Origin of the sequence: [Collinsella] massiliensis (assembly GCF_002161605.1) — a bacterium.
Classification (GTDB): domain Bacteria; phylum Actinomycetota; class Coriobacteriia; order Coriobacteriales; family Coriobacteriaceae; genus Enorma.
On sequence record NZ_NFIE01000013.1, the window covers coordinates 1 to 57,671 of the forward strand.

A 57,671-nucleotide genomic window follows, 5' to 3' on the forward strand; every position below is an offset into this window, starting at 1 on the left:
TCTCGTAGCGGACGGGCGTGACCGGTCCCCGGCGCCTGGCCTCCCCGGTCACGCGGTCGACGTCGGCGAGCCTCGGCAGCCCCGAGCGGGCGACGATCCTCGCGCAGGTGCGGGCGGGCACGCCCGTGACGGCGGCGAGGGCGAGCGGGGCCAGGAGCATGGAACGCCTGGCCCCGATGACGCGCGCCTCGGCCTCGGCCGGCGTGGACCTCGGGAGCCTGCGGGGCCTGCTGGTCCTGTCCGACATCGGCTCGCCCCTGCGGGCGCGGGCGAGCCACTTGCTCGCGGTCTGGCGGCTGACGCCCATCTGGCGGGCGGCCTCGGCGACGCCGGCGCCGGCCTCTATGCGGGAGACGAGCGTCTCCCTTCCCCTGGGCGTGAGCCTTGCGTTAGGATGTTGGGACATGGGATGGCCCCCTTCGCTGCAAGCCTGAACAACTCACAGCATGCGGGAGCCATCCCTATTTGTCATCCCCGGGGCGTAAACAACGTCTTGGCACTGAACAGCTAAGCGCGGGTCGCGCACGGTATCGGAGCCGGCACGGCATCCGAAGCCCTTGACGGGGCGATCGGGTGCCGCGCCGGCTTCTTTGCTTCGACCGCTTAGCGCGCCTTGCGCACGGCGGCGAGGTAGAAGCCCTCGAAGCGCTGCGTGGGCGCGACGACGAGGGTGCCCGGGAGGGTCGTGGGAACCGTCGGGATCGTGCCCGCCTCGACAGCGTCCACGACGGCCTGCGCGGTCGGGGGGAGCGGGGCTGCGCCGTCGTCCTCGTCCGCGGCAGTGCGGTCGGTGAGGGGGATGAGCGTGCAATCGCGATGCCGTTTGAGCGCGGCGCGCACCTGCTCCTCGTTTTCCTGCTGCAGGATCGAGCAGGTCGAGTAGACGAGGGTGCCGCCGGGTTTCAGCACGGTGAGGGCGCGGTCAAGGAGGGCGCGCTGCGAGCGCGTCACCTTCGCGAGGAACGCGGGCGTCATGCGCTTCGCTGCCCGCTCGTCGCCGGCGCGGAGGGTTCCCGTGCCCGTGCAGGGCGCGTCGAGCAGGATCTGGTCGAACGAGAAGAACTCGTCGAGCCGGCGCGCGTCCACGCGCATGATGTTCACGTTGCGGGCGCCGAGCTTCTCGAGGTTGTAGGCGAGTTTCTCGGCGCGCGGCGCATGGAGCTCGCAGGCGGTGAGATGCGCCCTGCCGCCGGCGAGGGCGGCCATCTGAGACGTCTTCCCGCCGGGGGCCGCGCACATGTCGAGCACGTCGGCGCCCGGGCGCGGGGCGAGCACGAGCGGCGGCAGCATCGAGGAGAGGCTTTGCAGGTAGACGCCGCCCGTCTGGTAGATGGGAAGCTCCCAGACCGCGCGCTCGCGCACGCCGTCTCCGAGCACGAAGGCGTCCTCGTACCAGGGGGCGCGCTCGAAGGGGATGCCGGCGCGGGCGAGCGCGTCGGCGACCTCGGCCGCCGTCGCGACGAGGGTGTTCGCGCGGAGCGTCACCGGGCGCGCGGCAGCCTCCGCGTAGCCCGCCCGGATGGCCTCGGCGCCCGCGGCATCGCCGGATGCGCCGCGCGCGGCGAGCGCGTCCTCGATGAGGGAGGGAAGCGATGCGGTCTCGGCCATGCGGCAGCCTTTCTCCAAAGGGACGTTAGAACACCACGCCGAGCACCACGAGCGCGACGCAGATGACGAGGGCGGCGAAATCGATGCCGCGCAGCGGGTAGCGCTTGAAGGCGGAGGCACGCGTGCGCAGGTAGAAGCCGCGCTCCTCGGCGGCGAGCGCCGTCGCGTCGGTCTTGCCCACGCTCGAGATGAGCAGCGGCACGCAGAGCGGCAGCATGAGGCGGATCTTCTTCAGGGGGTTCGGCGTGTCGTACTCCACGCCGCGCGCCGTCTGCGCCTCCATGATGGCGTTCATCTCCTGGCTGAACACCGGCACGAAGCGCAGGGCGGTCGTGAACGTGAACGCGTACTTGTAGGGCACGTGGAGCACCTCGACGCAGGCGTTGGCGAGGTCGGTGAGCTGGGTGGTCACGAGCGCCGGGATGAGCGGCAGCGCCAGGCACAGCAGGCGCAGGCAGACCATGCCGCCCAGCTCGATGCCGCGATCGGTCATGAAGAGGAACACGGTGCGCCCCTCGCGCATGAGGATGGTCTGCATGAGGAACATGATGACCGCGAGCGGGATGAGCAGCTTGAGGAACGACCCCACCTGCCGCATGACGTGCACGGCGGCGCTCACGGCCAGGGTGAGCGCGAGCAGGGCGATGAGAAGGATGGGCGAATCGGCGAGCAGCGAGGCCGCGATCACGCCTGCGGCGAGCGCGATCTTGGTCACGGGGTTCAGCCGGTGCAGAATCGTGTCGCCCGGCACGTAATCGATGATGCTAACCACGGTTGACCAGCTCCTTCACGCACGCAACCACTTCCGAGACCTCATGCAGCCCGGCAAAGGCGGGCGAGACCGTCCGCTCGAGCGCGTGCGCGAGCTCGATGACCTGCGGCGGCTCAATGCGCGCCGCGCGCATGAGCGCCTCGTCGGCGAACAGCGCGCTCGCCGGCCCGACGGACAGGATCTCGCCGTCCGCCATGACCGCGATGCGCTCCGCGAAATCCGAGACGACCTCCATGTCATGGCAGACCATGAGGACGGCGCTCCCCGCGCGCGCCATGTCGCGCACCGTTTCCATCACCGTCATGCACTCGCGGTAATCGAGGCCGCTCGTAGGCTCATCGAGGATGATGAGCTCGGGCTCGAGCACCACGACCGAGGCGAGGGCGACCATCTGGCGCTGCCCGCGCGAGAGCGAGAACGGCGCCTCGTCGGCGGGCAGCCCGAACCGCTCGATAACGGGGAGGGCGCGCCGGCGCGCCTCGGCGGCCTCGACGCCCGCGAGCTCCAGGCCGAAGGCGACCTCGTCGAGGACGGTGTCGCGGCAGATCTGGTGGTCGGGGTTCTGGAAGAGGGTGGCGGCATGGCGTGCGATCTGGCTCACGCGCACGGTGCGCGTATCGAGGCCGGCAACCGTGACGCTGCCGGATGCGGGCTTGAGGAGGCCGTTGACGAGCTTGGTGAGCGTCGTCTTGCCGGCGCCGTTCTGCCCCACGATCCCGACGAGCTCGCCGGGATACACGGTGAGCGAGAGGTTCCGCACCGAGCCGCCTCCGCCCGGATAGGCGAAGGAGACGTCGCGCAGCGCCAGGATGGGCTCGCCAGCGGGCCGCTCGGCCGCGCCGTCATTCGCGGGCGCGTGTCGCACCGGGGGCTCCGCGGGGGCGGGGAGGGTGACCCCGTGCCGCGCGCAGATGCGCTCGATGAGCGCGACGGCCTCGTCGACGCGCAGGCAGGGCTCGGCCGCGTCGGTGAGGCCAGCTGCGGCCAGGCTGTTCGACACGCGGGCGACGCGCGGGCTGTCCACGCCGATCGCGCGCAGCTCAGAGGCGTGCGCGAACACCTCGCGCGGACTCCCGTCGAGGACGATGCGGCCCGCGTCCATCACGGCGATGCGCCCGCAGTAGCGCGAGAGCAGGGCGACTTTCTGCTCGATGACCACGATGGTGATGCCGAGCTCCCGGTTGATGGCGCGGAGCGTGTCGTAGACCACGAGCGAGCTCGCGGGGTCGAGGGCGGCGGTGGGCTCGTCGAGCACGAGCACGCGGGGTTGCAGGGCGAGGATGGCGGCGATGGCCACCTTCTGCTTCTGCCCGCCCGAGAGCGTGGCGAGCTCGCGATGGCGCAGGTCCGCGATGCCCACCGTCTCGAGGATGGAGCTCACGCGCTCCTCGATCTGGTCGTGCGGCACGCCGAAGTTCTCGAGGCCGAAGAGCACCTCGTCCTCGACCACGGAGGCGACCATCTGCGCGTCGATGTCCTGGAGCACGCTGCCCACCACGCGGGAGATGTCGGTGAGCGTCGCCTCGCAGGTGTCGCGCCCGTCGACGCGCACCGCGCCGTAGAACGCCCCGCCGAAGTGGTGGGGGATGGCGCCGGACATGGCGGCAGCGAGGGTCGACTTGCCGGCGCCCGAGGGGCCGATGATGCCGAGCATGTCGCCCGGGTGGACGGTGAGGGTGATGTCGTCGAGCGCGCGCGTGTCCTCGCCTGCATACGAGAACGACACGTGGTCTATATCGATGATCGTTTCCATTGCGCGAATCGTGCCTTTTCCTAACGGGGCGGTTGCCGGGCGATGTGCGTGCATCCTTGTTCAGGATTATCACAGAAAACGGGGCCGCGTGCGCAGCCCCGTCGGCGAGGGTTAAGCTAGTCGGCGATCTTGAGCGCCTTCTTGATGGGCAGGTAGAGCGCCGCGACGATGATGGCGTTCGCCACGCCCGTGCCCGCCACCACGGGGAGCATCACGACGAGCGTCGCGTCCATGGTGCGCAGCGCGTAGATGACGATGACCGCGTAGATGAGGCCGGAGAGGTAGGTGGTCACGAAGGTGCCGAGCGCGGGCACGATGGCCTTGGCCTTGGTACGCATGAGGCCGTTCACGATGAGCGCCATCACGAGCGCGGCGATGGGCTCGGCCACGAGGTCGGGCCCCTTGACCGAGGCGGAGATCTGGATCACGGCACCGGCGATGAGGCCGATGACGATGGCCTGGGGCGCCTTGGGCCGCACGACGAGGATCTCGAGGCAGAAGGCGGCGATGATGAATTCGGGGCTCAGGGTGCCCATGGTGAGGCTCGAGAGCGCCTTACCCACGGTCATGTTGAGGATGAAGCCGGCGGCGAGCAGGATGGCGAGCAGGACGAGGTTGCGGATGTCGAGGGTGCCGCGATCGACGGTGGCGACGGTGCGGGGCTGGGAGGTGGTGCTCTGGCTCATGGTGATCAACCTTTCATATCGTGCGCCGGGTACGTTTCCGGCGGGTGCGTGCGGCGTGCGGACGGGGGCGCGTGATGCGTGCCGGTCGAAGATGGTGAGCCAGGGGTTCGCACAGAAAAAGGCCCCCGGTCTCCCGGAGGCCTTTTGCTGGTACCTGGATGCAGGCGCAAGGGCTACCGTCGACCGACCGTATTCGCATCACGCCACCACCAGTTGTTGAGAGCGTTCGTGCGGTTCAACATGGCGGGGCTCCTTTCAGTCGGTCGGGCGGGCTCGTGCGCTCGCGTTGGGGGCACTATACCACAGTCGGGGCGCGCATGTTGCGCGCACGGCGAAGATTGCCGGCATGTTTCTGCGCCCCGCCCCTGGGGTCGCGGCGGGCGAGCCGCGGCTTAGCTCGCGATCTCGCCCAGGAAGGCGCGGGTGCGCTCGCTGCGCGGGTGCTCGAAGATCTCTTCGGGCGCGCCCTGCTCCTCGATCACGCCGCCGTCCATGAACACCACGCGGTCGGCGACGTCGCGCGCGAAGCTCATCTCGTGCGTCACGACGATCATCGTCATGCCGCCCTGCGCGAGCTCACGCATGACGTCGAGGACGCCGCGGACGAGCTCGGGGTCGAGCGCACTCGTGGCCTCGTCGAAGAGCATGACGTGCGGGTCCATGGCGAGCGCCCGCGCGATGGCCACGCGCTGCTGCTGGCCGCCCGAGAGCTCGTCGGGGTAGTGGTCCTCGCGCTCGGCGAGCCCCACGCGCTCCAGCTCGGCGTGCGCGATGCGCTCCGCCTCCGCGCGGTCGCGCTTCAAGACCTTCATCTGCGCGATCATGACGTTGTGCAGGGCGTCGAGGTGCGGGAAGAGGTTGAATTGCTGGAACACCATGCCCATGCGCTTGCGCACGTCGTTGACGTCGACGCCCTTCTGGCAGATGTCGTCCCCCTCGAAGATGATCTCGCCGCTCGTGGGCTCCTCCAGGCGGTTCAGGCACCGGAGCATCGTCGACTTGCCCGAGCCGGACGGCCCGAGCACCACGACGACCTCGCCCTTGCGGACGTCGAACGAGATGTCCTTGAGCACCTCGAGCGAGCCGAAGCGCTTGCTCAGGTGCCGGATGGAGAGGATGGGCTCCTCGCCCGCGGCGCTCCCCGCGCCCGCCGCTGCCTGCTTGCGCTGCTCTGTCTCTGCCATGGCTAACCCTCCTTAACGGCGGCCTTGCGGGCACGCGCGCGCTTGCGTCCGCTGTGGGTGCGCATCCGCTCTTCCAGATGACGCGTGACCTTCGAAAGCGGCAGGGTGATGATGAGGTAGAAGAACGCGGCCACGATATAGGGCGTGATCGAGCCGGTCGAGGCCACGATCGTGCGCGCGTACATCACGAGCTCCATGATACCCACGGCCGCGAGCAGCGACGAATCCTTGTAGAGCGTGATGAACTCGTTGGTGAGGTTGGGGATCACGTTGCGGAACATCTGCGGCAGGACGATGTAGACCATCGTCTGCAGCCGCCCCATGCCGAGGCTGCGCGCCGCCTCCGTCTGCCCCTTGTCGATGGAGAGGATGCCCGCGCGGAAGATCTCGCACATGTAGGCGCCGGAGTTCAGCATGAGCACGATCACGCCGAGCGGGAACTTGGGCAGGCTCAGGCCGGCGAGCGGAAGCCCGAAGAACGCGACGTAGATCTGCAGGAAGAGCGGCGTGCCGCGCATGAAGTTCACGTAGGTGGTGGCGATGCCGCGCCACAGCACGAACTTCGAGAGGCGCATGGTGGCGAGCAGCAGCGCGAGCGGGATGGCGAGCGGGAACGAGATGGCGACGACGGCGATGGAGGTGAAGAAGCCGTTGAGCACCACGGGGAAGCTCGTCACGATGAGCGTCGGGTCGAAGAAGAGGTGGAGGAAGCGGTTGGAATTCCACGCCTCGACCCACGGCTGCTCGTCGAGCCAGTGGGCGATCGACTCAGCAGTTGAGATGCCCTGCACGGAGATGGGTGGGATGTCGTCAAGCTCATGATCGCCGGTCGCGTCCGTGTAGCTCGCGGCGACCTGCATCTCGCCGCCGTTCTGCGGGAAGTACACATCATCGATCATGATGCTGAGGTGTCCTGCCTGCGTGATCGCGGGCGAGAAGTCGAAGACGATGTCCTGCCCGTCGACGCTCATGCGGTACTCGACCTTCGTGCGCGTCAAGAGGTCATCGCCGGTGAGGAGCGTGAGGGAGAGGTCGTCCGTCCCGAACGTCGTGCCCTCGGGCACGGTCAGGACGAGCTGGGAAACGCCCTCACCTTCCTCGATCGCGGTCTCGAAGGTGATGCGCGACTGGGTCGCGCCCATGATGACGGTGGGGTCGTTATCGGAGTTGGGGCGACCTGTGCAGCGCACGGTCTCCATGGCGTCGGCGGGCGCGGCGAGCGCGAGCGCGAGGACGAGCGCCGCCAGGACGGCGGCGATGCGCGTAAGGGCGCGGTCTAGGTGCGCGCTGGGTGTCGGTGTGTACGTTTCCACGGTGCCTTCCTCGATTTCTACCGTCTGCGCCCCCACCGGGCGGGCAGGGGCGCGGACATCGTCGGCATATCGCGTGCGGTCTTGGCTACAAGCACTAGCCCATGTTCTTCTCGATGAGCTCATCGAGCGTGCCATCGTCCTGGAGGGCCTCGATGGCCTCGTTCAGGGCGTCGAGCAGCGGCTCGTTATCCTTGGACACGGCGATGGCGTACTCCTCGCCCGTCGCGGAGGTGAGCACGACGTGCAGGTCGGTATAGGCGCCCGCGAGCATCTGGTTCACCACGGCGGCGTTGCCGCACACGGCGTCCGCCTGGCCCGAGTTCACGGCAGCGAAGGCGTCCGTGAAGTTGGGGAAGGGCAGCTGCTCGGCGTTCGGGTAGTTCTCGGCGGCGAAGTCGGCGCCGGTCGAGCCGCTCTGGACCGCGATGGTCACCGCGGCGTCGTTGAGCGCTTCGGCCGCGTTGTCCTCGGTGATGATCGTGTTGTCGGAGAGCGTGGCGACCGCCTGGTTGTCGACGTAGTACGGCGTGGTGAAGTTGACCTCCTCCTCGCGGTCGGGGGTGATGGAGATGCCGGAGAGGCCCGCATCCGCCTGGCCGCCCGCGACGATGGCGGGGACGATGCCGTCGAAGTCGATGTTGGTGTAGGCGCACTCGAGGCCGAGGTAGTCGGCGATGGCGCGGCCGAGGTCCATGTCGAGGCCGACGTACTCGCCGTCCTCGAGGTTCTCGAACGGCGGGTAATCGGGCGACGTCGCGAACGTGATGGTGCCCGCCTCGAGGAGGCCGAGGTCATCCGAGCCGGTCTCGGCCGAGCCCGAGCCCTCGACGACCGTGGTCTCGTCCGTGTTCCCCGAGCAGCCGGCGAGCCCGGCCATGCCCGCGATGCCTGCGACCGCGGTGGGGATGAATTGCCTGCGCGTGAGTTCCATGATGATGCCCCTTCCGATGACGCCGCCGGGCGTCCTATCCGTTCGGCGGCATGTGGTTCTGATAGAGTATGCAATTCTCTGATGAAATATGCAAGGTTGAATGAAATGTAGCCGTATAGTAACGGATGTGAAACAATAAACTGGATAATTAAGGAGCAATTAAGCATACCGGGGGCGACATGCCGGGCGTGCACCGGCCAAGCGGCAGGTAGCGGCAGGGGCCGGCGCGCGCACCGGTTCGCTGCATGCTCGATGCGGGCGAACCGGCGCCGGGCGGCAGCGCCGATGCGGGGATCTCTGCTTGTGGGGGAGGCGCGCTTGCGCCCGTCAGCCTCGGTGCAGGTTCGAGAACTCGTCGACGATGATATCGAGGCACCGCGGCAGCACGCGCGCGCCGAACACACCGGAGTTGTTCGGGATGACCTCGCCGTCGAACTGCATGCCGAGCGAGGGCTTGCAGGTGATCTTTGCCTGCTTGGCCTGGAACGTCTTGAACTGCGGGCGGCCGAGGCCCTTGCCCACCGGGTCGAGGACGGCGGCGGCCACGGTGGGCAGCAGCCCCACGAGCGTCGTGGGCTTCACCACGGCGATGTCGAGGAGGCCGTCGTCCATGCGGCAGTCGGGGAAGAGGTTGATCTCGTTTTGGATGCAGGCGGTGTTGCCCACCATGCACGAGATGCCATCGATCTCGTCCACCCGGCCGTCGTGCTCGATGGTGAAGTGCGCCACCTGCGGCTCGGGCGTCGAGAGGGCGGAGAGCAGGTAGGCGATCTCGCCGAGGTCGTTCTTCGCGGGCGCCGCCTTCTGCATGATGGTCGCGTCGAAGCCGGAGCCCGCGATGTTGATGAAACCGTGCCGGCGGGTCTCGCCGGTCTCGTCCATCCAGAAGAGCTCGCCCATGTCCACCTTCGCGGTCACGCCGGCACGGCAGGCGTGCGCGAGGGCGGCGGCGTCGGGCGCGTTGCCGATGTTCTGGAAGTAGAGGTTCGCGGTGCCGGAGGGGAAGACGAGGATGGGCACGCCGCAGTCGCGCAGAAGATCGAGGACGTTCGCGACGGTGCCGTCGCCGCCGGAGACCACGATGCGGTCGAAGGAGCGCGCGTCGGCGACGGCGTCCTCGCGCTCGAGCTCGGGGCCTATGAAGCGCAGCACGATCTCATCGCCCGCCGTGGAGAGTGCATGGATGAAGGTGAAGATCTCGTCCGAATGCGGCCCCGACGCAGGGTTATGGATGATGAGACAGCGCATAGCCTAGTTTCCGTTCCAGCCTAAGGCGTGTATAGTTACCATAATGCAATGTCGTTATCCTACCGCGGCGCCTTGCCGCCGGACGCGAGACTGAAGCGAGCATGTATATTTCCACAGACGAAGACCTCCGGTCATTCTGCGACCGCGCCCGCGCGTTCGAGGCGGTCGCGGTCGATACCGAGTTTTTGCGCGAGAAGACCTACCACCCGCGGCTCTGCCTCGTGCAGGTCGCCACGCCCGAGGAGTGCGTCGCGATCGACCCGCTGGCCGTGGGCGACCTCGCGCCGCTCGCGTCGCTTCTGGGCGACCCGGCCGTCACCAAGGTCTTCCACGCCTGCTCGCAGGACATGGAGGTGCTGCTCCAGACGCTCGGCACCCTGCCCGCGCCCATCTTCGACACGCAGGTGGCCGCGGCGTTCCTCGGCGAGCGGCAGCAGATCTCGTACAACGGCCTCGTCCACGCCTTCTGCGGCGTCACCTTGCCCAAGAGCGAGTCGCTCACGGACTGGGCGCGCCGGCCGCTCACGGTCAAGCAGCTCGAGTACGCCCTCGATGACGTGCGCTACCTCATCCAGGCCTACCACCTCATGGTGGGCCGGCTCAACACCGAGGGGCGCCTGGGGTGGGTGCTCGACGAGCTCGCCCCGCTCGCGGCGCGCGAGCACTACGAGGTCGACAAGCGCGAGGTCTACAAGAAGGTGAAGCGCGTGAACTCGTGCACGCGCCGGCAGCTCGGCATCGCCCGCGAGCTCGCCGCCTGGCGCGAGGCGCGCGCGGAGCGGCGGAACATCCCGCGCAAATGGGTCATCTCGGACGAGGTGCTCATCGCCCTCGTGAAGCGCGCGCCCCGCGACGAGGCGGGGTTTCGGAGCATCCGCGGGACCGAGCAGCTCTCCGAGGCGGACGTGACCTCCGCCCTCATGGCCGTCGAGCGCGGCATGACCTGCCCGACGGCCCAGCTGCCGCCCGCCTTCCACACCCGGCCGCGCCCGTCGGGCGACCACGAGAGCGTCGTCGACCTCATGTACGCGCTCGTGCGGGTCGTGGCGGAGCGCTCCGGCGTGGCGGCCGGCATGATCGCCTCCCGCGACGACCTCTCCGACTACGTCGAGCACCCCGAGCGGAGCCCGCTGCGCGAGGGCTGGCGCTTCGAGCTTCTGGGCGCCCGCCTGGACGACCTGCTCTCGGGCAACATGGGGCTCACCGTGAAGGACAAGAAGATCGAGATCCTCTAGGCCGCGCCCGCGCATCTCGCGACCGGCCGCTGTCCGCTGCGCTCTTTTGTCCGCGCCGTTTGCTACACTCGAATCGGCAAGAACACGCGTGAGAGAGATGATCGCATGAATGCTTGGAATCTGACCGGGACGGCGCCGCAGACGCCAGCGAAAGGCGAGGACGCGCTGTCCGTATCGCAGGCGGTGGAGCTCGCAGCGAACGCGCTCGACGCCCTGCCGATGCTCACGGTGATCGGCGAGGTGACGGGCTTCCGCGGTCCCAACGCCCGCAGCGGCCACTGCTACTTCCAGATCAAGGACGACGCCGCGGCCGTCGACTGCATCGTGTGGCGCGGCACCTACGCGAAGCGCTCCTTCGACCTGCGCGACGGCATGGAGGTGCAGTTCACCGGCAGCTTCAACCTCTACAAGCCCACGGGGCGCATGAGCTTCGTCGCGCGCAGCTTCACGCTCGCCGGCGAGGGGCTGCTGCGCCAGCAGGTCGCCGCGCTTGCCGAGAAGCTCCGCCGCGAGGGGCTCATGGACGAGGCGCGCAAGCGCCCCATCCCCGCGTTCTGCACGCGCGTCGCGGTGGTGACCTCGCTTTCCGGAGCGGTCATCGACGATGTGAAGCGCACGCTGCGCCGCCGCAACCCGCTCGTGGAGCTCGTCTGCGTGGGCGCGAAGGTGCAGGGCGAGGGCGCCCCGGCGGAGCTCATCGAGGGGCTCGCCCGCGCCGCCGCGCTCGACCCCGCGCCCGACTGCATCCTGCTCGTCCGCGGCGGCGGGTCGTTCGAGGACCTCATGACCTTCAACGACGAGGCGCTCGCCCGCGCGGTCGCCTCCTGTCCCGTCCCGGTGGTGACGGGCATCGGCCATGAGCCCGACCAGTCGATCTGCGACATGGTGAGCGACCGTCGCTGCTCGACGCCCACGGCGGCTGCCGAGTCGGTCGCGCCCGCCATCGGGGACCTCATCGACCTGCTCCATGCGCGCGAGCGCCGGCTCTGCGCCGCCACCTCGTCGCTCGTGCGCGGCGCCTCGGGCGGGGTGGGGGCGCTCTTGGCGCGATTCGAGGGCGCCATGGGCGCGCGCCTCGCCCAGGAGCGCCGCGTCCTCGACGGCCTGGGGAACCGCGGCTGCCTGCGGAGCCCGGGCTATATCGTGGAGCGCCGCCGCTCCGAGGTCGCCCAGACCGCGGACCGCTTCGAGCGCGCCGTCGACCGCTCCCAGGAGCGCTTCGCGGGCGCGCTCGAGGGCATGCCGCGGCGGTTCCACGCCGCGACGGCGCGGCTCTCGGCGTTCGGGCACGGGCTCGAGCTCGCGGATGCGCGCCTGCGCGCGGCGGGCGAGGGCATCGCCGAGGCGCGCAGGCGCGACCTGGGCGCGCAGGCGGCGAAGCTCGACGCGCTCTCGCCGCTCAAGGTGCTCGCGCGCGGCTACGCCATCGCCTACGGCGATTCGGGCGTCCAGGTGAGCGCGCACGCGTTCGCGCCGGGCGACGCGCTCCGCGTCCGCTTCGCCGACGGCGAGGTTTCCGGCACGGTGGATACGGTATCTGATCGCGGCCTTTCGGCCCGCGGTGACGAAGAGGAAAGGTGAGAGGCATGGCAGAGACGAAACCCATCGAAGAGATGAGCTACAAGGAGGCTTCCCAGGAGCTCGAGCGCATCATCCGCTCGCTCGAGTCGGGGGACCTGGAGCTCGAGGAGTCGCTCGAGGGCTATACCCGCGGCGTCGAGCTGCTCAAGAGCCTGCGCAGCCGGCTCGCGGCGGCCGAGCAGAAGGTGAGCGTCCTCATGAAGGACGTCGACGGCACGGAGACGCTCGTCGCCGCCGCGCCCGCGGACGATTCCGACGCGCTCAGGCTGTAGCGTCCCAGCGCGGCGGCGGGGTCGATCCGCCGCACGCGTTCCCGAAAGCAACCAGGCTGAAAGGAGCCTCCCATGGATGATTGCATCTTCTGCAAGATCGCCGCGCATGAGATCCCCTCGACCGTGGTGTACGAGGACGACCTCGTGATCGCCTTCGACGACCTCGAGCCCCAGGCGCCGGTCCACACGCTCGTGATCCCCAAGGAGCACTACCAGGACATCACGGACGGCGTGCCGGCCGAGACGCTCGCCGCCATGGCCCATGCGGTGGACGAGGTGGCGAAGGCCAAGGGGCTCGGCTCCGGCTTTCGCGTCATCTCGAACAAGGGCGCGGACGCCGGCCAGACGGTCATGCACTTCCATATGCACGTGCTCGGCGGCAAGCCGCTCGGCGAGGGTCTCGTCTAGAATGGTATACCGCCCATCGTGCTGCCTTCTGCCTAGCGACGCCGGCGGCATGCGAGTATCATGAAAGCGTATGTGCAGCACGGCTTCGCGCCGTGACGATCATCGCGGCCAGCGGCCGCCGACCAAGGGGGTTACATGAACGTACTGGTCATCAACGCCGGTAGCTCGAGCCTTAAGTACCAGCTGCTCGACACCAAGACGCGCGAGGTGTTCGCGAAGGGCAACGCCGAGCGCATCGGTATCGAGGGCTCGTTCATCGGGCACGAGGAGTATGGCAAGAAGGACAAGCTCGAGGTCGAGCTGCCCGACCACCGCACCGCCATCAAGCACATCTTCGACATCCTCGCGACGGTCGACGAGAAGCCCGAGGGCATCGGCCACCGCGTCGTCCAGGGCGGCTGGTACTTCCCCGAGTCCGCCGTGGTGACCGACGAGACGCTCGGCTGGGTGCGCGAGGTCGCGCCGCTCGCGCCCCTGCACAACTACGCCGAGGCGGACGTCATCGAGATCTGCCGCGAGATGTTCCCCGAGCTGGGCAACGTTATCGTGCCGGACACGGCGTTCCACTACAACATGCCCGAGCGCGCCTGGCGCTACGCCATCCCGCGCGACGTGGTGGATACCTATCATGTGCGCAAGTACGGCGCCCACGGCACGAGCCACCGCTATATCTGGCGCACCGTTGACGAGTTCATGGGCGGCGCCGCCCACAAGCTCGTGAGCTGCCATCTGGGCTCCGGCGCGTCGCTCTGCGCCATCGAGGACGGCGCGTGCATGGACACGACGATGGGTCTCACCCCGCTCGACGGCCTCATCATGGGCACGCGCTGCGGCACCGTCGACCCCGCGACCGTGTTCTACCTCAACCGCGTCGCCGGCATGAGCATCGACGAGATCGACACCATGATGAACAAGAAGTCCGGCCTGCTCGCCGTCTCGGGCGTGTCGAGCGACTCGCGCGACGTCTGCGCCGGCGCCGCCGAGGGCAACGAGCACTGCGCCATGGCGATCGAGATGTTCTGCTATCGCGTCGGCCAGCTCTTCGCCGAGATGGCGGCCTCTATGGGCGGCGTCGACACCATGGCGTTCACGGCGGGCATCGGCGAGAACTCCGTCGAGCTGCGCCAGGGCGTGGCGGACAAGCTCGCCTGGCTCGGCGTGAAAATCGACCCCGAGCTCAACACCATCCGCTCGGACGATCCGCGCGTCATCTCCACGCCGGATTCCGCCGTCACCGTGCTCGTGGTGCCGACGAACGAGGAGCTCATGATCGCCCTCGACGTCGAGGCGCTGCTGGGGTAAGGCCCGTGTAGCGGCCTGCCCCCAGGTACGCCGCCTGGCCGTCTCGGAGCTTTTGCATGGAGCCCGATTCCGGTTTTCGCCGGGGTCGGGCTCATTGCATGCCGGGCGTCCATAGCGCTCAGAGCTGCTCCCGAACCGACCTCGTGCACATTTTTAGTAGGAGGCGGGTACTTTTTTGTCGTTTCGCGGGGGGGGGGTACCTCTTTGGAGCTATAATCGCCGAAGAAGTGTGCTTTTTGGCTGCTTGCGCGTAACAGCGGCTCCGACCATATCGTCTGTTTGCTTCACGCCCAAGCGGTCGCGAACGTGGTTGATTTGGAGGGCCGAAACGATGATCAAACGCAGCAGAATGTGGGGGAGGGCCCTGTTCGGGCGCGGTATGCTCTTCGCGCTCGCATGCGTCGCCTTCGTCATCGCCGGCACGACGGCTGCGTACGCGGCATCGTATGGAACGTGGGAGGGCGATACCGCGGAGTACACCGTCCCGGGCGTCTCGCCGCGCGGCACCACCATCAACCTGTTCGACTACTGGCTCACGGGCGATTCGACCAAGGATAACCAGAAGTGGACGAGCGATGCGGTCAAGCAGGAGCTCTCCGAAGCCGGTATCAATGCGAGCCATGAGCTCAAGTTCGGCAACCAGATGGGCGGATACGGCGGTGCTTGGAACAAGTGGACGGGCAGCTCGAACCCGAGGAGCGGCCTGGTCGAATCCACCTTGCATGACGGCTATCCGCAGGGAACGGATATCTTGAGCAACCAGTCGCTTGCCTACCTGTTCGATGGCACGGACGATACGAGCGGGACGCCGGGCAAGCGTGTGTATCGCGATGTGAACGACCTGCTCCAGGTCGACGACAACGGCTATTACTACTACAGCTCCAAGAAGAACTTCGCCCAGTACAACGCGGATACGAACGATTTCACCCTGTATAATCGCGCCGGCATCAAGTCCAACGGCGCTTCCGGTGAAAACGGCCAGTTCTTCCCGTTCGATTCGGGCTCGGAGGTGTTCACGGTCAACGGCGCTGCACTCGAGCCGAGCGGCATCGTCTCCACGAGCAACGACCTGAACCACTTCTTCGGCATGTCGATGTCCACGCAGTTCGTGCAGCGCTACGGCGGCCACACCTCCGAGGACGGCGGCACCACGGTCACCTACAACTTCTCGGGCGACGACGACGTGTGGATCTACATCGACGGCGTGCTCGTGGGCGACCTCGGCGGCCTGCACGACGCCGCGTCCATCACGATTGACTTCAGCACGGGCGGCATCGTCATCTATGAGGACAAGGACGGCGACAACGAGTTCAACGACGGTGATCAGAAGCTCAGCAGCACGACGCTTAAAGACTGCTTTAAGAGCGCCGGGGCGAGCACCGACGCCTTCAACGAGGACAATAGCACCTTCAAGGATGACACGTACCACACGCTCGACTTCTTCTACCTTGAGCGCGGCGCCGTCGACTCCAACATGTCGCTCCGCTACAACCTCATGAGCATCCCCGAGTCGGGCATCGTCAAGGTCGACCAGGCGGGCACCGGCATCGAGAACATTGGGTTCACGCTGTACCCGGCGGATGAAAACTACGACTACGACGAGAACACCGCGAACCCCGTTCACGGCACGACGACCAAAGACGGCGAGATGGTCTTCACCTACCAGAACGCCGCCGGCCAGGATGTGCCCATCGCGCTCGAGCAGCTCGGCCTGCGCAGCGCCTACTGGGTGCTCGTCGAGGACAAGGTGCCGAACGGCTACCGGGGCGGCAGCGAGATCCACCTGCGCTTCTCCACCGTGAATGACAACGGCTCGGGCGAGGGCGTGCTGCTCGTGAGCAACCAGTGGGAGACGGGCGCCTACTCGCAGCCCCATGTGACGGCCATCGCCGGTGCGCAGGTGACCGACATGGATAACCAGACGTATGAAGCTGCTGACGGCGTGATGTTCGCCGTGGTCATGCAGAAGGGCGAGAACGACCGGTGGCATCCCGTCACCGGCAACGCCTTCGATGGCTGGAACGTCGCCGCAGGGACCGAAGACGATAAGAACGCCGTGCTCGAGGCGGCGAAGGCGGATGGCTACGTGTTCGCCCTGGGTACCGGCGGCGGCTACGAGGTTACCATCGAGAACCTCCCCGGCGACATCACGACCTATGCCCACATGATCCAGACGCGGGATAACTTGAGCGTCGACGACGCGGAGGCACAGGCCGCGTACACCGTCCGGTACTACTATTGCGCGAACGCCGCGTCGCTTGATGAGATCACAAACGCGAGCAACATCGTTCAGATCAACCCGAACGTGGAGGGCGACGACTTCCAGCGCATTTTCTCGGTCACCCTGAACATCCCCAACATCAAGAACGAGCTCTCGCTCGTGAAGACGGATGCAACGAGCGGGGAGCCCATGCCGGAGGTCGAGTTCAAGCTCTATAAGGATGCCGACAGGGATGGGCAGCTTGATACTGGCCAGGACGCCGTCGTGCACACCATGACGACGGACGAACAAGGCCGCCTGCAGGTGACCACCGACGGCGACATCCTCGCCGACGGCTCCTACGTCCTCGTCGAGACCACGCCCGACGGGTACATCGAGCAGACGCCGTCCATCCGCATCGAGGTGGGCGACGACGGCGTGCACGTGAACGCCGGCACGGCGGATGACAACGTGACGGTGGAGACGGGCATCGGCGAGCTGGTCTACAGCATGAACGGCTTCGCGGCCAACGACCAGGTCGACCCGACCCTGCACGACGTCAAGGCGCAACCGCAGGCGAGGGAGAGCTACCCCGATGACGCCGACTGGAAGGACATCGACGGCGCGGCGGAGCTCCACTACCACTACAACAACACCGGCGACAACAGCCTCGATTACGTGGCGACCGATTCCGCCCACGCCTCGTATACCGCGCAGGCAGGCTGGTCGCGCCTGAACGTCCAGCAATGCCTGAACGACCACGGCGACGGCACCGGTACCAGCAACAGCGACAAGAAGCAGAATCTCGGGGGCCAGAGCCTCAACGCCCTCTTCACCGGCGAGGTCACGATCCATGTGACCAACCAGAAGAAATACGAGGGCGACCTGAGCTACAGCGCCGAGGGCGACCTGACCATCGTCAAGCACATGCGGGGCGCCGACATTAAGGACGGGCAGTTCTCGTTCAAGGTGACGGCCGCGAGCGATGAGGCCGCGGCGCTCATCGGCATCGCGGACGGCCAGCGCTCGGAGGTGGTGTCGCTCAAGGGCGATACCCCGATGGGCGACGACGGCGTGGCCACGGCCGGCATGACCATCTTCAACGACATGGCCTTCTCGAGCGACCATGACGGGAAGACGTTCACCTACACGGTGGAGGAGGTCATCCCCGAGGGTGCGGACGCCCGGAACCGCCTGGACGGCATCGTCTATGACGACACGGTGTACACCGTCGAGGTCGCGGTCGACTACGACGACGCCACGGGCAAGCTGACCGCCACCACGACGGTCGTCGCCGACGGCGACGAGGGCAGCGCCCGCACCTACGTCTACGACAATACGGGCGCTGAGCACGAGGCCGCCGTGCTCGAGTTCGAGAACGCGGTGGAGGAGCAGACGCCGCCCGAGCTTCCGTCCACCGGCGGCGACGGGAACCTGCCGCGCACGGGCGATGACATGCCCGCTGTGGTGGGAGGCATCGCGCTGGCTGCGGCGGCCTGCATCGCCGGCGGCGCGCTGCTCGCGCGGCGCCGTGCGGGCGCACAGCGCTAGCAGCGAGGAGACGCTTGCGTAACGAAGCGGGCGGCATCCTGTGAAAGGGTGCCGCCCGCTTGGCGTTGCGCTGGTTCGCGACGCTTCCCCCGCGTCGCTCGGGTCGCCGTTACTCGGCGGCGAGCTGCGCCTGGACGCAGGTGATGGCCACGACGCCCACGATGTCGTCGGCGGAGCAGCCGCGCGAGAGGTCGTTCACCGGCTTGGCGATGCCCTGCAGGATGGGGCCGTAGGCCTCGGCCTGGCCGAAGCGCTGCACGAGCTTGTAGCCGATGTTGCCGCACTCGAGGTTGGGGAACACGAGCACGTTGGCGTGGCCCGCCACGGCGCTCTCGGGCGCCTTGAGCGCGGCCACCTCGGGCACGATCGCGGCGTCGAGCTGCAGGTCGCCGTCGATGGCGAGCTCGGGCGCCTTCTCCTTGGCGAACGCGGTGGCCTCCTGCACCTTCTTGGCGGTGTCGCCGCCGGCGGAGCCCATCGTGGAGTAGGAGAGCATGGCCACCTTGGGCTCGATGCCGTCCATGAAGGTGCTGAAGGAGTTCGCCGAGGCGATGGCGATCTCGGACAGCTCATCGGAGGTGGGGGCGATGTTGAGGCCGCAGTCGGCGAAGACGAGCGTGCCGTCGGCGCCGAACTCGGGGGTCTTCGTGCACATGACCATGAAGGCGGAGACGAGCTTCGTGCCGGGCGCGGTCTTCAAGATCTGGAGCGCCGGGCGCAGCGTGTTCGCCGTGGAGTGGCAGGCGCCGGAGACGAGGCCGTCCGCGTCGCCCATCTTGACCATCATGGTGCCGTAGTAGGTGGCGTCCATCATCTGGGCGCGCGCCTGCTCGATGGTCACGCCCTTCTTGGCGCGGAGCTCGGCGAACTTCTGCGCGTACGCCTCGTGCTTGGGCGCCGTGGGGCTTGTGGGGTCGATGATGTGCGCGCCGGGCACGTCGATCTGGGCGGGGTCGCCCAGGATGACGACGTTCGCGATGCCCTCGGCGATGATCTTCTTCGCGGCCTCGATGGTGCGCGGGTCCTCGCCCTCGGGCAGGACGATCGTCTTGACGTCCGCCTTCGCGGCAGCCTTCATGCGGTTCAGGAAGTCACTCATGCTTCTCCTCTTGTCGGGGCCCGACACGCGCCGGGATCGCGCGCAGCCGTCATGCGCGCACGAAGTCCGTGGCATGTTGAGCTTTCCTTGTGTGGCATCCCTATTATAGGCTTCGCAGCGCTATAATCGCTTAGATAATTGACACGCATGTGTTCTTCCGTATCAGCAAAATGCCTGCAAGGAGCATGTATGCAGATCACAAGTGGTCTACCCGCATCGTTCAACCCCGAAGAGTACGACATGATCGTCGTCGGAGCGGGCTACGCCGGTTCCGTGTGCGCCCGCCGCGTGGCCGAGGGCACCGGCTTCCGCGTCGCGGTCCTCGAGCGCCGCGACCACATCGCAGGCAACGCGTACGACTACGTGAACGAGGACGGCATCCTCGTCCACAAGTACGGCCCGCATATCTACCACACCTTTAGCGAGCGCGTGAACGAGTTCCTCTCGCGCTTCACGAAGTGGACGGACTACCAGCACAAGGTGCTCGCGAACATCCACGGCACGCTCATGCCGGTGCCCTTCAACCACAAGAGCCTCAAGCTCGCCTTCGGCGAGGAGCGGGGCGAGGAGCTCTACCGCAAGCTTGTCGACACCTTCGGTGCCGACAAGAAGGTGCCCATCATGGAGCTCCGCAAGAAGAACGATCCCGACCTGCAGGAGGTCGCGGACTACGTGTACGAGAACGTGTTCCTGTACTACACCATGAAGCAGTGGGGCCAGACCCCGGACGAGATCGACCCGTCCGTCACCGGCCGCGTGCCCGTGTTCATCGGCGACGACGACCGCTACTTCCCGCAGGCGCCCTACCAGGGCATGCCGGCCGAGGGCTACACCGCGCTCTTCGAGCACATGCTCGACCACGACCTCATCGACGTGTTCGTGAACGTGGACGCGCGCGACATCTTCGATATCGACGAGACGAACGTCTCGGTCTGCGGCAAGGTCTACGGCGGCGAGATCGTCTACACCGGCCCGCTCGACGAGCTGTTCAACCTCGACCTCGGCGCGCTGCCGTACCGCACGCTCGACATGGTCTTCGAGACGCTCGACTGCGACCAGTTCCAGCCCGTGGGCACGGTGAACTACACCACGAGCGAGGACTACACGCGCATCACCGAGTTCAAGAACATGACCGGCCAGGTCGTGCCCGGCAAGACCACCATCATGAAGGAGTACAGCCACGCCTTCGAGCCCGGCAGCGACCAGACGCCGTACTATGCCATCATCGACCCCGAGAACCGCGCCCTGTACGAGCGCTACCTCGAGCGCGTCCAGAACCTCACGAACTTCCATCCCGTGGGGCGCCTTGCGGAGTACCGCTACTACGATATGGACGCCGTGACCGAATCCGCCCTCGATTTGTCTGACGAGATCATTTCCTGCCATGCATAAGATCATCACCTTCGCCATTCCGTGCTATAACTCTGCCGCCGATATGGATCACGGCATCACCTCGATTCTCGAGGGCAGCGATTTTGCCGAGGATGTCGAGATCGTCATCGTGGATGACGGCAGCCAGGACGAGACCGCGGCCAAGGCCGACGAATGGGCTCAGCGCTACCCAAGCATCATCCGAGCCGTGCACCAGGAGAACGGCGGCCATGGCATCGCGGTGCTCACGGGCATCCGCGAGGCGCAGGGCACCTACTACAAGGTGGTCGACTCCGACGACTGGCTCGATGGCTCGGCGCTCGCGACGATGCTCTCCATCCTGCGCGGCTTCGAGGAGCGGGGCATGCAGGTCGACCTGTTCATCTCGAACTACGTGTACGAGAAGGTGTACGAGAACAAGCGCACCACCATCAGCTACCGCGGCGCGCTGCCGCGCAAGAAGGTGTTCACGTGGGATAAGATCGGCTATTTCCGCCCCGATCAGAACCTGCTCATGCACAGCCTCACGTACCGCACCGAGGTCGTGCGCGCGGCGAACCTGCCGCTGCCGGCGCACACGTTCTACGTGGACAACATCTACGCGTACGTGCCGCTGCCGCTGTGCAAGACCATGTACTACGCCGATATCGACCTCTACCGCTACTTCATCGGGCGCGAGGGGCAGAGCGTGAACGAGGCGACCATGATCCGCCGCCTCGACCAGCAGTTCCGCATCACGCGCATCATGATGCACGCCTACCACCTTTACCAGGACGTGCCCGAGAGCCGCCTGGCATCGTACATGATGGGCTACTTCACCATGATGATGGCCGTGTGCTCCGTGTTCTCGAAGCTCTCGGGCGACGAGGCGAACAAGGCGGAGAGCAAGAAGCTGTGGGCGGAGCTCAAGGAGTACGACGAGCGCATGTACCGCCACGCGCGCGGCGGCATCCTCGGCATCGGGACGAACCTGCCCACGAAGGCGGGGGAGAAGACCTCGATTGCCCTCTACCGCGCCGCGAGCAAGATCTTCAAGTTCAACTAGGGCAACGTTGCGTCTCGCTTCCGTACGGGGGCGGGCACTCCATCCCTCGCTTGTCCTCACCGCCCGCGTTTTCCTTACCGGAAAACGCGGGCGGTTGCGGAATCGCTCGGGATCGGAGTGCCCGCCCCCTGCGCGTGGTTCACGTAGGCACGGCTGCTAGATGGTGATGATACCCATCGCCACGAACGCGATGGCGATAAAGCCGAGGCCCACGAGCACGACGGCGAGCGGCTTCTCGAAGCCCTCGAGGATATGGTCGCAGCCCTGCTCGCGGCGGGCAGCCACGTAGCACACGAGCCCGGGGATGTAGGCGATGCAGCACAGCAGCAAGAGGTCGACGCCCGCGAGGAGCACCGCGACCACCAGAAAGACGGTCGCGAAGAGCGAGAGGGCGAGCGCGCTGCCGCGTCCCTCGACCTCGGCCTTGGCGGCGAGCTTCACCATGTAGGCCGAGGCGAGCGACCAGCTAATCACGATCGACGCGGTGCAGAGCGAGTACGCGAACTGGTAGGCCGCCTCGGAGAAGAGCATCACGATGGAGAGCAGCTGGATCATGGTGCCGGTCACCATGAGGCTCAGCGTGGGCGCGCCGTGGCGGTTGAGCTTGGAGAAGCCGCGGGGTAGGAGCTGCATGTCGCCCATGGTGCGCATGGCCTCGGAGGCAAGGATCGTGTAGGAGAGCCAGGCGCCCAGGATGGAGATCACGAGGCCGCCCGCGATGAAGGCGCCGCCCCAGGGCCCCACGGCGTCCTGGAAGATGTAGACCATCGAGGGCGAGCCCACCGAAAGCAGCTCGTCGCGCGTCATGTAGCCGTAGGGGAGGACGGACGCCGCCACGTAGATGAACACGAGCGCGGAGGTGCCGAGGATCGTGGCACGCGAGACGTCGGCCTTGCGGCGCGCGCGGTGCCCGAGCACGCTCGCGCCCTCCATGCCCACGAACACCCACATCATGACCATGAAACAGTTGATGATCTGGTCGCCGACGCTCCCCGGCGCGTCCGGGCCGCCGATGTTGTTCGCGAGCGTGCCCCAGAAATCGGCCGTGAAGACGTTGAAGTTGAACAGGAGCAGCATCGTCGCGATGAACGCGAAGATGGGGATGAGCTTGCAGCACATCACGATGGCGTTCACCACGGACGCCTCCTCGACGCCGCGGTTCACGAGCGCGACGATCGCCCAGTTCATGACCGACATGAAGATGACGGCGGGCACGGTGAGCGAGCCTGCGAACGGCGGATAGAAGTAGCCGATCGCCGTGGTGAGCATCACGCCGAAGGCGACGTTGCCGATCCAGATGGAGAGCCAGTACCCCCAGCTCGAGACGAAGCCCACGAAGGGGCCGAAGCCCTCGTCCGCATAGGCCACGATGCCGTTCAGGTCGGGGCGGGCGAGGGAGAGCCTGCCGAACGTCGTGGCGAGCGCGATGAAGCCCACGCCCGTGAGGAGCCAGGCGATGATCGCGGGGCCCGGCGCCGCCGCGGCGGAGATGTCGGTCGAGAGGGCGAAGACGCCCGAGCCGATGGACGACGAGATGACGAGCGCGATAAGGCCGATGAGCCCGATGCCGCGCTTCGCGGGTGCTCCGTTCGGTGCCTCCGTCGGGGTGGTCGGTTGTGACATGGTCGCTCCAATCTTGCCGGATGGGGCGGCGCCGTGTGCCGGCACCGCCGCCTGAATCCTTACGCTATGCAAGATGGTAGCTTAGTTATGCAAATCCTTGTATGCGGGAGCCCCATGAATTCCGTCGGCGGAGGCACATCCGGCGCAGATGGCCTCCTCGAGCACGCGGGTGGCGGCGACGCCGAGCATGTCGAGCGGGATGTCGCGATCGCCGAGCGCGCCGGAAGCGAGCACGTAGATGGTATCGCCGTCGTTTGTGGTGTGCGTGGGGCGGATGGTATGGGCGTACGCGTCGGCCGCCATCTGCGCGACCTTGGTCGCCTGCGCCTTCGTGAGCCGCGCATTCGTGACGATGCACGAGATGGTGGTGTTCGTGCGGTCGAGCGGCATGGCGAGGTCCTCCGCGGCGGCGAGCATGGCGTCCTCCATGTCCACGATCTCGAGCGAGTCGGCGGCGGCGCGCATGCCGGCGATGGGGGTGCCCGTGACGGGGTCGACGACGTTGCCGCAGGCGTTCACCACCGCGATGGCGCCGATCTTGAGGTCGCCGATGGCGCGCGCCCGCGCGCCCAGGCCGCCCTTCATGAGCATGTCAGCTCCGTTGAGCTTGCCCACCGTCGCGCCCGCGCCCGCGCCGACGGTGCCCTCCGCGAGCGGGGAGGGGTCGGCCTCGAGCGCGGCGCTCGTGGCCTCGACGCCCTCGTTCACACCGGGGCGCACCGAGGCGCTGCCGAACGCGAGGTCGAAGATGCAGCTCGAGCAGACGATCGGCACGCGCGTGGGGCCGACGTCGAGGCCGATGCCGCGGGCTTCGAGCTCGCGCGCGACGCCGGAGGCCGCCTCGAGCCCGAAGGCGGAGCCGCCGGAGAGGCAGACGGCGTGGATGGCCTCGACGGTGTTCTCCGGCCGCAGCAGGTCGGTCTCGCGCGAGGCGGGCGCCCCGCCGCGCACGTCGACGCCGGCGGACGCGCCCGCGGGCGCCACGATAACCGTGCAGCCGGTCGCGGCCTCGAGGTTCGTGCTGTGGCCGAAGCGGAAGCCCTCGATGGTATGGATGGGGATGGATTGCCACTGAGCTCGCTGAGCCATGAGATCCTCCTGCGTGTAGATATGCCGCTCTTTGCCGCCGGTGCGCTAGAGCGCCCTCAAGCGCCGCACGACCTCGGCGATGGGCAGCCCGACGACGTTGTAGAAATCGCCCTCGATGCCGCGGACGAGCATGCGTCCGCCCGCCCCCTGGATGCCGTACGCGCCCGCCTTGTCCATGGGCTCGCCCGACGCCACGTAGGCGTCGATCTCGGCATCTGAGAGCTCGTAGAACGTGACCGCGGTCTTGGCGACGAACGAGATGGGCAGCTCGTCGCTTAGGCGGCGCGGCTCGCGCGCATCTGCCTGCGCGATGCAGACGCCGGTCGCGACCGTGTGCGTGCGGCCGGAGAGGCGGCGGAGCATGGCGCGGGCGTCGTCCGCATCCGCGGGCTTCCCGAGCACGACGCCGTCGATGGTGACGATGGTATCGGCTGCGAGGACGACCTCGGCGGCCTCGGCATGTGCGCGCAAAACGGTCGCCGCCTTGGTGCAGGCGAGCCGTTCGACGAGCGCGAACGGGTCTTCGTGAGGGAGCGGCGCCTCATCGATATCTGCGGGCAGCACGCGGACGTCGAAGCCCGCTTCGCGCATGAGCTCGATGCGGCGCGGCGATTGCGAGGCGAGGATCATAGCTGGATGCCCTCGCGCACCTTCTCGACGGCGCGGGCGCCGGCGATGTCCTTGAGGACGGTGAGCGCGAACGGCAGCGCCTGGCCCATGCCGGAGGCGGTGATGATGTTGCCGTCCACGACGACCTTCTTGCCGCCCGCGTACGTGCCGGCGGGGAAGGTCGACTCGAAGCCGGGGAAGCACGTGGCCTTGCGCCCCACGAGGAGCCCGAGCTCGCCCAAGATGGACGGCGCGGCGCAGATGGCGGCGACGTGCTTGGTGGTGGCGAACTCGCGCACGAGGGCGCACACGCGGTCGTCGTTGCGCAGGTTCGTGGTGCCGGGGAGGCCGCCGGGCAGGACGAGGTAGTCATATTCGTCGAAATCGACCTCGTCGAGCGTGCGGTCGCAGGCGATGCCGATCTGCTGCGAGCTCACGGCGTCGCGCGTCGACATGATGGACACGAGCGTGACGCGCACCCCGCCGCGCCTGAGCACGTCCACCATCGTCAGACATTCAATGGTCTCGAATCCGTCGGCTACGAGCACGGCAACAGCGCTCATGATGCATCCCTTCCCCAGCATGATGAAACGGAACTCACCGTTTCATCTTACCCACGCCGGCGGGCGGCATATCGCGTCAGCGGGACTACAATCCAACATCTTGGGAGAGGGGCCGCTCAGCACCGGGTGAGGTGGACGACCGTCTCGCAGTGGAAGGTCTGGGGGAAGAGGTCGACCGGCGTGATGCTCACCGGCTCGAAGACGCCGGCGCGGCGGAAGCGCTCGAGGTCGCGGGCGAGCGTGGCCGGGTCGCACGACACATAGGCCACGTCGCGCGCGGCGGTGCCGCCGATGAGGTCGATCGCCTCGGCGGCGAGGCCGGCGCGCGGCGGGTCGACGACGAGCACGTCGATGTCGTCCCCGGGGAACTCGCGCACGGCGTCGCCGCCGATGGCCTCGACGTTGTCCAGGCCGGCGCGCTCGATGTTGCGCCTCAGGTCGCGGACGGCGGGGCCGTACGATTCGACGGCCGAGACCCAGGCGCTTCGGCGCGCGAGGGGCAGCGTGAACGTCCCCGCCCCGCAGTAGAGGTCGCAGGCAGCATCGTCCTCGCCCGGGTTGAGCGCCTCCATCACGAGGTCGATAAGAATCTCCGCCGCGGCGGTGTTCACCTGGAAGAACGATGGCGCGGAGACGCGCATGCGCTCATGGCCGATCTGCTCGTCCCAGGAGCCCTGGCCGGCGAGCAGCTCGTTGCGCACCACGCGCCGGGCCGCGCGGTCGCCCTTGGTGAGCACGCGCACCACGCTCGTGGGGTGTACCGCGTCCTCGAGCACGCGCGCCACATGGGCGCGGGGGAAGCCGCCCGTGGGCGTCCAGAGCGCGACCTCGAGGGCACGGGTGCGGCGGCTCGCGCGCACGCCCACGCGCTCGAGCGCGAGGTCGCGGGAGTTCGCCAGGTAGGAGAGGGCGCCGGCAATGCCCTTGAGCGCCTTGGGGAAGGCGCGCTCGAACAAGGGGCAGCGGTCGACCTTGATGATCTGGGAGGGGTCGGTCCCGTGCATGCCGAGCACCATGCGGTTCCCGCGGCGCTCCACGGCGAGCTCGACCTTGTTGCGGTAGCCCCAGGCGTCGCGGGTGGAGCGGATGGGCTGGACGAGGCGCTCGATGTCCTCGGCGGAGAAGTGCCCGATCCGCGCGAGCGACGAGCGCAGGTTCTCCTCCTTGGCGGCGAGCTGCGCCGGGCGGGCGAGCGCGCCCCAGGGGCAGCCGCCGCAGACGCCCGCGTACGGGCACGGCGCGTCGACGCGGTCCGGTGAGGGCTCGAGGAGCCGCTCGGTGCGGGCGCGGGCATACCCCGGGGTCTCGGACTCGATGCGCGCCTCAACGACATCGCCCGCGATCGCCCCGGAGACGAAGACGGTCTTGCCCTCGGGCGTGCGCGCGATGGCATCCGGCCCGTAGGCCATGCGTTCGATGGTGAGCTTCATGGGCGGCCTTTCGTGATTGCGTGTACCGCCCAGTGTAGCGTACTTTTGTCGCGCGGTTTCGCGCCCGGGCGAGGATGCGCGCGGCGGCGGGAACCGCGCCGTCCTACGAGCGCTTGTGCTTCGCGCGCTCCTCCGGGGTGCCCGTGAGGAGCGTCTTGAGCCCCATGCCGATGAGCGCGATCCCGGCGCGCAGGCGACCGGGAGTCCGTTTGGCGAGCGCGTGCTTGGGGGCGTCCGGGCTCGGGGCGGCCGCGGGGGCAGGTTCAGCCTCGGGTTCGATGATCGTCGCGCGCACGGCGGTCGCCGCGGGGGAATCCGGGGCGGCCTCCGCCACGGTGGGTTGGCCCTCCGCCGCCTCGTAGCCGTCGTGCTCCTGCGCCGCCGCGTCCTGGCGCGCCTGCGCGGCCCGCTCCGCCGCGGCCTCCGCCTGCGCGTAGGCGTGCTTCAGCAGGTAGGCCTGCGAGTCGAAGGGCATCTCGTCCGCGCCGCGCTCGACGCGCTGCCAGGTGCCCTCGCTCGAGAGCACGCGCGCCTTCACGTTGTCCGAGAGCTGCGCGCGCATGTACTCTTGCACCATGGAGCGGCAGGTCGCGTCGAGCACGGGGTAGGCGATCTCCACGCGGTGCTCGGTGTTGCGGGTCATCATGTCCGCTGAGGAGAGGTACACGATGTCGGCGTCCACGCCGAACGCGTAGACGCGTGCGTGCTCGAGGAAGCGCCCCACGATGGAGCGGATGTGCACGTTGTCGGTCTTGCCGGGCACCTGCGGCAAGAGGCACGAGATGCCGCGGATGATCATCTCCACGTCCACGCCCGCCTGCGACGCCTCGGCGATCTTGTCGATGACCTCGCGGTCGGTGAGCGAGTTCATCTTGAAGAACACGCGCGCCGGCTCGCCCGCGCGGGCACGGTCGATCTCGCGGTTGAGGCCGTTCATGATGAGCGGCTTGAGCCCCGCGGGCGCCACGCCCAGGAAGCGGTAGTCGCCGGCGAGGTTGCCGAGCGCGAGGTTGCGGAAGAAGGCGTTCGCGTCCTCGCCGATGCCCGGGTGCGCCGTCATGAGCATGAAATCGGAATAGAGCTTCGCCGTCTTCTCGTTGAAGTTGCCGGTGCCGAGCAGCGTGATGCGCGTGAGCGCCATGCCGTCGCGGTAGGTGATCTGGCAGATCTTCGAATGGCACTTGAAGCCCTCGGAGCCGTAGATGACGGTGCAGCCGGCCTCCTCGAGCCGCTCCGCCCACTCGATGTTGTTCTGCTCGTCGAAGCGGGCGCGGAGCTCCATGAGCACCGTGACCTCTTTGCCGTTCTCCGCGGCGTCGATGAGCGACTCGCACAGGCGGCTTTGCTTCGCCACGCGGTAGAGCGTGATCTTCATGGAGATGCACGAATCGTCGAAGGCCGCCTGGTGCATGAGGTCGAGCAGCGGGTTCATGGACTCGTACGGGTAGAACAGGAGCTTGTCGCCCTCGATGACCTGCTCGCGGATGGGGCGGGTCGCGTCGAACATGGGGCTCGCCTGCGGCTTGAACGGCGGGAAGAGGAGCTCGGAGCGGCTGCGCTCGGGCAGGTGCGCCTCGATGCCATGGATGTAGGAGAGGTCGAGCGGCGTGGTGTAGGAGAGCACCGCGTGCGCCGGCAGACCGAGCGCCTTGCGGATGCTCTTGAGCGTGGCGGGCGCGAGCTCGCCCTGCACCTGGAGGGCGACCGGCTGCAGGCGCAGGCGCTTCTTCAGGATCTTCTTCATGTGCTGGCGGTAGTCCTCATCCTCCTCGACGCCCTCGCCGTCGGGGTCGATGTCGGCGTTGCGCGTGACGCGCACCACCGCGCGGTCGAGCGGCGCGTACGAGCCGAAGCAGCTCCCCAGGCAGCTCAGGATGACGTCCTCGAGCAGGATGTAGCGCCAGGTGCCGCCGTCCGCGGGCATCGCGACGATGCGGTTCATGGACTGCGGCACCTCGATGAGGCCGAGCAGGTTGCCCTCGTCGGCGCTCTCGAGCGCGCACACGAGGTAGAGCGCCCCGTTGCGCAGGTTGGGGAAGGGGTGGCGCGGGTCGATCACGAGCGGCGAGATGACGGGCGAGACATAGGACTGGAAGTAGCGCTCCACGAAGGTGCGGTCGTCGCCTGCGAGGTCGGCGGCATCGACGCGCTCCACCCCGGCCTCGGCGAGGCTCGCCTCGATGCGCTCCACGATGTCGTTCTGGCGCCGGATGAGCGGCGGGAGGGTGGAGAAGATGAGCTCGAGCTGCTGGGCGGGGGTGAGGTTGCTCTTGTTGTCCACGGGCTGGCGCTTCAGCGTCGCGAGGTCGGAGAGGCCGCCGACGCGGATCATGAAGAACTCGTCGAGGTTCGACTGGAAGATGGCGGCGAAGTTCAGCCGCTCGAAGAGGGGGACGGACTCCTCGTAGGCCTCGTCGAGCACGCGTGCGTCGAAGCGCAGCCAGCTGAGCTCGCGGTTCTGCGTGTACGAGAAATCGTAGCGCTCGGACTTGTCGATGACCTCAACGGACTTGCGGTGCTTGCGCGCGCCCTTCTCCTTCTTCTCCGCCTTGCTCGCCATGGGTACCCCTTACATGCGCAGGCGCGCGGCTGCGCGCGCCGGAATCGATACGGTATACCTACAGATTATACGTGCGCGGTTTGTGCGGCCGTATCATTTCGAAAGCTTTATCGAGCGCTTACGTTCGGGTGCCGTGGCCGGGCGCGGGCGGCCGGGCGCGGCCGCCGTCCGAGCCGGGTCGAGGGCGCGCGGTGGGCGCGAGGGCGCCGGGATGCGATTCCGTGCATGAATCGGGCATCCTATCCGGTCGCGCATCCGGGCGCGGCGTCCCGTCGTTCGGTCTGATTCGCGGATGAACGGCGCGGTTGTTTCCGTGAACGGTCGCATTATTGGATAAAATATCGCCTAAAGCGCATAAATTGGCGCATGAATAGAACGATATAGAACAACCTCACGTGTTCATATGTTTGGTAACAATATTCAAATTGCCAACGATAATATCCACCGTATTAGGCAGTGCGCCTTGGGGTGTCAATACGTTTTCGCACGTAAATCACTTTATCGCGCGACAGTGCATCCTACGTTTTATTTCAAGATATACCGTTCCCCTCGACTTTTATACCGTTGGCGGAACACGATTGCACAAAAGGGAAAATTGGATATAACTATAGACGTGGCGCAGCCCGCGTCCCCATGCACGTGGTAAGCGGCCGCCCGCCCGCGCGGCGGCCAAGATCGAAGAAAGGTAGGAGGACATGACGAAAGGCTTGCACGTAACGAGCGAGATCGGGCAGCTTAAGAAGGTCTGCCTGCATCGCCCGGGCGATGAGCTCCTCAACCTTCCGCCGGATGAGCTCGAGCGTCTTCTCTTCGACGACGTTCCGTTCCTCCAGGTGGCCCAGGAGGAGCACGATCGCTTCGCCGAGATCCTGCGCGAGCAGGGTGTCGAGGTGCTCTACCTCGAGAAGCTGGTCGCCGAGGCCTTCGACGCGGTGCCCGAGGCCCGTGCCGAGTTCCAGGAGCAGTGGCTCGAGGAGGCCGGCATCAAGGGCAAGATGGCTCCTGCTGCCGTGAAGGAGCTCCTCGACTCCATCACCGACAACCTCGAGTACGTCAAGAAGACCATGGCCGGCATCACCAAGGCCGAGGTCGAGATGCCGCACACGAGCTCGGTGACGCTCGACTCCCTCGTGAACACGGAGTCCGAGTCCGACCTCATCGTCGACCCCATGCCCAACCTCTACTTCACCCGCGACCCGTTCGCGGTGGTGGGCACCGGCGTGAACCTGAACCGCATGTTCTCGGTCACCCGTAACCGCGAGACCCTGTACGGCAAGTACATCTTCAAGTATCACCCGGATTACAAGGACGTGTCGCTGTACTACCGTCGCGACTCCTCCTTCCACACCGAGGGCGGCGACGTGCTCAACATCAACGAGCACACCATCGCCGTGGGCATCTCGCAGCGCACGCAGGCTGCCGCCATCGACGTCATGGCCCAGAACATGTTCTGGAACTCCGATTCCAAGATCGACACCATCCTCGCGTTCGACATCCCCGTGTCCCGTGCCTTCATGCACCTCGACACGGTCTTCACGCAGATCGATGTCGATAAGTTCACGATCCATCCCGCGATCATGGGCACGCTCAAGGTCTACAAGCTCACCCCGGGCAAGAACCCCGGCGAGGTCGAGATCACCGAGACGACCGACACGCTCGAGCACGTGCTCGCTTCCGCGCTCGGCATCGACGCCGTGAAGCTCATCCCCTGCGGTGGCGGCGACCCCATCGCGGCCGCGCGCGAGCAGTGGAACGACGGCTCGAACACCCTCGCCGTCGCCCCGGGCAAGATCTGCGTGTACCAGCGCAACAACGTCACCAACGACGTTCTCTACAAGGAGGGCATGGAGCTGCTCGTCGTGCCTTCGGCCGAGCTCTCCCGTGGCCGTGGCGGCCCGCGCTGCATGAGCATGCCGTTCTGGCGCGAGGATCTCTAATATCTTTTGTGACTTCGGCGGCGCCTCGATCGCGGGGCGCCGCCCTAGGTAGGGCGTCATCGACGCTCAGGGGAACAAAGCGCTCCCCTGAATTGCACGGAATCTAACGAAAGGAACCAAAGATGGGTGTCAACCTCTCCGGCCGCAGCTTCCTGCGCCTCCTCGACTTCTCGACCGAGGAGATCGAGTACATGCTCGCGCTCGCCAAGAACTTCAAGGATCTCAAGCGCACGGGCACCCCGCACCGCTACCTCGAGGGCAAGAACATCGTCCTGCTCTTCCAGAAGACCTCCACGCGCACCCGCTGCGCCTTCGAGGTCGGCGCCATGGACCTAGGCATGGGCGTGACCTACCTCGATCCCGGCAGCTCGCAGATGGGCAAGAAGGAGTCCATCGAGGACACCGCCCGCGTGCTCGGCCGCATGTACGACGGCATCGAGTTCCGCGGCTTCGCCCAGGAGGACGTCGAGGAGCTCGCCGCCAAGTCCGGCGTGCCGGTGTGGAACGGCCTCACCGACCTCTGGCATCCCACCCAGATGCTCGCCGACATCCTGACCGTCCAGGAGAACTTCAACTACGACATCAAGGGCAAGACCCTCGTCTTCATGGGCGATGCCAAGAACAACGTCGCGCGCTCCCTCATGGTCGTGTGCGCCAAGCTCGGCATGAACTTCGTGGCCTGCGGCCCGAAGGAGTGCATGCCTGCGAGCGACGTCATCGACGCCTGCGAGCCCATCGCCAAGGCGAACGGCTGCACCATCACCCTCACCGAGGATCCCAAGGAGGCGTGCACCGGCGCCCACGTCATCTACACCGACGTGTGGGTCTCCATGGGCGAGCCCGATGAGGTCTGGACCGAGCGCATCCAGCAGCTCGAGCCCTACCGCGTCACCCAGGAGCTCATGGACCTCGCCGATCCGTCGGCCATCTTCCTGCACTGCCTGCCCAGCTTCCACGACACCAACACCACCATCGGCGCGGACATCGCCAAGAAGTTCGGCGTCACCGAGATGGAGGTCACTGACGAGGTATTCGAGGGCCCGCAGTCCAAGGTCTTCGACGAGGCCGAGAACCGCATGCACACCATCAAGGCCGTCATGTACGCGACCTTGAAGTAACGCTTGCCTGTTGGGGATCGCCCGGGTGTCTCCTTTCCCCGGGCGGTTCCTGGGGTTTGCTGCGCCCCTGTCGCACGGTCGGTGGCGTGGCTTAGAGCATCCGACCACGTTCCAGAAAGGGGGTAGAAGGTATGGCTGAAGCTGCCAAGAAGAAGCGCGGTATGCTATCTTCCTTCACCATTCTTCTTATCCTGCTTGCTCTCGTTGCGATCATCACCGTCATCGTCGCGGGCTTCGCGCCCGGCGAGGTGACCCCCGCTCGGTTCAGCGACTTCTTCACCGCTCCCGTCAAGGGCTTCGCGGACGCGCTGCCGGTCTGCCTGTTCGTGATGATCCTGGGCGGCTTCTTGGGCATGATGACCAAGACCGGCGCCCTCGATAACGGCATCGCCGTCCTTGTGCAGAAGCTCAAGGGCCGTGAGCTGTGGATCATCCCCGTGCTCATGTTCATCTTCTCGCTCGGTGGCACCACCTACGGCATGTGCGAGGAGACGGTTCCGTTCTACGCGCTGCTCGCTGCCACGATGATGGCCGCCGGCTTCGACGCGCTCACCGGCGCCGCCGTCGTGCTTTTGGGCGCTGGCTGCGGCTGCCTGGGTTCCACGGTGAACCCGTTCGCCGTCGGCGCCGCCGTCGACGCGCTCCGCGGCGTGGGCATCGAGGCCAACCAGACCATCATCATCGGTCTCGGCGCGGTGCTGTGGCTCGCGACCACCGCGGTCGCCATCGTCTTCGTGATGAACTACGCCAAGAAGGTCAAGGCCGATAAGGGCTCCACGTTCATGTCGCTTCAGGAGCAGAAGAACGCCGAGGAGGCGCACGGCGCTGCTGCCGCCGAGGCCTCCAAGAAGGTCACCCTCACCGGCCGCCAGAAGGGCGTGCTCGTGATCTTCGCCTTCACGTTCGTCGTCATGATCGCCGGCTTCATCCCCATCGCCGACCTGAGCCAGAGCGTCGCGGACTTCTTCGACGCCGGCCAGTCCTTCGAGGTCGTCGAGACCCCTGTCACCACCGATGACCTCGTCGGTGCCTACGACGAGCTCAACGGTGCCGTGACCGAGGTCGAGGGCTCCGTCGAGGGCATCGCCGAGACCGAGGTCGAGACCTCGCAGGCTTGGTCCGCCGTCATCACGGGTCTGCCCATCGGCCAGTGGTACTTCGATGAGGCTTCCACCTGGTTCCTCGTCATGGCCATCGTCATCGGCATCGTGGGCGGCCTGTCCGAGAAGGACATCGTGAACACCTTCATCTCCGGCGCCGCGGACATGATGAGCGTCGTGCTCGTCATCGCGCTCTCGCGCGCCATCTCGGTGCTCATGGCTTCCACGGGCCTCGACCAGTACGTGCTCAACGCTGCGGCCACCGCGCTGTCCGGCGTGTCCGGCCTGCTCTTCGCGCCGTTCGCGTGGATCATCTACTTCGGCCTCTCGTTCCTCATCCCCTCGACCTCCGGTATGGCGACGGTCTCCATGCCCATCATGGGGCCGCTTGCCGCCCAGCTCGGCTTCTCGCCTGAGGTCATGGTCATGATCTTCTCGAGCGCCATCGGCGTGGTGAACCTCTTCACCCCGACGTCCGGCGCCATCATGGGCGGCCTCGCCCTCGCTCGCATCGAGTGGACGACGTGGCTCAAGTTCGCGGTCAAGATCGTGGTGGTGCTCTCCATCGTCTCGATCGTCATCGTGACCGCTGCGCTCATGATGTTCTAGCGGGTCTGTTCTCTCCTCTTCCCGCTAGCTGCCGATCCCGCGGGCGGCATATGTCTCCACCGCCCGCGTTGGATCCAATTGACGTCGAGCCGGTGCGCGCCCTGCGCGAGCGACCGGTGAGACCCTACCTTTCTGCCCCCTCCCGCACCGTGCACGGGAGGGGGCGAAGTTTTATGCTCCTGTCGGCCCCGCCCCGAGCCCCGGCGCCGCCCTTGCTTTCTCGCTTGTCCTCGGCGCATAGCGCCTGCGGAATCGCTCGAAAGCAAGGGCGGCGCCGGGGCTCGGGGCGGGGCTGGCGCTACAAACACGCAGCGCAGGAAGAGTCGGGCTTGAAACCCGGTCACCCGTGCACTTCAACTATTAGTTTCCGGTCTCCCTCTCTGATGTCCGACCGATAGGGTAACGGTCGCCCGAGGATGAGGGGGCGGGCTCCATACTTCGAGCGATTCCGCAGGCGCCCGCGCCGAGGACAAGCGAGAAGTGTGGAGCCCGCCCCCTCATCCTCGGGGCTCCTGTATACTTAACGGGTTCGGACATCAGAGAGGAGCCGTCCCATGCGACAGGGGTTTGACAACGAGACGTACATCGAGCTGCAGGCATCGCGCATCAAGGAGCGCATCGAGCAGTTCGGCGGAAAGCTCTACCTGGAGTTCGGCGGCAAGCTCTTCGATGACTACCATGCGAGCCGCGTGCTCCCCGGCTTCGAGCCCTCGGTGAAGTTTCGCATGCTCAAGAGCCTGTCGGAGGACGTCGAGGTGATCATCGCCATCAACGCCAACGACATCGAGAAGAACAAGGCGCGCGGCGACCTCGGCATCACCTATGACGAGGATGTGCTGCGCCTGGCCGACATCTTCAGCAGCAACGGGCTGCCCGTCGCCGCCGTCGTGCTCACGCAGTACGCCGGCCAGCCCGCCGCCGACGTCTTCCGTCGCCGCCTCTCCATGCTCGGCATCACCTGCAAGCTGCATTACCCCATCGAGGGCTATCCGCACGACATCGACCTTATCGTGTCCGAGGAAGGCTACGGCAGAAACGAGTTCGTCGAGACCAAGCGCCCGCTCGTGGTCGTGACGGCGCCCGGCCCCGGTTCGGGCAAGCTTGCCACCTGCCTCTCGCAGGTCTACCACGAGCACCGGCGCGGGGTCGCTGCGGGCTATGCCAAGTTCGAGACGTTCCCCGTGTGGAACCTGCCGCTCAACCATCCCGTGAACATCGCCTACGAGGCGGCCACCGTCGACCTCGACGACTCGAACATCATCGACTCGTTCCACCTCGATGCCTACGGCGAGACCACGGTGAACTACAACCGCGACGTCGAGGCCTTCCCCGTGGTGCGCGCGCTCATGGAGAAGATCCTGGGCGAGAGCCCCTACCAGAGCCCCACGGACATGGGCGTCAACATGGTCGGCTTCGCCATCACCGATGACGAGGCGTGCCGCGATGCGGCGAAGATGGAGATCGTGCGCCGCTACTTCACCGCCGCGGTGCAGGTGAAGCGCACCGGCATGGGGCAGGAGCAGGTCGACAAGCTCAAGCTCATCATGAAGCGTGCGGGCGTGACGAAGGACTTCTCGCCGGCGCGCTCCGCGGCGCTCCTCAAGGAGGAGATGACGGGCGCGCCCGTGGGCGCGATGGTGCTGCCGGACGGTTCCGTGGTGACGGGCAAGACCTCCGAGCGCCTCGGCGCGGCGAGCTCGCTGCTCATGAACGCGCTCAAGAGCGTGACGGGCGTGGACATAGAGCTCGAGGTCATCAGCAACGAGGCCATCGAGCCCATCAGCCGTCTCAAGACCTCGCAGCTCGGGAGCCATAACCCGCGCCTGCATCCGGACGAGACGCTCATCGCGCTCTCGATCACGTCGGCCTCGAGCGAAGTGGCCGCGCGCGTGCTCGAGGGGTTGCCGCTTCTGCGGGGCTGCGATGCGTTCTTCTCGGTGATCATCTCCGCCACGGACGAGGCGCTGCTCAAGCGGCTCGGCATCAACGTGTGCTGCGAGCCCAAGTTCGAGCGTCACACCTTCTACCACCGCTGATGTAAAATTACCCCAGGGGTATTTTTACATTGGTGCGAGGGTGGCTTCACGAGATGGCCACAACTTCGCAGAATCTTGGGTAGGGGCTTGCACGGCGGAGCATGTTCCCGTATTATCAATGTCCGCACGAGGCCGAGCGCCTCGGAACATATGGCCCGTTCGTCTAGCGGTTTAGGACGCCGCCCTCTCAAGGCGGAGATCACCAGTTCGAATCTGGTACGGGCTACCAACAAGACCGCAGGTCAGGGGATGCGTCCTCTGGCCTGTTTTCTTTTGAAGCCTCATCGCTCCTCCTTCGTGGGACACAATCTGGACACAACGGGGACTGGGACACAATCCGGGACGCAATCGCCTTAGACCGCGACCCTGAGAGCTCCTTCCTGCCTTGCCTGCTCGTTCGGCGTTTCGGAGAACAGGCTGCCGATGAGCTGAGCCGCCTGGGCGTCGTTCTCGGGCAGCGCGTGGGCGTAGAGGTTCATCGTCAGGGTTGCCGAGGCGTGGCCGAGCCGGTGCTGGACGGTCTTCATGTCCATGCCGCCGGCGACGAGCTGCGTTGCCTGGGTGTGCCTGAGCTCATGGAACTTCAGGCCCTCGAAACCGTGGGCCTTCGTGAAGGACCGCCACCAGCGCGAGAAGTTCGTCGGGGCGATGAGGCCGCCTTTGTCGTTGCAGCAGACGGGTGTGTCCCTCGTCTGTTCGAGCGACAGAATGGCGAGCTCTTTTCGCTGGAACTGCTTCCACCGCCTCAGGTGCTCGATGGTCTTCTCGTCCACGGCGATGACGCGCTTCCCCGCCTCGGTCTTGGGCTCCTTCACCTCACCGTAGGTCGTGACCGACTGGGTGACGCGGATGGTTCCCCGTGCGAAGCTGATATGGCCCCACGTGAGGCCCAGGACCTCTCCGCGTCGCATACCGGTTGCGAGGCCGATGCGTGCCGCCATGACGTTGCCGATGCTGGACAGGCCTCGCAGGTAGCTCCGCTCCGAGGTGTCGCCGCGCTTCTCCTGCCGTTCCTCGATGGCGTCGCGGGACGCATACGCCTCGTACTCTGCCTCGTCGATGGTCGCGAGCAGCTGACGTGCCTCAGCGGTGGTGAGGGAGCGGCGGTCCGGTGTGTCGCATCGCGGCGCCTTGACCTTCTCGGCGGGGTTGCGCAGGATGAGGTCGTAGTCCACGGCACGCGAGAGGATCTGCTTGAGCAGCTTGTGGATCATGTTCATGGTGGTGCCGCTGCACTTGCCCTTCTCCTCCGTCTTGTCCCAGCGCATCTTCATGTAGAGCCCCTCGATGGTCTGGGCAGTGATGTCGCGAAGCCTGATGGCTCCGATGTAGGAGCACATGTCCTCGATGATGGTGCGCTCCCGGCGCAAGCGCGTCTTGCTGATCTCCGCCGCCGTCTCGCGAGCTTGCTGCCACTGCTCCGCGAACTCGGCGAAGGTCATCTTGTCGGCGTTGGCCGAGAGACCGTTCTCGAGGTCTGCCTTGAGTTGGTCGCGCAGCTTGCAGGCGTCGGACTTGGTTCCCTTGATGTTTCTTGAGACCACGTCGCGCTTGCCGGTGATAGGGTTCGTACCGAGGTCGATGCGGACCTTCCAGTGCTTGGGGGCGTAGCTGGTTCCGTCGGGCTTCTTTACCTCCGTAATGCTTCCGTCTCCTTTTGCCATTACATTCACCTCCTTGGTTGGCGAGCGTCGTGAGCAGGTCTTTTGCTATTCCATCACGCCCCTATGGGGCGGGGTGGGCAATTCTTTGGGCCTCCGCGTACCAGCGCTCGATGGAGGTGCGGTAGTCCTCTCCGATTTGTGCGACTGCGTCTTCGAGAGGGGTGCCGGAGGCGTACAGGATATGTGCGGTCTGACGTCGGCGTTTGCTAGCCGCCGTCTTGTGGGATTCGCAGCAGAACTCAGCGCGGCTCGATGTCGAGCGAGTAATGATTGGAGTGCCGCAAACGGGGCAGAGAGACACTCGGCCATCGTATATGGCGTCCTCGACGGTGTCATAGAGAGCGGTTTGCCAGCGAGTGAAGCCGCCGTCATCTTTAGGACGGAAAAAGCCCTGATTCAGCGAGAATAGGGAGTTGATTTCGAAATCCGGTTCGTCGGTGTAGTAGTGGTAGAAGTCCATCGGGTTTAGATACATCGGCGTGCCCAAATCAACAGTAATTAGCTCTCCGCACAGCAGTCGGATTGCCTCTTCTTTCGAGTACCTCTCTCGTTCATAAACGATGAGGAAGTAGTAGGTGCTATCAAGCGAATCAACCGGATTCTCGGGCCACTCCTCGTATGTTGTGAGCAAATAGCCGTCTTTGTTGATGCCGTCGGGATAGTTGCCAAAATTCTCAAAAATAGTGTCTTCCGCGATGCTGTCAAAATAAGTGCCCGCTATCTTGTGAGTTGACTCATCGTCAAGGGCAACAGCGGCATACTTCGAAACATCGCTGAGAAAGTCTCTGACGTATTCCTGGTCGAGCGCCTCTGTGATCTCGGGGAACTTGAACAATCCGTCAGGAGGCGTAGCTCCTAAAGCGTAAGCAGCGATAGTGAGGTAGCGGACATAGCTGTCGCGAAAAAACAACAGTTCGGGAATCCAAACTTCATGAAGCTCGTCTTTGCTCACCGAAAGCAAGTCCTTCTCGGTTAGCTCGTCGAGATAGTCGATCTCGCTGTCAGAATCAATCCGCGACCTGAGGGAGCCGGACAGGTCGATTTGAAGCTCTTCGGGCTTCCAGAGGCCGTTCTTAAGGGGATCGTCCTCGCGCTTGGCAAAGAGCGAGCAGCACGCCTCGTTCTTCAAGAAGTCGAGCATCGTCTTCCAAGAGTGAACGGTGAGCAGCTTGTTTAGGGCGGCTCGAGGTTCGATCTCACGATCTTCTCCCTCCGGGAGATAGACCGCGCGCTCCTCGTTCAAGGCAACCAATCTCATAGTAACCGTCACTCTCAAAATATCGTAAATCTACCGTAAACCAAAAAGAACAGTAAACTCTTGTGGTTACGATGGTACCAACACCAACAGGGCGCGTCAACGCCAAAGAATGGAGGTACCTCATGGAACTCTCGCGATTCGAAATCACCCAGCGGAGGGAGAGGCTCGGCCTGTCGAAGTCTGCCTTTGGGCGGGAGTCGGGGCTACACGTCTCCACGATCTCGCAGATTGAGAACGGGCATCTCGTTCCGTATCCCGGGCAGGTCAAGAAGATGCTCGCTGCGTTCGAGCGACTCGAGGCGAAGGAGCATCTCCAGAAGGTGGCGTCGTAGCCATGGGGCGTAACCATCCAGTTTGCCAGTCCGGTTCGGATGGAGCGGCTCCAGGGGCATCTGTTGAGATCTTCTCGGCATACCCCGACCTGCTGACACCCGCGCATATTTCGGAACTGACCGGGTTCACGGTTGAGTACGTGCGAAAGCTCTGTCGAGAGCACAAGATTCCCGCCGTGCAGGTGGGTGGCAGGCAGTGGTTCGTGCCGAAGCCGCGATTTGTTGAGTATGTGATGGGCGGTGACGCATGAGTCTCCGGAATAATGCGCCCGCCGTGCTGGTCTTTTGGCGAGGACAGCGCACGGCGGACGCTTGGAGTGCAACCCCTAAGGGGCTGCGGGCACAGCTTACCATTTGCTGCGTCTCCATTGTGAGGGCACGTCACAGGCTCCCGGGCGGCGATGGGGCATGAGCGGACGCGTTGTCTCCAAAGAGCGTGCCGACAGCGCGCTTCTCTCCATGGTGCCACCGCGAGACTACGAGACATGGAAGAACATTGGCATCAGCTATAAGGCGGCTGGCGGGGACGTCGACACCTTTCTTCGATGGTCATCCTCCGACCCAGACAACTACGATGAGGCACAGGCGCGCCGGCTCTTCGAGCATGTGAGCGAGAACGGGCGCATCACCGCGGGGACGCTCTTCTGGCACGCAAAGCGTGCAGGCTGGGTGGAGGATGCCTCCGACAGCTCTGTTATCCAGGCTCCTTCGGCCGCCCAACCCTCCGCCATGGACCTCTCTCCGGTGCAGCAGGCCGTGGCGCAGCTCGTGGCGCTCTTCGAGCCGGGCGAGTACGTGAATCTCTCCGTGCGGGCGAATTGGTCGGAGAAGCGTTGCAAGTGGGAGCCCGCGGATGGCGGCACGTGCTATGAGCGGGACGACCTCATTGCGCGCCTGCAGAGCGAAGGCTTTGGAGGCGTGCTCGACGGATACGAGCCTGAGGCGGGGATATGGGTCTGCCAGAACCCCACCAACGGGGAGGGGCGCGGCAAGGGAAGGACAACGGCGTGGCGACACGCCCTCATAGAGAGCGACGAGATTCCCGTCGACGAGCAGATTCGCATCATGAGCGAGCTCGACCTGCCCATCACGGCGCTGACCAAAAGCGGCGGGAAGTCCGTTCACGCCTTGGTGCGCGTGGAGGCGGACGGGCCCAACCACTATGAGGATCGCGTGCGGCTGCTGCACGAGCTCTGCGACGCCGCTGGGCTCAAGGTTGACGCCGCCAACAAAGACGCGAGCCGCCTCACGAGGCTGGCGGGGGCGAGCCGAGGGACGGAACGACAGTCGCTTCTCGGCACGGACATGGGTGCGCGGGACTTCCACAGCTGGGCGGAGGCGCATCGTCCTCATGCTGGTGACCAGGACGCCGAAGAGTCGAAGGACGTCGCCGCGCGCTTCGAGAACTTGTTTATTCCCATGCCGTCCGAGTTGCAGGAGCTTCCTCCCGTGCTGATCGAGAACACCTTTCGGAAGCAGGGCATCATGCTTGTCGGCGCGGCGCCCAAGGTCGGTAAGACATTCCTTGCCGCGCAAATGGTCGTTGCCTTTGCGACGGGCACGGGTCTTCTCGGGTTCGAGTTCACGCAGTGCGAGAGGATTCTCGTGGTGAACTCTGAGATGAACCAGGCGGAGTATGTGAACCGCATCGTCGAGGCATCTCTCGCCTCTGGGATTGCTGCTGATGTTGCTTCGCATGTGCGAATTGCCCACACGGACGATAGGCCGGAGATGACGGTCAAGGACATCGCTGAGGTAGTCTGCGGAAGCGGTTATCGTCCTGACGTTGTCATCATTGACCCAATCTACCCGTTGTTCGCGGGTGACGAGAACAGCAACGCTGACGCGAGGACAACGCTCGGATACCTCAAGATGATTGCAAGCAAGACCGGCGCGGGCGTCATCTACATGCATCACTTCAGCAAGGGGCCGCAGGACCTCAAGGAGGCTCGCGACCGCGTGAGTGGGGCGGGCACCCTGGGGCGCAACTACAGCGCGATGTGGTCGCTCACCGAGCTCGCCCCGAGCGAGGAGGACGTGGCAGACCTGCCCGATGGCGCCGTTGTGGTGCGTGTGTCGACCGACCTGCGCAGCTTCAAAAAGTCGAAGGCCAATAAGAACCTCGACTTCAACGCTGTGCGCATCGACGGCATGTTCCTTCGGGATGACAACGGCAAGTTCGACAAGGCACCCACGCGCGAGGCCGCTCGGCGCGCCGAGGCGAGCAAGAAGACCGCGCAGAAGGAGAAGCGCAAGGAGAAGGCGCGCAAGAGAATCAAAGATCTTCTCGACAAGAACGGCGGTGAACCCGTGCCCTTCTCGACGGTGCAGAATGTTACGGCGCTCTCACCAAACACCATCAAGGATTACCTCATCGACTTTGATGAGTATCAGCTTGTGAAGATGCAGATGGACGGCAAGGGTCAGAAGCGCAACCACATAGCGTGGACGGCTTGGCAGCCGCCGCTTGGCACCAATTTGCTGGAGTTGGGTGGAGCCGATGAGTGACTCGAAAGCCTGTCAGGGAAAGCTCAGAGATTGTCAAGCTCGTCAATTGACAGGCAGTCGGTGCGGGAAAGCTAGGCAATCAACACCTATAGAAAGGTTGCTTGACAACCTTTTCTATGGCGTTGATTCCTGCGCCTCGCTTTCACAGGTTCTGATGGGCTTTGCGGGGTCGGCCCAATGAGCGCGTGGACGACCGGACAGAACGACGTAATCCGCGAGCTGGGGCACCGGGGCGCCGCTGCTGTGCGCGAGGAGATTCGTAGGCGCTATGGTGTGGAGAGAACCGTTCGAGCGATTGAGATGCAGGCGTCGCGGATTCATGCGAGCTTGAGGGTGCTCTCGGTGTGCCCGCAATGCGGAGCCATCGGCGTACGGCTGAACCGCCAGAGCGGGATGTGCCCGCGCTGCACCGAGGAGGCGCATGTGGCCGAGGAGCGGGCGTTCAACGAGCTTCTACACCGCGAGGCGGAAGGGTGCGAGGAGGGGCCGGAGATTGAGGCTGCGAGGCGCGAGTACGCGCGGCTACGGCAGCAGAACTCACGGCTCATGCGCAAGTACGGGCTCAAGGGCAAGCGCGAGCGGGAGTGAGGCGGTACAATCGCCCGTAAGGCGGGACACGCCCCGACTAAGCCTCGGGAAACGGCCTCGCGACGGGGAGAGGGATTCCTACCGGGGTCTTACGCACCGGTGCCTGGGTCCTCTCCTCTTTTCTTTGTGACACCTCCGGACAATGAGCCTGTACGAATGTGGGCTTGTCACGGAGGGAGGTGCCCGGCATGAGGGCAAAGCTCACCGAGGAACTGATCCAGCAGATGACCTCGCTCAAGGGCGATGGTCTCTCCAATAAGGATATCTGCCGGGCGGTGGGCATTCACGAGGCAACGCTGTACCGCTGGCTCTCCAAGCCGAGCGGGAGGCTGCATCGCGCGTTAGGCGAGTCACTAAAAAAGGCAGAAGCTGACTACAAGCGGACGCTTCTCACCACCATCCGTGAGGCGGCCACCAAGAAGAACGGGCAGTGGACGGCGGCCGCGTGGCTCCTGGAGCGCAAATATCCCGACGAGTACGCACAGGCTACCCGTGACAAGGGCGAGCGCGCCGAGGCGGCTCCGCAGATTGTGCTCGGCGTGGCGGTTGACGCGGTGAAGCCGGGGGCCGATGAGGGTGGTGACGTCGATGGTTAGCGCCGCCGACCTCTGCATCCCGCGCTTCCACGATGTGCTCGGTGACGTCATGGCGCACGGGCATACGCACTACTGGCTGCACGGTGGCCGAGGGAGCACGAAGTCGAGCTTCATCAGCTTGTGCATCGTTCTTCTCGTTGTGGCTTTTCCCTACGCGAACGCGTGCGTGGTGCGGCGCTTCTCCAACACGCTGCGCGACTCGGTGTATCAGCAGGTGCTCTGGGCCGTTGAGGCGCTGAGGCTCTCGGCGTACTTCAAAGCGAAGCTCTCGCCGATGGAGATCGTCTACCTCCCCACGGGGCAGCGCATCGTCTTCCGCGGGGCCGACGACCCGCTCAAGCTCAAGGGCGTGAAGTTCACGCGCGGCTACTGCGCGGTGACGTGGTTCGAGGAGCTCGACCAGTTCGACGGCATCGAGGCGGTTCGCTCCATTCTCAACTCGCTCCGCCGTGGCGGCGAGGACTTCTGGATCTTCTACAGCTACAACCCGCCCAAGACGATGTGGAGCTGGGCGAACGTGGAGTGCATTGAGCGCAGGCGGCGGGCGGACACGCTCGTTAGGCGCTCTTCGTACCTCGACGTGGTGGAGGCGCGGCCGGGGTGGCTCGGCGCGCCCTTCATCGAGGAGGCGGAGTACCTGCGCGAGGAGAACGAGCGCGCGTGGCGCTGGGAATACCTCGGCGAGGTGACCGGGACGGGCGGAGCGGTCTTCGACAACATCGTGGAGGCGAGGCTGACCGACGAGCGTGTACGAGGTTTCGAGCGCATTCGCAACGGCGTGGACTGGGGTTGGTTCCCCGACCCGTGGCGATTCGTGCGCTGCGGCTGGGAGCCGGGCGCGCGCAGACTCACGGTCTTCGAGGAACACTCGGCAAACAAAATGATGCCTGCCGACACGGGGCGCATCGTGGTGGACGCGCTCACCTATGCCGACGAGCCGGGCGCGGAGCCCTACTTCCACGACCAGATGGTGTGGTGCGACAACACTCCCGACTCGAAGGTGCAGATGGCAACCTGGCGGCGCGAGCTCGGCATCCGCGTACACCCTGCGAGGAAGGCGCGGATGCGGAGGCTCTCCTATGACTGGCTTGCTGGTCTGAGGGAGATCGTCATCGACCCCGCGCGTTGCCCGAGGACGTTCGAGGAGTTCACCTGCAAGGAGTTCCTACGCGACCGTGATGGGCGCTGGATCGACGAGATTCCTGACGGTGATGACCACTCCATCGACGCGGTGCGCTACGCGATGATGGATGACGTGCTGAGAGGGTGAGGGACGTGCTTCTCGGCATATTCAGCTGCCAACTGAAAACGCGAGGTAGCGGACGTTCTTCTCGCCAGCTTAAACGTAGGGAGGACGGACGATGCGATGTGCCGTTGATGGGCGGGCGGGATCCTCGGCATCAAAAGCTAAAGCCTGAGGGGCATGAAGGGGCTGTGCGGAAGCGTGTGACGGAAGTAGCACGTTCTTCTCGCCAAGCGAATGAAAAGGAACGAAGGCTGGAGGAGTTGCCAGGGGAGCCGGTTGGGCGTAAGCGATGGAGGGCGATGTAGATGGGGCAGGCGTACGAGGAGGAGTACTGGGTGCCGGAGCACGTGCGGGAGTACCTGCGGGCGCTCGGATTCGCGCTGCCGCTGGAGGCGATGGAGCCGCACATTCGCGCATGGCACGAGTGGATGCAGGCGTGCGGGTCGTTCTACGACTACAAGGACACCGACGGCGTTGGGCGCATGTACGAGGTGCACAGGCGTTCGATTCATCCGGCAATGCGGGTGTGCCGGGAGTGGGGGTCGCTGCTGCTGAACGACAAGACGCAGGTGGTGTGCGGGACGCAGGAGTGCACGGACTGGCTCGAGGGGTTTCTCGCCCAAAGCGGCTTCATGGCGGCGGCACAGGCAACCGTGGTCAAGGCATTTGGCATGGGGACGGGCGCGTGGGCGCTCTGGGTGGACGCGGATGCGGGGAGCGTGCGCATTAGGCACTACGACGCACGCATGGTGATACCGCTCACGTGGGACGAGGAGGGCGTGACGGAGTGCGCGTTCGTCACGCGGGCGTTCTGGCGGGGGCGCGCGGTCGACCAGCTGCAGATGCACCTCAAGGGTGCTGGGGCGGACTTCTCGGCCTCTTTGTCCTTCTCGCCTAATGAGAGCGTGGGGAGGGGCGGTTATCGGATCGTCACGGTGTGCTTTGACGAGCACGGCAACGAGGTCGCGCCTGCGGGCGTGTGCCCCGTGTACGAGACGGGCTCTCCCTATCCCACCTTCGCCATCGTGAAGCCGGCCGTGGACAATACGCGCGTGGACATGAGCCCGTACGGGCAGAGCGTGTTCGCGGACGCGGTGGACGCTATCCAGGCGGTGGACCTCGCCTTCGACGCGATGATCTCGGAGATCGACAACGGCAAGATGCGGGTGTTCCTGAGTGACGTGATGTTCGACCAGGAAACGGACGGCAGGGGGCGCAAGGTCTCGATACCGTTTGGGCGGCAGGACTGCACCGTGTTCCGGAAGGTGATGAGCACGGAGGACACGATTCAGGAGTTTGCGCCGGCGCTGAGGACCGACGCTCAGGTGAGGGCTTTCAGGTGCGCGCTGCAGATGCTCGGCGACCTGACGGGCTTCGGCCTGGGGTACTTCGACTTCGACGGAGCGGGGTACGTGAAGACCGCGACGGAGGTCTCGGCGGACAACTCGGCGCTCATGCGCAACATCCGGCGGCACGAGCATGCGCTCGAGGGCGCGATAGCGGGCATCTGCAGGGCGGTGATGGCGGCGTCGCGCTCGCTCGGGGTCGAGCTCCCGGACGAGGGCGAGGTGCGCGTCACGTTCGACGACAGCATCATCACGGACACGAGCGCCGAGAAGCGCCAGGACATGGCGGAGGTGGCCTCGGGCCTCATGAACGCGTGGGAGTACCGCGCCAAGTGGTACGGGGAGGACGAGCCAACCGCGAGGCGGCTCGCGGTAGACGCTGATGCCGATGGCGCGCGCGGGAACGTCTCCAGCGCGCTCGAAGCGGGCGTTGCCGGTGCCGTTCGGGGAGCATAGGGCTTTCGGACGCGTCGCAAGCCTGGGATGGCGCTGTGCGGGCTCACACGAGGCTGCGTGCGGCTTGGTCGCCGCCTGAGGGCCGGAGTTCGGCTGAGGAGAAACGGGGCCGCTACGGGCCTCCCAGGGACGCTTGCAGGTTGTCGCGAAGCCGATCCGCGCCCCGCGCGGATGACGGGTATGCGGGTAGCTCTCGGCACCGTGGCGCATGCGCACCGGCTGATGCGCGAGCGGGTATGCCGCCCGCCCTGGACGGCTGACCGGTTGCGTGCGGACAGCCCGCTTGCGGCAGCAGCCCGGCCGCCCGTGCGCAGGGTGCGCGCCGCTGGACGGGCGCGACGCGCGGCTGACATGGCGCCAGTTCCCCCTGCATTAGGCCTTGGGCGCATACCGTGCGTGGCTGAACCCGAACATGCGGAGGCAGACCGCGTAGCGGGCTGCCGGAGCCGCGGTGAAGACGCGTGCGGTATGCGCCCAAGGGCGTCCCGGTTGACTTGCATGCGCCATGGCTGGCGCGTGGCGCGAACGGCCCGGTAGCGCACCCGGAGCGCGGGCGGCCGGGCTGCGGGCAATCCTCGTCAACGCAGCGCGCGGCCGGGCAGGCGGCCAGGACTGGCGGCGGGAATATCCAGCGGTAGACATGCGGGGTTGTTGTGATGGCGGCAGTGTGCTGGCTGTGGTCGCATTGTTGTTGGCTGGGCATCCGTTGACGCTTCAAGCGCACGTTCTTCTCGTTCGTCTCGATTGCTTAGTTGATGCTTAATCCATTGTTTGATGGCCCAGGTTGATGCGGGAGATTGCGAGTTGGTGGATTGACGAGCCGCGGACCAGGTGTGGTGCATGGTAAAATCTTCTGCTTGCAAGGAAAGGCGTCATAACGGACGGTGCAACAGCATCGGGAAGAAAGGGCAGGTCAACGCGTTGTCTGCGAATCGGGTACAGAGCAAAAGTATCACTGCTGTGGACCTCTTCTCAGGCTGCGGCGGCATGTCCCTCGGCTTCGAGAACGCTGGGTTCAACGTGTTGGCTGCGTTCGACAACTGGACGCCCGCCGTCGAGGTGTATCGAAAGAACTTCGATCATCCCATCTTTAAGCATGATCTCTCCGATGTTGATGCTTCCGTCCCTCTCGTCCGAGAGTTTGCCCCTACAGTCATTTTCGGCGGGCCGCCTTGTCAGGATTTCTCGACGGCTGGGCATCAGGACGAGAACGGCGGTCGAGCCATTCTCTCGGTTGCTTTCGCGAAGATCGTTTCCCGAGTAAGGCCGCAGTGGTTCGTGATGGAGAATGTCGCGACCATAAGAAACACGCGCTCGTTCAAGCGTGCTTGCGATACCTTTCGAGAGGCGGGGTATGGTCTTACCTGCAAGGTGCTTAATGCCGCATATTGTGGGGTGCCGCAAATCCGTAAGCGCATGTTCGTTATCGGGGGCATCGGTGAAGAGGATAACTTTCTTGATGATGTGCTCGACAAGGGGCTGAGCGAAAAGCCTCTCACGATCAGAGACTATCTCGGCGACTCGCTTGGGATCGATCACTACTTTCGCGTGCCGACGAATTACAGCCGGAGAGGCGTGTTCAGCATCGACGAACCGTCTATGACCATCCGCGCGGTCGACCGTCCTATACCGCCGGGGTATAAGGGCAACCCCAATGACTCCGCTCCCGTGAGCGAGACGCGCATATTGACTCCGAAGGAGCGCAGCTACATTCAGACCTTCCCCGAGGAGTTCGAGTTCTTCGGGAGTAAGTCAGACGTGAACACGATGATTGGCAATGCCGTTCCGGTTAACCTGGCCAATTACGTCGCAAGAGCTCTGATGGGCTACATCTCCAACAAGAATGGTGGTAACGAATGAGAGCCGTCGACATCTTCTCTGGTTGCGGCGGCATGTCTCTTGGTTTCGAGCAGGCTGGATTTAAGGTTGTCGCCGCGTTCGACAACTGGAAGCCTGCAGTGGAGATTTACCGCGCGAACTTCACGCATCCCATCTATGAGAAGGATCTCTGTGACGAGGATTCCGTTGAAACCATCAAGGAACTGAGGCCCGACTTGATCATGGGAGGGCCTCCCTGTCAGGACTACTCGATTGCGGGCAAGCGCACTGAGGGGGCGCGGGCGAACCTTACCATCCGGTTCGCCGAGATTGTCGCGGGCGTATTGCCTGAATGGGTCGTGTTCGAGAACGTCTACAACATCGAGAGGTTCGGCACGCTGCCGCGAATGAAGGCGATGCTCAAGGATGCCGGATATGGATTGAGCTCTCGCGTGCTCGATGCGAGCCGCTGTGGGGTGCCCCAGGCAAGAAAGCGCTTCATTCTGGTCGGCAGGCTCGGCGCCGAGGATGGGTTCTTCGACGAGTCGTTCGTTGAGGGCATGGCGGAAAAGCAGATGACCGTGCGGGATTATCTGGGTGACAAGCTCGGCACGCAGTACTATTACATGCACCCGCGCAGCTACAACCGGCGTGCCGTCTTCTCCGTTGACGAGCCCTCCGCGACGATACGTGGAATTAACAGGCCGATACCGGAGAACTACAAGCGACATCATGCCGATGCAGCGGCAATTGAAGACGGCGTTCGTGCTCTCACGACGAAGGAGCGCAGTTACCTGCAGTCCTTTCCCGAGGAGTTCAAGCTTGAGGGCGCAAAGACGAGCGTCGAGCTTGCCATCGGGAATGCCGTTCCTCCAGCATTGGCGAAATACGTTGCCGAACGTGTCTTAAAATATGAGAACGGCGTTGAGCAGTAAGAGGTGAGTGCCTTGTCGTACTTCAAGCAGACCGAGGATTACCGGACCTATCAGGGCGAGGAGTGCGACTTCCATCTTGACTACAACGCGAACAGCGGCGGAGGCCAGGCATTCCTTGGCGGGGCGTTTGCCGGGAAAGATGGCGGAAGAGCCTCAGCCTCGACGCTCGGTGGCCTGACTGCCACTTTTGCGCTTCGCTTCCATAGGGCTGACGGCAGCGTGTGCAAAGTTGACTTGGGGACGCAGGAGTCGTATCGCTACCCCGTTTCTCCTCGCGGAGCCGGAAGCCAGCAGATGAAGCTAAGTCTTGGGGGGAAGGTCAGACCGAGCCTGCTGTTGCCGGCTGTCATGATGCTTCCCGAGACAACGACCATCAACATGGCGGACTCTCTTGAACTCTCGCCGCTTACGAGGGGAAATTACTGGCTGAGATCTATGTGGCTCGATTGCGAGCTCGAAGATGACGGTTCGGCTTGCTTCATTCCCAAGGACTATGTGTTCAGTGGCGGCCTCTCTAAGCAGGGTAAGTACGCGACGGAAGACGGTAAGCCAACCGGAGAAGCCATGTTCTTCACGCTCGATTTCGAGCGACGGGTGAATGACATCCTCTATGCAGCAGATCACTGCAGCGCTCTTCCGAAGGCTGCGGCCGACGTCCTGCGACACTTTGGCGCTGTCCTTCTCGGCGTCGTACCGTTTGATTGCGAAGATTGCTACAAGAGAACCGCTGAGCTCATGAGCCTGATTGCTCACGAGTGCCCTACGACCTATTCGGGCATCGGCGACCCGCTGCCTGCTGTGATGGATATTGTTGGACGCCCGACTTTTCTCGATCATTCTGTCGTTTCCGCCCCGTCAAGCGTCCCCGAGCCCCGCAACCTCATCTTCTTCGGGGCTCCTGGCACGGGCAAGTCGTACCGGCTCGCACGGCAGGCGGAGAAGTATTTCGACAAGAGGAACGTCAGGCGCGTCACCTTCCACCCCGACTACACCTACGCTCAGTTCGTGGGCTGCTACAAGCCGGTCACGACGATGCGCACGGTGACCGATGAAGATGGAACCGAGAGCACCCAGAGCGAGATCAGCTACGGTTTCGTTCCGGGGCCGTTCCTGGAGACATACATCGCTGCGGTGCAGAACCCCGGCACGAACTACTTGCTTGTCGTTGAGGAGATCAATCGCGCGAACCCGGCGGCCGCGTTCGGTGACGTGTTCCAGCTGCTTGACCGCGACTCCGACGGTCGCAGCGAGTACGAGATTGCTGCGCCGCGCGAGATGCGCGAGTACCTGCGCGTGTTCCTACCGGAGTACGCCACGACTGCGTATATCCAAGACCCGGAGCGGTTACTCTCCGAACAGCTGCGTCTCAGGGACGAGGCGGAGCGGCTGTCGCTGCCGCCCAACATGTTCATCTGGGCAACCATGAACAGCGCGGATCAGGGCGTCTTCCCGATGGACACCGCTTTCAAGCGTCGCTGGGACTTCCGCTACATGGGCATAGACAAGGGCTCGGACAAGATCGCCGGCTACGCCGTGCCGGTCGGGACGCCCGCGCGCATGGTGAGCTGGGACGCTTTGAGGCGTGGCATCAACCAGGTGCTGCTCAATGCGGGCGTGAACGAGGACAAGCTGCTCGGGCCGTTCTTCATCTCGCCCGCGAGGCTCGCTGATCCCGACGGCTTCACTCAGGTTTTCAAGGACAAGGTGCTGCTCTACCTCTTCGAGGATGCCGCCAAAACCAAGGCTTCGAAGGTGTTCTCTCACGAAGGCCGTGCGACGTACTCGGATGTTTGCGAGGACTTCGAGAGTTTTGGAGAGCTTGCGTTCAGGGGTATGCGCGAGTTGCCGTCCTTCTCGCCGGCCAATGTGAGCGATACTGAGTTGCTTGAGTCTGGCGAGGTTGCGGGCGCTGCGGAGGAGCCGGTTGCCGACGGTGCGGAGTAGCGCCATGCGTACGGTCTACATTCGCGAGCGTTCGTTCCACTCGCCAGTGAGTCTCGCGCGGACGCTCGGCATCGGGCTGGATGACGCTGACCGCTACATCGCCCTTCTGTGCGCGCACGGCGTGCTTCGGTTGAGGACGGGTGACGAGCCGAAAGAGTACGATCCGCTTGGAGAGAGCGCGCCGCGCGGGACCTATCAGTTCGTCTACGTGGGCCTTGCCCTAGTGGAGAGCGTCTGCATTGTCGTGTACCCGAAGTATCTGCCCGAGATTGACCCGAAGCGCCCCGATGACGCCACGTGCGCAGCTATGAGTCAGGTGTTCAGGGTGCTTCGCAAGAGCGGTGGAAGCTACGCCAGCATTGCCGCCGCGACTGAGGAGGGCATGGGGGCGAACGACCGCCTGGCGCTCATGCTCTCGCTGCTCGAGATGTATGACGAGTATGGCGTCTACTCTAACTACGTGCGCACCATTGCGGACAACGGGTCGGGCAACATCAGCTGGGAGCGCACCATCGCGGCGAACCTTCCCTTCGTGCGGGATGGGCGTCCCATCTACTTTGACTACAAGACCGTGGAGACTGACGCCGACGCCTCTGACTTCGTAACGCGACTGCACCGCGCGGTGCTTACGGAGTGCTCGCGCTTCATGCAGGAGAGCGGGCTGGCTCAGCTGCTGGCGCTCGACGAGGTGTGGCTGAGCGATTCCTCCGTGGCGGACTTTGGGGACGCCGACTTCGTGGCGTACCGGCTGGAGCGCGAGCGGGCGGTGCAGTTCGTCACGTGGAAGCAGGACGTAATCGACCTCCTCGTGCGCTATGTGCGCGACGAGGGCATGTCTGCGACGTCGGACGCGCCTCTGTGCCTGGGGACGTCAAGCTTCCATCACGTGTGGGAGACGGCGTGCAAGGTCGCGTTCGGTGACGTGCTGGCCGTTCGACTGGGGGAGCTGGGGATTGAGCTGGCTCCGCCGTTCGCGGGGATGGCGGAAAAGCGGCTTATCGATGTCATCCCGAGACCGGAGTGGGCTGCATTAGGCGCCGGCGAGGAGCGGGCGTGCGGCGAGGTTGCGACGCTGATCCCGGACATCGTGACGGTGCGAGGTGCCGGCGGGCGCGCCGCCGCCGGGGGCGGGACGTTCGCCATCCTCGACGCCAAGTACTACACGCCGCTGCTGGGCGAGCGTGTTGGCGGCGTGCCGGGCGTGGAGTCGGTGACCAAGCAGTTCCTGTATCAGGCCGCGTACCGCGACTTTGTGCTCGCGCACGGGTTCTCCAGGGTGGTGAACGCGTTTCTCGTGCCGTCGTGCGGTGACGCCGTTGAGCATCTGGGGCGCGTGCGCTTTCCCGGCGTGATCGCTGCCGAGGAGCCGCCGTTCTCGAACGAGGTGGAGCTGTACGCGCTGCCGGCAGAGGCGGTGTTCGACGCCTATGTGGGCGGACGGGAGTTGGACGCCGCGCGCCTTGCTGAGGTGGTTGGCTAGGCGAGGGCGTGCTCGTCGGCTTTGGTGACCGCGTCTGCCGATGCGTCTGCGGTGGTTTCCTCGCCGCTCTCGTCAACTATGACCCACGTCCATGAGCCGGCTCCTATGGGGTACAGGTGCCGTCCGTCGATGTCTGTGCCGGGGAAGGTCTCGGTGAGGTCGGGATCGTAGGTGGTGCTGAAGGCGTCTGACTCCTCGTCGTAGACGAGCGAATCGTCGAACTCGGGCAGCCACGCAGCCATGCGCTCGACCTCGGCGCGCTCGAAGTAGGGGCACGCCCATCCGTTCCACTCCTCGGCGGGGTCGAGGTAGGCGGCGTGGACGCACTCGGGACGGTCTTCGAGGTCGGCTATAGCTACGCGGTGGGGTTGCATGAAACCACCTTCTGTAAGATTCCCGGCGGAATGGATTAATCAGGGTATTGATGCAAGCTGCTCAATCATCCGGTCAGAAGATTCGGCTTCGTCGACGGTCTTACCCTCAAACAGTTTGTCATCCTCCGACAATTGGAGAATCTGTAAAGCCGACTGCTCATCCTCTGGGATATTCGAGGAATCCAACTTCTCTTTCAGCACGGCCACTATGTACTGTGCGTCAATGCCGTTCGCTGCGTTCACTATAGTGCGCAGATCTTCGCCTTCAACGTTTTCGACAACGTCGTGCACGATAAAGCGGGGGGTGTGGATGCGATTGGCTATGGCAAATTGTTGGTAAGCTAGGTCAAACGCTGCTATGAGCGACTTTCGCGTACCCGTGCTGGACCCAGATATTGCCGTGATTGAGACCGGAAACTTATCGGTGTCAGGATAGTAGACAAGAATCGGCTTCTCACCATTTATCTGTTGAGCAAGATGAGTAAAGTATCCATTGAAGGAACTCATCATCTCTTGATATTCGCCACCCTTGCCTTTGCGGGCGGAGCCGCCGGTTGAATAGCTGGCAATATTCTCCTGAATAGATGCCAGCTCATGGTCATAGCGATCAAGCGTATCGACCGTTTCCTGGCACCTGCCAATGTCTTGTCTTAGCTGCATAAGGTTTGCGGACAGTCGCTCGTACTCGTCAATACGGTCTTTTGCCACAAGCGATAAAAACTGACTATTGCTTGCAAGGAGCGCCTTCTGCTCATTCTCAAGAGAGGTCCTTTCATCAAGCAAATCTCTCTCGATATCCTCAAAGTACGAAATCTTGTTATCACATAGCTTATCGTTAAAACTGACCATGTCCTCAAAGGTCTTATTGAGATTAGGCAGCATAGTGCAGACCTCATCGAAGAATCTCCTTGAGAGCTCGAGGTCTGCTCGACGTTGCTTTTCTGCTCTTGCGTTGTTAAGGGCCTCTCGGTTGCGTCCGATTCTATAGTCTAGCTCGCTAAGCTGATCGACCAAGCTTGCATACTCCGCCCGGACTGAGGCAATTGCGTCCCTGTTGCTTTTGTACTCATCGGCATCGAAGATGTCATCTGCTTGCGCTTTTGCTTGAGCGTATTCCCCCTCCAGAGCAACAAGTATCTGACGCTGTTGCTCAACATCTTCAACGCCGTTGACACGCATGTATTGACGCAACGATTCCCTTGTTCGGTTGAGTTGAGCATTGAGTTGGCTCAATTTGCTGTCAAGCTCGGGATCGGAGATATCGAACAAGAAATTGTATACACTCCGATACGTCGCGATGCTCGCCCTTGTCAGGGTACGGAGAAAAGCATTATCATCGCCGCCAACCGAAACTCGAACGAAAGAGTTGATGAGCTGGCGAAACGTCGGAACGTTGTTTGCGATTCCGAATAGCAGTTCATTAAGCTTCGATCTGTAATTTGTTTGGGACATCCTTTCTCCGTCGATGAAGTAGCGACCCCTTGGAAACAGCTCAACTTTGAGCTCGACCGTTTTGCCGTATGGAGCGTCAAGATTCTCCGAAAGGGTCATCTCAGCGGCGATGCGTTTTTTGTTGATGGTGTCGCGCAGCTCAATCGCTTCGGTGTTGGTCTCTTGATCTGTGTAGATGTGACTCCTGTTTTGTGCGCCCATCAGAACATCGATAAGCTTCAAGAACGTAGTCTTGCCGACCTTGTTATGGCGTTTTGAGTCCTCTGTATCTACTACGAAATTAGCCCCCTTGTGGAAGGAGACCTCACGCATGACTATATTCGTTGCGGTGTTGCGGATTCGCAATGACTTGATGAACATGCAGGCCCCCTTTCTTATCAACGGCGATACAATCTAGCAGGTATAGAAAATCCAGAGCCATCAGGAAAAAGTCGTAGCTCACATTCTTTCCCACGACATCAAGCATGACACCTTGATACAGATTCGATGCATCGATGCCATCATGCTTTCCAACGTAGTCGTATGTCGACGCAGCAAGATAGTAAACCGTACTGGTTGGTTCGTTATTTCTGTCTAGAAGCAACATGTCACACCGGCGTTTCTAGAATCTTGCACTTCGATACGCCGTAAGCGATGAGGGCGATGCAAAACTGCTCGATTTTTTCGGCGGGATGGTTGACAGCATCGAATTTCGCATCGTTGACAATCGTGTCGTAAAGATTGTCCTTGATGCGATCTAGCTGAGCATCGCCATCACCCACGCAAGGGATGCCCTCGTCATCAAAGTCTGCAACGACAATGAACATATCGCGAAGCTTTTTGACAATATCTTCGCTGTTCGGATAATCCTTCATCACCTCGTCCACGCGGACATAATCATCGACATGGTTATCAATGATGGCCATGTATCGATATGCATTGTTGAAGCGCAGCTTCTCATGAATCTGTGCTGGATTTTGCAGCGAGTAGGAGTCATCCTTGGAGGAGGGCAAAGAGTAGACAATGTCGAGCAAATCATGGATGAAGCTGTGCGTCAACGTGCGCCGTTGCAATAGCACGGTTGGATTGACAAGATTATTATCTCCAAGAATCTGGATGTTATCATTGCCCCGGGCAATCTGGCGATTACTTGTCATGGGTATTCACCTGATTGCCGGTACCCACAACTTGAATGTTTTCATTGCCAGTAGCGTTCATCTTGTTGCCTTCATAGAGATCCCGGAGCTTATCAATATCCTTTTTGTTTTTGAAGGCGATAACGGTTGCGACAATCGAAAGTACGGAAGCCACAATGCTCAACATGACATCGACCATTTCCATTTGAGCCTCCTTCCTTTCTGGTAAGGAGAAATTATAAGGCAACTCTCACCTGAGCGCGGACATTGCTTGCTGAATTCGGCTAACAAATACGCTCGGGCTGTGCGGACTGTGCGTTACTCGTTTCGCCTATAGCAAGAGCTGTGGAGGCACCAGTCTGTGACAACAACTTACCCTGACGCTGTCTCACTGTTGCCGACTTCATTGTGTCGGCATGTCACAGAAAGGCAGGCCGGCATGGCTGGTGATGAGGTTGGCTCGCAGGGGCAAGAGCGTGCGGAATGCACGACGGCGCATGAGCCGGAGTCGCAGGCGGCGCAGGAGCCGCTGACAGGCGGAGACGCGGGCGCGCACGACGCGGGTGCGGACTACGGGGCGCTTCTCGCCGAGCGCGACGCCAAGATCGAAGAGCTCGAGGGAGCGATCGCGGAGGCGGCAAAGTCTGCCGAGGCGGCGGAGGCGTTGCGTGCGGAAATGGACGAGCTGCGGCGCCAGGGCGCGGATCAGCGCGTGGAGTTCGAGCTCACGATGGCCGGCGCGAGGAGCGTGAAAGCTGCCCGCGTCCTTCTCGACGACCACGGCGGTGACGTCGACGCGCTCAAGGAGGCCGAGCCGTGGCTGTTTGTAGGCACGCCCGCAAAGCAACAGGGTGGCAAGACCGGCCTTCCCAACGCGGGGGCCGCATCAGACGAGGGCAAGACGATGAAGCGGTGGCGCGAGATCGCGGGCATCGCGGACGAGGAGTAGCAGATGGCAAACAGCATCGCATCTACCAAGAACTACACGACCATCCTTGACGAGGTGTACCAGCGCGCGGCGGTCTCCGCGTGCCTGAACAGCCCGCGCCGCATGGTGCGCGCCGGCCGCAACGCCAAGGAGATCATGGTGCCGAAGATCCAGGTCTCGGGCCTCGGCGACTACACGCGCAACGTGGGCTACAAGACCGGCAGCATCACCTACGAGTTCGAGACGAAGACCTTCAACTACGACCGGGGCATCCGCCTTCTGGCCGACGTCATGGACGTGGAGGAGGCCGGCGTGCTCGACTGCTTCGTCGAGGCCGGCTCCGAGCTCCAGCGCACGCAGGTGGCGCCGGAGGCCGACGCCTTCACCTTTGCCGAGATCGCAGGGTACGAGGGCGTTTCCACCGCCACGACCGACTATTCCGACGCCGAGGCGGAGGACGTGCTCGCCGCCCTGCGCGCCGTGACGAACGCCATGGACGAGGCGCAGGTGACCACGGGCTCTCGTTACCTCTTCATCACGCCGACGCTCAAGGGCGTGCTGGATGACTTCAGCCTTGCGAACCCGACGCGCTCGAACCGCGTGCTCGAGCGGTTCTCCCGCATCGTTGAGGTGCCGCAGGTGCGCTTCTACTCGCACATAGACCTGCTCTCCGGTGACGAGGACCAGTTTGGCTATGCGCCTGCCGAGGGCGCCTACGAGCTCACCTCCGACACCGATATCGTGAGCGGCAAGACCTACTACACCGAGAGCTCCGGAACCTACTCCAAGGTCGCGAGTCCGCAGAAGAGCGGCCTCTCCACGTATTACGAGCTCGTGGGCGCGGGCGCGCCGATCAACTTCCTCGTGGTGGAGAAGAGCGCCGTGATCAAGTTCGACAAGCACGTGGCGAGCCGCGTGTTCAGCCCGGACGAGCTGGAGAGCCTTGACTCCTACATGATGAAGTACCGCAAGTACGGCATCGTGGAGCTGCTCGACAACAAGCTCGACGGCGTGCACGCGTCCGTGGCCCCGCTGGAGTAGGGGCTCGTTGTGGGCTGTGCGGGCGCGACGGCGGTTGACTTTGGCTTCTATCGCGACACGTACGGCGGTGGGATGGGCGTGGAGGCGTTCACGGGCGCACTTCCCGCCGCCGAGCGTCACGTGCGATGGATCTGCGGCGGTCGCGTTCCCGCGTGCGAGGCGGACGAGCTTGCGTACCGGCGTGCGGTGTGCGCTGCCGCCGAGGCGTTCGCGGAGTTTGGTGAGGGTCAGGTGGGCGGATTCCAGATCGGGTCCTTCTCGGTGACGCACTACGACAACCGGGGAACCACCGGTGAGGAGCAGGTGACCTACGCCTGCGAGAAAGAACTTGCTGGGACGGGGCTCCTGTTCTGCGGG

At 64.5% G+C, this 57,671-nt stretch carries 49 protein-coding genes and 1 tRNA gene (1 of these 50 running past the window's edge); 27 read left to right on the forward strand and 23 right to left on the reverse strand.

Translation table 11 applies throughout. The features are described 5' to 3' along the window. From B5G02_RS06395 to B5G02_RS06435, 9 genes are all read right to left on the reverse strand, one after another. On the reverse strand, window positions 1–406 hold a 406-nt coding region (locus tag B5G02_RS06395), incomplete at its 3' end, for a leucine zipper domain-containing protein (protein ID WP_143758290.1). A 197-nt stretch (window positions 407–603) separates the two neighbouring features. Then, window positions 604–1,608, reverse strand: coding sequence for an RsmB/NOP family class I SAM-dependent RNA methyltransferase (locus tag B5G02_RS06400; protein ID WP_094335626.1), 1,005 nt, complete (start codon window positions 1,606–1,608; stop codon window positions 604–606). A 25-nt stretch (window positions 1,609–1,633) separates the two neighbouring features. Further along, a complete protein-coding gene (locus B5G02_RS06405; RefSeq protein ID WP_094335627.1) occupies window positions 1,634–2,380 on the reverse strand; it encodes an energy-coupling factor transporter transmembrane component T family protein in 747 nt (248 codons plus the stop codon). Beyond that, window positions 2,373–4,133, reverse strand: coding sequence for an ABC transporter ATP-binding protein (locus B5G02_RS06410; protein ID WP_094335628.1), 1,761 nt, complete (start codon window positions 4,131–4,133; stop codon window positions 2,373–2,375). Before B5G02_RS06410 ends, B5G02_RS06405 begins: the two co-directional genes overlap by 8 nt. A gap of 116 nt (window positions 4,134–4,249) precedes the next feature. Then, complete coding sequence (locus B5G02_RS06415; protein ID WP_094335629.1) at window positions 4,250–4,819, reverse strand: hypothetical protein; 570 nt, start codon at window positions 4,817–4,819, stop codon at window positions 4,250–4,252. Window positions 4,820–5,211: 392 nt separating this feature from the next. Then, window positions 5,212–6,003: an amino acid ABC transporter ATP-binding protein gene (locus tag B5G02_RS06420; protein WP_094335630.1), complete on the reverse strand. Its 792-nt coding sequence runs from the start codon at window positions 6,001–6,003 to the stop codon at window positions 5,212–5,214. A 2-nt stretch (window positions 6,004–6,005) separates the two neighbouring features. Next, window positions 6,006–7,316 carry an amino acid ABC transporter permease gene (locus tag B5G02_RS06425; protein WP_094335631.1) on the reverse strand — a complete coding sequence of 437 codons (1,311 nt, stop codon included), beginning with the start codon at window positions 7,314–7,316 and terminating at the stop codon, window positions 6,006–6,008. 94 nt (window positions 7,317–7,410) lie between these two features. Then, window positions 7,411–8,247 carry an ABC transporter substrate-binding protein gene (locus tag B5G02_RS06430; protein WP_094335632.1) on the reverse strand — a complete coding sequence of 279 codons (837 nt, stop codon included), beginning with the start codon at window positions 8,245–8,247 and terminating at the stop codon, window positions 7,411–7,413. Window positions 8,248–8,574: 327 nt separating this feature from the next. Further along, entirely contained in the window at window positions 8,575–9,495 is a 921-nt protein-coding gene (locus B5G02_RS06435) for a diacylglycerol/lipid kinase family protein (RefSeq protein ID WP_094335633.1), read from the reverse strand. A 101-nt stretch (window positions 9,496–9,596) separates the two neighbouring features. Between B5G02_RS06435 and rnd the strand changes: the two genes are divergently transcribed. From rnd to B5G02_RS10100, 6 genes are all read left to right on the forward strand, one after another. Beyond that, on the forward strand, window positions 9,597–10,730 hold the full coding sequence (gene rnd, locus B5G02_RS06440; protein WP_094335634.1) for a ribonuclease D: 1,134 nt from the start codon (window positions 9,597–9,599) through the stop codon (window positions 10,728–10,730). 105 nt (window positions 10,731–10,835) lie between these two features. Then, on the forward strand, window positions 10,836–12,311 hold the full coding sequence (gene xseA, locus B5G02_RS06445) for an exodeoxyribonuclease VII large subunit (RefSeq protein WP_094335635.1): 1,476 nt from the start codon (window positions 10,836–10,838) through the stop codon (window positions 12,309–12,311). Window positions 12,312–12,316: 5 nt separating this feature from the next. Further along, entirely contained in the window at window positions 12,317–12,583 is a 267-nt protein-coding gene (gene xseB / locus B5G02_RS06450; RefSeq protein WP_094335636.1) for an exodeoxyribonuclease VII small subunit, read from the forward strand. A gap of 72 nt (window positions 12,584–12,655) precedes the next feature. Then, window positions 12,656–12,991, forward strand: a complete 336-nt coding sequence (locus tag B5G02_RS06455) for an HIT family protein (protein ID WP_094335637.1) — start codon at window positions 12,656–12,658, stop codon at window positions 12,989–12,991. A gap of 135 nt (window positions 12,992–13,126) precedes the next feature. Further along, window positions 13,127–14,293, forward strand: a complete 1,167-nt coding sequence (locus B5G02_RS06460; RefSeq protein WP_094335638.1) for an acetate/propionate family kinase — start codon at window positions 13,127–13,129, stop codon at window positions 14,291–14,293. Between the two features lie 331 nt (window positions 14,294–14,624). Continuing rightward, a complete protein-coding gene (locus B5G02_RS10100) occupies window positions 14,625–18,044 on the forward strand; it encodes a SpaA isopeptide-forming pilin-related protein (protein WP_162609754.1) in 3,420 nt (1,139 codons plus the stop codon). Window positions 18,045–18,153: 109 nt separating this feature from the next. On the opposite strand, the gene pta is transcribed toward B5G02_RS10100, so the two are convergent. Next, window positions 18,154–19,143 (reverse strand): phosphate acetyltransferase, encoded by a 990-nt coding sequence (gene pta / locus B5G02_RS06470; RefSeq protein ID WP_094335639.1) that lies wholly within the window; start codon window positions 19,141–19,143, stop codon window positions 18,154–18,156. A 189-nt stretch (window positions 19,144–19,332) separates the two neighbouring features. On the opposite strand from pta, the gene glf reads away from it, so the two are divergent. Both glf and B5G02_RS06480 read left to right on the forward strand, forming a co-directional pair. Then, window positions 19,333–20,535 carry a UDP-galactopyranose mutase gene (gene glf / locus B5G02_RS06475; RefSeq protein WP_094335640.1) on the forward strand — a complete coding sequence of 401 codons (1,203 nt, stop codon included), beginning with the start codon at window positions 19,333–19,335 and terminating at the stop codon, window positions 20,533–20,535. Further along, window positions 20,528–21,559, forward strand: coding sequence for a glycosyltransferase family 2 protein (locus B5G02_RS06480; RefSeq protein ID WP_094335641.1), 1,032 nt, complete (start codon window positions 20,528–20,530; stop codon window positions 21,557–21,559). The genes glf and B5G02_RS06480 overlap by 8 nt, the downstream gene beginning before the upstream one ends. A 156-nt stretch (window positions 21,560–21,715) precedes the next feature. Here B5G02_RS06480 and B5G02_RS06485 read toward each other — a convergent pair whose 3' ends face one another. The 6 genes from B5G02_RS06485 to ppk1 form a co-directional block, all read right to left on the reverse strand. Next, window positions 21,716–23,182 (reverse strand): basic amino acid/polyamine antiporter, encoded by a 1,467-nt coding sequence (locus B5G02_RS06485; RefSeq protein WP_094335642.1) that lies wholly within the window; start codon window positions 23,180–23,182, stop codon window positions 21,716–21,718. An 81-nt stretch (window positions 23,183–23,263) separates the two neighbouring features. Next, a complete protein-coding gene (locus B5G02_RS06490; protein WP_094335643.1) occupies window positions 23,264–24,271 on the reverse strand; it encodes a P1 family peptidase in 1,008 nt (335 codons plus the stop codon). Between the two features lie 45 nt (window positions 24,272–24,316). Further along, complete coding sequence (locus B5G02_RS06495; protein ID WP_094335644.1) at window positions 24,317–24,901, reverse strand: Maf family protein; 585 nt, start codon at window positions 24,899–24,901, stop codon at window positions 24,317–24,319. Then, window positions 24,898–25,443: a DJ-1 family glyoxalase III gene (locus tag B5G02_RS06500; RefSeq protein WP_094335645.1), complete on the reverse strand. Its 546-nt coding sequence runs from the start codon at window positions 25,441–25,443 to the stop codon at window positions 24,898–24,900. The genes B5G02_RS06495 and B5G02_RS06500 overlap by 4 nt, the downstream gene beginning before the upstream one ends. Window positions 25,444–25,559: 116 nt before the next feature. After that, window positions 25,560–26,873, reverse strand: a complete 1,314-nt coding sequence (gene rlmD / locus B5G02_RS06505; RefSeq protein ID WP_094335646.1) for a 23S rRNA (uracil(1939)-C(5))-methyltransferase RlmD — start codon at window positions 26,871–26,873, stop codon at window positions 25,560–25,562. A 103-nt stretch (window positions 26,874–26,976) separates the two neighbouring features. Next, complete coding sequence (gene ppk1, locus B5G02_RS06510) at window positions 26,977–29,433, reverse strand: polyphosphate kinase 1 (RefSeq protein ID WP_094335647.1); 2,457 nt, start codon at window positions 29,431–29,433, stop codon at window positions 26,977–26,979. Between the two features lie 695 nt (window positions 29,434–30,128). On the opposite strand from ppk1, the gene arcA reads away from it, so the two are divergent. The 5 genes from arcA to B5G02_RS06535 all read left to right on the forward strand — a co-directional run bounded on the left by arcA (window position 30,129) and on the right by B5G02_RS06535 (window position 36,462). Further along, the gene (arcA, locus tag B5G02_RS06515; RefSeq protein ID WP_019238363.1) at window positions 30,129–31,370 is read left to right on the forward strand and encodes an arginine deiminase; all 1,242 of its coding nucleotides are present in this window, start codon (window positions 30,129–30,131) and stop codon (window positions 31,368–31,370) included. A 122-nt stretch (window positions 31,371–31,492) separates the two neighbouring features. Then, the gene (argF, locus tag B5G02_RS06520; protein ID WP_094335648.1) at window positions 31,493–32,488 is read left to right on the forward strand and encodes an ornithine carbamoyltransferase; all 996 of its coding nucleotides are present in this window, start codon (window positions 31,493–31,495) and stop codon (window positions 32,486–32,488) included. Between the two features lie 131 nt (window positions 32,489–32,619). Beyond that, window positions 32,620–34,197, forward strand: a complete 1,578-nt coding sequence (locus B5G02_RS06525) for a YfcC family protein (protein WP_094335649.1) — start codon at window positions 32,620–32,622, stop codon at window positions 34,195–34,197. Between the two features lie 554 nt (window positions 34,198–34,751). Further along, window positions 34,752–36,233, forward strand: coding sequence for a DUF1846 domain-containing protein (locus B5G02_RS06530; protein ID WP_094335650.1), 1,482 nt, complete (start codon window positions 34,752–34,754; stop codon window positions 36,231–36,233). Window positions 36,234–36,385: 152 nt separating this feature from the next. After that, window positions 36,386–36,462: transfer RNA gene (locus B5G02_RS06535), tRNA-Glu, on the forward strand. Between the two features lie 124 nt (window positions 36,463–36,586). Here B5G02_RS06535 and B5G02_RS06540 read toward each other — a convergent pair. Beyond that, a complete protein-coding gene (locus B5G02_RS06540; RefSeq protein WP_094335651.1) occupies window positions 36,587–37,897 on the reverse strand; it encodes a tyrosine-type recombinase/integrase in 1,311 nt (436 codons plus the stop codon). 61 nt (window positions 37,898–37,958) lie between these two features. Continuing rightward, a complete protein-coding gene (locus B5G02_RS06545; RefSeq protein ID WP_241146183.1) occupies window positions 37,959–39,140 on the reverse strand; it encodes a hypothetical protein in 1,182 nt (393 codons plus the stop codon). A 137-nt stretch (window positions 39,141–39,277) separates the two neighbouring features. On the opposite strand from B5G02_RS06545, the gene B5G02_RS06550 reads away from it, so the two are divergent. The 11 genes from B5G02_RS06550 to B5G02_RS06600 all read left to right on the forward strand — a co-directional run bounded on the left by B5G02_RS06550 (window position 39,278) and on the right by B5G02_RS06600 (window position 52,404). Next, complete coding sequence (locus B5G02_RS06550; protein WP_019238369.1) at window positions 39,278–39,487, forward strand: helix-turn-helix domain-containing protein; 210 nt, start codon at window positions 39,278–39,280, stop codon at window positions 39,485–39,487. A gap of 2 nt (window positions 39,488–39,489) precedes the next feature. Next, window positions 39,490–39,738: a helix-turn-helix domain-containing protein gene (locus B5G02_RS06555; RefSeq protein WP_019238370.1), complete on the forward strand. Its 249-nt coding sequence runs from the start codon at window positions 39,490–39,492 to the stop codon at window positions 39,736–39,738. Window positions 39,739–39,895: 157 nt separating this feature from the next. Then, window positions 39,896–41,995: an AAA family ATPase gene (locus tag B5G02_RS06560; RefSeq protein ID WP_094335653.1), complete on the forward strand. Its 2,100-nt coding sequence runs from the start codon at window positions 39,896–39,898 to the stop codon at window positions 41,993–41,995. Between the two features lie 273 nt (window positions 41,996–42,268). Then, window positions 42,269–42,583, forward strand: a complete 315-nt coding sequence (locus B5G02_RS06565; protein WP_232385449.1) for a hypothetical protein — start codon at window positions 42,269–42,271, stop codon at window positions 42,581–42,583. 188 nt (window positions 42,584–42,771) lie between these two features. Next, on the forward strand, window positions 42,772–43,179 hold the full coding sequence (locus B5G02_RS06570) for a transposase (protein WP_094335654.1): 408 nt from the start codon (window positions 42,772–42,774) through the stop codon (window positions 43,177–43,179). After that, on the forward strand, window positions 43,172–44,449 hold the full coding sequence (locus tag B5G02_RS06575) for a PBSX family phage terminase large subunit (RefSeq protein ID WP_094335655.1): 1,278 nt from the start codon (window positions 43,172–43,174) through the stop codon (window positions 44,447–44,449). The genes B5G02_RS06570 and B5G02_RS06575 overlap by 8 nt, the downstream gene beginning before the upstream one ends. A gap of 281 nt (window positions 44,450–44,730) precedes the next feature. Continuing rightward, window positions 44,731–46,227 (forward strand): hypothetical protein, encoded by a 1,497-nt coding sequence (locus B5G02_RS06580; protein WP_094335656.1) that lies wholly within the window; start codon window positions 44,731–44,733, stop codon window positions 46,225–46,227. An 840-nt stretch (window positions 46,228–47,067) separates the two neighbouring features. After that, a complete protein-coding gene (locus B5G02_RS06585) occupies window positions 47,068–48,087 on the forward strand; it encodes a DNA cytosine methyltransferase (protein WP_241146184.1) in 1,020 nt (339 codons plus the stop codon). Continuing rightward, the gene (locus B5G02_RS06590; RefSeq protein ID WP_019238377.1) at window positions 48,084–48,980 is read left to right on the forward strand and encodes a DNA cytosine methyltransferase; all 897 of its coding nucleotides are present in this window, start codon (window positions 48,084–48,086) and stop codon (window positions 48,978–48,980) included. The genes B5G02_RS06585 and B5G02_RS06590 overlap by 4 nt, the downstream gene beginning before the upstream one ends. A gap of 3 nt (window positions 48,981–48,983) precedes the next feature. Next, the gene (locus tag B5G02_RS06595) at window positions 48,984–50,924 is read left to right on the forward strand and encodes an McrB family protein (protein WP_232385451.1); all 1,941 of its coding nucleotides are present in this window, start codon (window positions 48,984–48,986) and stop codon (window positions 50,922–50,924) included. A gap of 4 nt (window positions 50,925–50,928) precedes the next feature. Continuing rightward, window positions 50,929–52,404: an LlaJI family restriction endonuclease gene (locus tag B5G02_RS06600; RefSeq protein ID WP_232385452.1), complete on the forward strand. Its 1,476-nt coding sequence runs from the start codon at window positions 50,929–50,931 to the stop codon at window positions 52,402–52,404. Here the strand turns inward: B5G02_RS06600 and B5G02_RS06605 are convergent. Genes B5G02_RS06605 through B5G02_RS06625 form a run of 5 tightly spaced genes read right to left on the reverse strand, consistent with a single transcriptional unit; the run spans window position 52,401 to window position 55,550 of the window. Further along, window positions 52,401–52,778 carry a hypothetical protein gene (locus B5G02_RS06605; protein ID WP_019238380.1) on the reverse strand — a complete coding sequence of 126 codons (378 nt, stop codon included), beginning with the start codon at window positions 52,776–52,778 and terminating at the stop codon, window positions 52,401–52,403. The genes B5G02_RS06600 and B5G02_RS06605 overlap by 4 nt on opposite strands. 39 nt (window positions 52,779–52,817) lie before the next feature. Continuing rightward, window positions 52,818–54,590, reverse strand: a complete 1,773-nt coding sequence (locus B5G02_RS06610; protein ID WP_232385453.1) for a DUF2326 domain-containing protein — start codon at window positions 54,588–54,590, stop codon at window positions 52,818–52,820. Continuing rightward, window positions 54,535–54,816, reverse strand: coding sequence for an ABC-three component system middle component 6 (locus B5G02_RS10270; RefSeq protein WP_071784310.1), 282 nt, complete (start codon window positions 54,814–54,816; stop codon window positions 54,535–54,537). Before B5G02_RS10270 ends, B5G02_RS06610 begins: the two co-directional genes overlap by 56 nt. A gap of 1 nt (window position 54,817) precedes the next feature. After that, the gene (locus B5G02_RS06620) at window positions 54,818–55,366 is read right to left on the reverse strand and encodes a hypothetical protein (RefSeq protein ID WP_143758291.1); all 549 of its coding nucleotides are present in this window, start codon (window positions 55,364–55,366) and stop codon (window positions 54,818–54,820) included. After that, window positions 55,356–55,550 carry a hypothetical protein gene (locus tag B5G02_RS06625; RefSeq protein WP_019238383.1) on the reverse strand — a complete coding sequence of 65 codons (195 nt, stop codon included), beginning with the start codon at window positions 55,548–55,550 and terminating at the stop codon, window positions 55,356–55,358. Before B5G02_RS06625 ends, B5G02_RS06620 begins: the two co-directional genes overlap by 11 nt. A 234-nt stretch (window positions 55,551–55,784) precedes the next feature. On the opposite strand from B5G02_RS06625, the gene B5G02_RS06630 reads away from it, so the two are divergent. The 3 genes in view from B5G02_RS06630 to B5G02_RS06640 are tightly spaced (at most 9 nt apart) and all read left to right on the forward strand, a layout consistent with a single transcriptional unit that may run on beyond the window. Beyond that, a complete protein-coding gene (locus B5G02_RS06630) occupies window positions 55,785–56,294 on the forward strand; it encodes a hypothetical protein (RefSeq protein ID WP_094335658.1) in 510 nt (169 codons plus the stop codon). A gap of 3 nt (window positions 56,295–56,297) precedes the next feature. Beyond that, complete coding sequence (locus B5G02_RS06635; RefSeq protein WP_094335659.1) at window positions 56,298–57,314, forward strand: hypothetical protein; 1,017 nt, start codon at window positions 56,298–56,300, stop codon at window positions 57,312–57,314. Window positions 57,315–57,323: 9 nt separating this feature from the next. Then, a protein-coding gene (locus B5G02_RS06640; protein ID WP_094335660.1) for a hypothetical protein crosses the window boundary here: on the forward strand, window positions 57,324–57,671 show its 5' portion. The gene runs 9 nt beyond the window's last position; the window shows 348 of its 357 coding nt (coding positions 1–348); it begins with the start codon at window positions 57,324–57,326; its stop codon lies off the right edge, out of view.

Coding starts and splice junctions, on each gene's coding strand:
- B5G02_RS06635 (WP_094335659.1), top strand. CDS start 56,298: ATGGCAAACAGCATCGCATCTACCAAGAACTACACGACCATCCTTGAC.
- B5G02_RS06555 (WP_019238370.1), top strand. CDS start 39,490: ATGGGGCGTAACCATCCAGTTTGCCAGTCCGGTTCGGATGGAGCGGCT.
- rlmD (WP_094335646.1), bottom strand. CDS start 26,873: ATGAAGCTCACCATCGAACGCATGGCCTACGGGCCGGATGCCATCGCG.
- pta (WP_094335639.1), bottom strand. CDS start 19,143: ATGAGTGACTTCCTGAACCGCATGAAGGCTGCCGCGAAGGCGGACGTC.
- B5G02_RS06455 (WP_094335637.1), top strand. CDS start 12,656: ATGGATGATTGCATCTTCTGCAAGATCGCCGCGCATGAGATCCCCTCG.
- B5G02_RS06495 (WP_094335644.1), bottom strand. CDS start 24,901: ATGATCCTCGCCTCGCAATCGCCGCGCCGCATCGAGCTCATGCGCGAA.
- B5G02_RS06560 (WP_094335653.1), top strand. CDS start 39,896: ATGAGCGGACGCGTTGTCTCCAAAGAGCGTGCCGACAGCGCGCTTCTC.
- B5G02_RS06600 (WP_232385452.1), top strand. CDS start 50,929: ATGCGTACGGTCTACATTCGCGAGCGTTCGTTCCACTCGCCAGTGAGT.
- B5G02_RS06605 (WP_019238380.1), bottom strand. CDS start 52,778: ATGCAACCCCACCGCGTAGCTATAGCCGACCTCGAAGACCGTCCCGAG.
- B5G02_RS06485 (WP_094335642.1), bottom strand. CDS start 23,182: ATGTCACAACCGACCACCCCGACGGAGGCACCGAACGGAGCACCCGCG.
- B5G02_RS06430 (WP_094335632.1), bottom strand. CDS start 8,247: ATGGAACTCACGCGCAGGCAATTCATCCCCACCGCGGTCGCAGGCATC.
- B5G02_RS06410 (WP_094335628.1), bottom strand. CDS start 4,133: ATGGAAACGATCATCGATATAGACCACGTGTCGTTCTCGTATGCAGGC.
- B5G02_RS06630 (WP_094335658.1), top strand. CDS start 55,785: ATGGCTGGTGATGAGGTTGGCTCGCAGGGGCAAGAGCGTGCGGAATGC.
- B5G02_RS06590 (WP_019238377.1), top strand. CDS start 48,084: ATGAGAGCCGTCGACATCTTCTCTGGTTGCGGCGGCATGTCTCTTGGT.
- B5G02_RS06610 (WP_232385453.1), bottom strand. CDS start 54,590: ATGTTCATCAAGTCATTGCGAATCCGCAACACCGCAACGAATATAGTC.
- B5G02_RS06575 (WP_094335655.1), top strand. CDS start 43,172: ATGGTTAGCGCCGCCGACCTCTGCATCCCGCGCTTCCACGATGTGCTC.
- B5G02_RS10100 (WP_162609754.1), top strand. CDS start 14,625: ATGATCAAACGCAGCAGAATGTGGGGGAGGGCCCTGTTCGGGCGCGGT.
- B5G02_RS06420 (WP_094335630.1), bottom strand. CDS start 6,003: ATGGCAGAGACAGAGCAGCGCAAGCAGGCAGCGGCGGGCGCGGGGAGC.
- ppk1 (WP_094335647.1), bottom strand. CDS start 29,433: ATGGCGAGCAAGGCGGAGAAGAAGGAGAAGGGCGCGCGCAAGCACCGC.
- B5G02_RS06435 (WP_094335633.1), bottom strand. CDS start 9,495: ATGCGCTGTCTCATCATCCATAACCCTGCGTCGGGGCCGCATTCGGAC.
- B5G02_RS06460 (WP_094335638.1), top strand. CDS start 13,127: ATGAACGTACTGGTCATCAACGCCGGTAGCTCGAGCCTTAAGTACCAG.
- B5G02_RS06500 (WP_094335645.1), bottom strand. CDS start 25,443: ATGAGCGCTGTTGCCGTGCTCGTAGCCGACGGATTCGAGACCATTGAA.
- B5G02_RS06400 (WP_094335626.1), bottom strand. CDS start 1,608: ATGGCCGAGACCGCATCGCTTCCCTCCCTCATCGAGGACGCGCTCGCC.
- B5G02_RS06620 (WP_143758291.1), bottom strand. CDS start 55,366: ATGACAAGTAATCGCCAGATTGCCCGGGGCAATGATAACATCCAGATT.
- argF (WP_094335648.1), top strand. CDS start 31,493: ATGGGTGTCAACCTCTCCGGCCGCAGCTTCCTGCGCCTCCTCGACTTC.
- arcA (WP_019238363.1), top strand. CDS start 30,129: ATGACGAAAGGCTTGCACGTAACGAGCGAGATCGGGCAGCTTAAGAAG.
- B5G02_RS10270 (WP_071784310.1), bottom strand. CDS start 54,816: ATGTTGCTTCTAGACAGAAATAACGAACCAACCAGTACGGTTTACTAT.
- B5G02_RS06540 (WP_094335651.1), bottom strand. CDS start 37,897: ATGGCAAAAGGAGACGGAAGCATTACGGAGGTAAAGAAGCCCGACGGA.
- B5G02_RS06585 (WP_241146184.1), top strand. CDS start 47,068: ATGGTAAAATCTTCTGCTTGCAAGGAAAGGCGTCATAACGGACGGTGC.
- B5G02_RS06525 (WP_094335649.1), top strand. CDS start 32,620: ATGGCTGAAGCTGCCAAGAAGAAGCGCGGTATGCTATCTTCCTTCACC.
- B5G02_RS06570 (WP_094335654.1), top strand. CDS start 42,772: ATGAGGGCAAAGCTCACCGAGGAACTGATCCAGCAGATGACCTCGCTC.
- B5G02_RS06480 (WP_094335641.1), top strand. CDS start 20,528: ATGCATAAGATCATCACCTTCGCCATTCCGTGCTATAACTCTGCCGCC.
- glf (WP_094335640.1), top strand. CDS start 19,333: ATGCAGATCACAAGTGGTCTACCCGCATCGTTCAACCCCGAAGAGTAC.
- B5G02_RS06415 (WP_094335629.1), bottom strand. CDS start 4,819: ATGAGCCAGAGCACCACCTCCCAGCCCCGCACCGTCGCCACCGTCGAT.
- rnd (WP_094335634.1), top strand. CDS start 9,597: ATGTATATTTCCACAGACGAAGACCTCCGGTCATTCTGCGACCGCGCC.
- B5G02_RS06530 (WP_094335650.1), top strand. CDS start 34,752: ATGCGACAGGGGTTTGACAACGAGACGTACATCGAGCTGCAGGCATCG.
- xseB (WP_094335636.1), top strand. CDS start 12,317: ATGGCAGAGACGAAACCCATCGAAGAGATGAGCTACAAGGAGGCTTCC.
- B5G02_RS06580 (WP_094335656.1), top strand. CDS start 44,731: ATGGGGCAGGCGTACGAGGAGGAGTACTGGGTGCCGGAGCACGTGCGG.
- B5G02_RS06550 (WP_019238369.1), top strand. CDS start 39,278: ATGGAACTCTCGCGATTCGAAATCACCCAGCGGAGGGAGAGGCTCGGC.
- xseA (WP_094335635.1), top strand. CDS start 10,836: ATGAATGCTTGGAATCTGACCGGGACGGCGCCGCAGACGCCAGCGAAA.
- B5G02_RS06625 (WP_019238383.1), bottom strand. CDS start 55,550: ATGGAAATGGTCGATGTCATGTTGAGCATTGTGGCTTCCGTACTTTCG.
- B5G02_RS06490 (WP_094335643.1), bottom strand. CDS start 24,271: ATGGCTCAGCGAGCTCAGTGGCAATCCATCCCCATCCATACCATCGAG.